Annotated in this window: 56 protein-coding genes and 1 pseudogene (1 of these 57 running past the window's edge); 23 read left to right on the top strand and 34 right to left on the bottom strand. The window is 65.0% G+C overall.

Annotation, left to right across the window (positions count from 1 at the left end):
• The first annotated feature begins 384 nt into the window (after positions 1-384).
• Positions 385-987 carry a hypothetical protein gene (locus tag ACIQ3B_RS04920; RefSeq protein ID WP_397400211.1) on the top strand — a complete coding sequence of 201 codons (603 nt, stop codon included), beginning with the start codon at positions 385-387 and terminating at the stop codon, positions 985-987.
• 59 nt (positions 988-1046) lie between these two features.
• On the opposite strand, the gene ACIQ3B_RS04925 is transcribed toward ACIQ3B_RS04920, so the two are convergent.
• Positions 1047-1535, bottom strand: coding sequence for a CinA family protein (locus ACIQ3B_RS04925; protein ID WP_397400212.1), 489 nt, complete (start codon positions 1533-1535; stop codon positions 1047-1049).
• A gap of 84 nt (positions 1536-1619) precedes the next feature.
• On the opposite strand from ACIQ3B_RS04925, the gene ACIQ3B_RS04930 reads away from it, so the two are divergent.
• From ACIQ3B_RS04930 to ACIQ3B_RS04950, 5 genes are all read left to right on the top strand, one after another.
• Positions 1620-2852, top strand: coding sequence for a serine hydrolase domain-containing protein (locus ACIQ3B_RS04930; protein WP_397400213.1), 1233 nt, complete (start codon positions 1620-1622; stop codon positions 2850-2852).
• 218 nt (positions 2853-3070) lie between these two features.
• Positions 3071-3304, top strand: coding sequence for a BolA family protein (locus ACIQ3B_RS04935; protein ID WP_397400214.1), 234 nt, complete (start codon positions 3071-3073; stop codon positions 3302-3304).
• Positions 3305-3370: 66 nt separating this feature from the next.
• On the top strand, positions 3371-3715 hold the full coding sequence (gene grxD / locus ACIQ3B_RS04940) for a Grx4 family monothiol glutaredoxin (RefSeq protein ID WP_397400215.1): 345 nt from the start codon (positions 3371-3373) through the stop codon (positions 3713-3715).
• Positions 3712-4131, top strand: a complete 420-nt coding sequence (locus ACIQ3B_RS04945) for an acyl-CoA thioesterase (RefSeq protein WP_397400216.1) — start codon at positions 3712-3714, stop codon at positions 4129-4131. Before grxD ends, ACIQ3B_RS04945 begins: the two co-directional genes overlap by 4 nt.
• Before the next feature lies 1 nt (position 4132).
• Positions 4133-5218 (top strand): mechanosensitive ion channel family protein, encoded by a 1086-nt coding sequence (locus tag ACIQ3B_RS04950; protein WP_397400217.1) that lies wholly within the window; start codon positions 4133-4135, stop codon positions 5216-5218.
• Positions 5219-5453: 235 nt separating this feature from the next.
• Here the strand turns inward: ACIQ3B_RS04950 and rpsD are convergent, their stop codons facing one another.
• From rpsD to ACIQ3B_RS04975, 5 genes are all read right to left on the bottom strand, one after another.
• The gene (rpsD, locus tag ACIQ3B_RS04955; protein WP_397400218.1) at positions 5454-6071 is read right to left on the bottom strand and encodes a 30S ribosomal protein S4; all 618 of its coding nucleotides are present in this window, start codon (positions 6069-6071) and stop codon (positions 5454-5456) included.
• A gap of 378 nt (positions 6072-6449) precedes the next feature.
• A complete protein-coding gene (locus tag ACIQ3B_RS04960) occupies positions 6450-7136 on the bottom strand; it encodes a DUF1214 domain-containing protein (RefSeq protein WP_397400219.1) in 687 nt (228 codons plus the stop codon).
• A 109-nt stretch (positions 7137-7245) separates the two neighbouring features.
• Positions 7246-8484: a DUF1254 domain-containing protein gene (locus ACIQ3B_RS04965; protein WP_397400220.1), complete on the bottom strand. Its 1239-nt coding sequence runs from the start codon at positions 8482-8484 to the stop codon at positions 7246-7248.
• A complete protein-coding gene (locus ACIQ3B_RS04970; protein ID WP_397400221.1) occupies positions 8481-9566 on the bottom strand; it encodes an NAD(P)H-dependent flavin oxidoreductase in 1086 nt (361 codons plus the stop codon). The genes ACIQ3B_RS04965 and ACIQ3B_RS04970 overlap by 4 nt, the downstream gene beginning before the upstream one ends.
• Complete coding sequence (locus ACIQ3B_RS04975) at positions 9563-10351, bottom strand: RNA methyltransferase (protein ID WP_397400222.1); 789 nt, start codon at positions 10349-10351, stop codon at positions 9563-9565. Before ACIQ3B_RS04975 ends, ACIQ3B_RS04970 begins: the two co-directional genes overlap by 4 nt.
• A gap of 28 nt (positions 10352-10379) precedes the next feature.
• Between ACIQ3B_RS04975 and bla the strand changes: the two genes are divergently transcribed.
• The 3 genes from bla (at position 10380) to ACIQ3B_RS04990 (ending at position 13156) form a co-directional block, all read left to right on the top strand.
• Positions 10380-11408: a class A beta-lactamase gene (bla, locus tag ACIQ3B_RS04980; RefSeq protein WP_397400223.1), complete on the top strand. Its 1029-nt coding sequence runs from the start codon at positions 10380-10382 to the stop codon at positions 11406-11408.
• A gap of 80 nt (positions 11409-11488) precedes the next feature.
• Positions 11489-12706 carry an NADP-dependent isocitrate dehydrogenase gene (locus tag ACIQ3B_RS04985; RefSeq protein WP_397400224.1) on the top strand — a complete coding sequence of 406 codons (1218 nt, stop codon included), beginning with the start codon at positions 11489-11491 and terminating at the stop codon, positions 12704-12706.
• Between the two features lie 66 nt (positions 12707-12772).
• Positions 12773-13156 (top strand): VOC family protein, encoded by a 384-nt coding sequence (locus ACIQ3B_RS04990; RefSeq protein WP_397400225.1) that lies wholly within the window; start codon positions 12773-12775, stop codon positions 13154-13156.
• 11 nt (positions 13157-13167) lie between these two features.
• Here ACIQ3B_RS04990 and alaS read toward each other — a convergent pair whose 3' ends face one another.
• The 5 genes from alaS to ACIQ3B_RS05015 all read right to left on the bottom strand — a co-directional run bounded on the left by alaS (position 13168) and on the right by ACIQ3B_RS05015 (position 20013).
• Positions 13168-15807: an alanine--tRNA ligase gene (alaS, locus tag ACIQ3B_RS04995; protein WP_397400227.1), complete on the bottom strand. Its 2640-nt coding sequence runs from the start codon at positions 15805-15807 to the stop codon at positions 13168-13170.
• Between the two features lie 206 nt (positions 15808-16013).
• Entirely contained in the window at positions 16014-17096 is a 1083-nt protein-coding gene (gene recA / locus ACIQ3B_RS05000; protein ID WP_397400229.1) for a recombinase RecA, read from the bottom strand.
• A 218-nt stretch (positions 17097-17314) separates the two neighbouring features.
• The gene (locus tag ACIQ3B_RS05005) at positions 17315-18550 is read right to left on the bottom strand and encodes an acyl-CoA dehydrogenase family protein (RefSeq protein WP_397400231.1); all 1236 of its coding nucleotides are present in this window, start codon (positions 18548-18550) and stop codon (positions 17315-17317) included.
• Positions 18551-18631: 81 nt separating this feature from the next.
• Positions 18632-19627 (bottom strand): aromatic ring-hydroxylating dioxygenase subunit alpha, encoded by a 996-nt coding sequence (locus ACIQ3B_RS05010; protein ID WP_397400233.1) that lies wholly within the window; start codon positions 19625-19627, stop codon positions 18632-18634.
• Between the two features lie 113 nt (positions 19628-19740).
• A complete protein-coding gene (locus ACIQ3B_RS05015; RefSeq protein ID WP_397400235.1) occupies positions 19741-20013 on the bottom strand; it encodes a hypothetical protein in 273 nt (90 codons plus the stop codon).
• A 132-nt stretch (positions 20014-20145) separates the two neighbouring features.
• Here ACIQ3B_RS05015 and ACIQ3B_RS05020 point away from each other — a divergent pair, with 132 nt between their 5' ends.
• The 3 genes from ACIQ3B_RS05020 to ACIQ3B_RS05030 all read left to right on the top strand — a co-directional run bounded on the left by ACIQ3B_RS05020 (position 20146) and on the right by ACIQ3B_RS05030 (position 22610).
• Entirely contained in the window at positions 20146-20520 is a 375-nt protein-coding gene (locus ACIQ3B_RS05020) for a BlaI/MecI/CopY family transcriptional regulator (protein ID WP_397400237.1), read from the top strand.
• Entirely contained in the window at positions 20510-21472 is a 963-nt protein-coding gene (locus tag ACIQ3B_RS05025) for a M56 family metallopeptidase (RefSeq protein ID WP_397400239.1), read from the top strand. The genes ACIQ3B_RS05020 and ACIQ3B_RS05025 overlap by 11 nt, the downstream gene beginning before the upstream one ends.
• Positions 21473-21575: 103 nt before the next feature.
• Positions 21576-22610 (top strand): amidohydrolase family protein, encoded by a 1035-nt coding sequence (locus ACIQ3B_RS05030; RefSeq protein WP_397400241.1) that lies wholly within the window; start codon positions 21576-21578, stop codon positions 22608-22610.
• Between the two features lie 109 nt (positions 22611-22719).
• Here the strand turns inward: ACIQ3B_RS05030 and ACIQ3B_RS05035 are convergent, their stop codons facing one another.
• On the bottom strand, positions 22720-23304 hold the full coding sequence (locus ACIQ3B_RS05035; protein ID WP_397400243.1) for a TIGR00730 family Rossman fold protein: 585 nt from the start codon (positions 23302-23304) through the stop codon (positions 22720-22722).
• A gap of 183 nt (positions 23305-23487) precedes the next feature.
• Here ACIQ3B_RS05035 and ACIQ3B_RS05040 point away from each other — a divergent pair.
• Both ACIQ3B_RS05040 and ACIQ3B_RS05045 read left to right on the top strand, forming a co-directional pair.
• Positions 23488-23685, top strand: a pseudogene (locus ACIQ3B_RS05040) (cold-shock protein); the annotation flags it as partial.
• Between the two features lie 201 nt (positions 23686-23886).
• The gene (locus ACIQ3B_RS05045) at positions 23887-24108 is read left to right on the top strand and encodes a cold-shock protein (RefSeq protein ID WP_397400327.1); all 222 of its coding nucleotides are present in this window, start codon (positions 23887-23889) and stop codon (positions 24106-24108) included.
• A 29-nt stretch (positions 24109-24137) separates the two neighbouring features.
• Here the strand turns inward: ACIQ3B_RS05045 and ACIQ3B_RS05050 are convergent, their stop codons facing one another.
• On the bottom strand, positions 24138-25229 hold the full coding sequence (locus ACIQ3B_RS05050; protein ID WP_397400245.1) for a phosphatidylinositol-specific phospholipase C1-like protein: 1092 nt from the start codon (positions 25227-25229) through the stop codon (positions 24138-24140).
• Positions 25230-25376: 147 nt separating this feature from the next.
• On the opposite strand from ACIQ3B_RS05050, the gene ACIQ3B_RS05055 reads away from it, so the two are divergent.
• Together ACIQ3B_RS05055 and ACIQ3B_RS05060 are read left to right on the top strand one after the other, a co-directional pair.
• The gene (locus ACIQ3B_RS05055) at positions 25377-26981 is read left to right on the top strand and encodes an EAL domain-containing protein (RefSeq protein WP_397400247.1); all 1605 of its coding nucleotides are present in this window, start codon (positions 25377-25379) and stop codon (positions 26979-26981) included.
• Positions 26982-27028: 47 nt separating this feature from the next.
• Complete coding sequence (locus ACIQ3B_RS05060) at positions 27029-27418, top strand: VOC family protein (protein WP_397400249.1); 390 nt, start codon at positions 27029-27031, stop codon at positions 27416-27418.
• 62 nt (positions 27419-27480) lie between these two features.
• On the opposite strand, the gene ACIQ3B_RS05065 is transcribed toward ACIQ3B_RS05060, so the two are convergent.
• Entirely contained in the window at positions 27481-28092 is a 612-nt protein-coding gene (locus ACIQ3B_RS05065; RefSeq protein ID WP_397400251.1) for a DUF2306 domain-containing protein, read from the bottom strand.
• Positions 28093-28246: 154 nt separating this feature from the next.
• On the opposite strand from ACIQ3B_RS05065, the gene ACIQ3B_RS05070 reads away from it, so the two are divergent.
• Positions 28247-28993 (top strand): LytTR family DNA-binding domain-containing protein, encoded by a 747-nt coding sequence (locus tag ACIQ3B_RS05070; protein ID WP_397400253.1) that lies wholly within the window; start codon positions 28247-28249, stop codon positions 28991-28993.
• Here ACIQ3B_RS05070 and ACIQ3B_RS05075 read toward each other — a convergent pair.
• The 3 genes from ACIQ3B_RS05075 to ACIQ3B_RS05085 are packed head-to-tail and all read right to left on the bottom strand — an operon-like array spanning position 28990 to position 33359.
• Positions 28990-30690, bottom strand: coding sequence for a hypothetical protein (locus ACIQ3B_RS05075; RefSeq protein ID WP_397400255.1), 1701 nt, complete (start codon positions 30688-30690; stop codon positions 28990-28992). The genes ACIQ3B_RS05070 and ACIQ3B_RS05075 overlap by 4 nt on opposite strands.
• A gap of 38 nt (positions 30691-30728) precedes the next feature.
• Positions 30729-31505: an alpha/beta fold hydrolase gene (locus ACIQ3B_RS05080; RefSeq protein ID WP_397400257.1), complete on the bottom strand. Its 777-nt coding sequence runs from the start codon at positions 31503-31505 to the stop codon at positions 30729-30731.
• A 57-nt stretch (positions 31506-31562) separates the two neighbouring features.
• Positions 31563-33359, bottom strand: a complete 1797-nt coding sequence (locus tag ACIQ3B_RS05085; RefSeq protein ID WP_397400259.1) for a DUF885 domain-containing protein — start codon at positions 33357-33359, stop codon at positions 31563-31565.
• A 177-nt stretch (positions 33360-33536) separates the two neighbouring features.
• On the opposite strand from ACIQ3B_RS05085, the gene ACIQ3B_RS05090 reads away from it, so the two are divergent.
• A complete protein-coding gene (locus ACIQ3B_RS05090; RefSeq protein WP_397400261.1) occupies positions 33537-34838 on the top strand; it encodes a M20/M25/M40 family metallo-hydrolase in 1302 nt (433 codons plus the stop codon).
• Positions 34839-34844: 6 nt separating this feature from the next.
• On the opposite strand, the gene ACIQ3B_RS05095 is transcribed toward ACIQ3B_RS05090, so the two are convergent.
• Entirely contained in the window at positions 34845-35714 is an 870-nt protein-coding gene (locus ACIQ3B_RS05095) for a TauD/TfdA dioxygenase family protein (protein ID WP_397400263.1), read from the bottom strand.
• Positions 35715-35764: 50 nt separating this feature from the next.
• Here ACIQ3B_RS05095 and ACIQ3B_RS05100 point away from each other — a divergent pair, with 50 nt between their 5' ends.
• Positions 35765-36598 (top strand): phytanoyl-CoA dioxygenase family protein, encoded by an 834-nt coding sequence (locus ACIQ3B_RS05100; protein WP_397400265.1) that lies wholly within the window; start codon positions 35765-35767, stop codon positions 36596-36598.
• Here ACIQ3B_RS05100 and ACIQ3B_RS05105 read toward each other — a convergent pair.
• The 8 genes from ACIQ3B_RS05105 to ACIQ3B_RS05140 all read right to left on the bottom strand — a co-directional run bounded on the left by ACIQ3B_RS05105 (position 36591) and on the right by ACIQ3B_RS05140 (position 44842).
• Positions 36591-37331: a dienelactone hydrolase family protein gene (locus tag ACIQ3B_RS05105; RefSeq protein WP_397400267.1), complete on the bottom strand. Its 741-nt coding sequence runs from the start codon at positions 37329-37331 to the stop codon at positions 36591-36593. The genes ACIQ3B_RS05100 and ACIQ3B_RS05105 overlap by 8 nt on opposite strands.
• A gap of 1 nt (position 37332) precedes the next feature.
• The gene (locus tag ACIQ3B_RS05110; protein ID WP_397400269.1) at positions 37333-38145 is read right to left on the bottom strand and encodes an SDR family NAD(P)-dependent oxidoreductase; all 813 of its coding nucleotides are present in this window, start codon (positions 38143-38145) and stop codon (positions 37333-37335) included.
• Positions 38146-38214: 69 nt separating this feature from the next.
• Complete coding sequence (cckA, locus tag ACIQ3B_RS05115; RefSeq protein WP_397400271.1) at positions 38215-40326, bottom strand: cell cycle histidine kinase CckA; 2112 nt, start codon at positions 40324-40326, stop codon at positions 38215-38217.
• A 4-nt stretch (positions 40327-40330) separates the two neighbouring features.
• On the bottom strand, positions 40331-41416 hold the full coding sequence (flhB, locus tag ACIQ3B_RS05120; protein WP_397400273.1) for a flagellar biosynthesis protein FlhB: 1086 nt from the start codon (positions 41414-41416) through the stop codon (positions 40331-40333).
• Positions 41413-42174 (bottom strand): flagellar biosynthetic protein FliR, encoded by a 762-nt coding sequence (fliR, locus tag ACIQ3B_RS05125; protein WP_397400275.1) that lies wholly within the window; start codon positions 42172-42174, stop codon positions 41413-41415. The genes flhB and fliR overlap by 4 nt, the downstream gene beginning before the upstream one ends.
• 15 nt (positions 42175-42189) lie before the next feature.
• Positions 42190-42453 carry a flagellar biosynthesis protein FliQ gene (fliQ, locus tag ACIQ3B_RS05130; RefSeq protein WP_397400277.1) on the bottom strand — a complete coding sequence of 88 codons (264 nt, stop codon included), beginning with the start codon at positions 42451-42453 and terminating at the stop codon, positions 42190-42192.
• A gap of 77 nt (positions 42454-42530) precedes the next feature.
• Positions 42531-44078, bottom strand: coding sequence for an ABC transporter permease/substrate-binding protein (locus ACIQ3B_RS05135; protein ID WP_397400279.1), 1548 nt, complete (start codon positions 44076-44078; stop codon positions 42531-42533).
• Positions 44075-44842, bottom strand: coding sequence for an ATP-binding cassette domain-containing protein (locus tag ACIQ3B_RS05140; protein ID WP_397400281.1), 768 nt, complete (start codon positions 44840-44842; stop codon positions 44075-44077). The genes ACIQ3B_RS05135 and ACIQ3B_RS05140 overlap by 4 nt, the downstream gene beginning before the upstream one ends.
• 89 nt (positions 44843-44931) lie before the next feature.
• Between ACIQ3B_RS05140 and ACIQ3B_RS05145 the strand changes: the two genes are divergently transcribed.
• Positions 44932-45423 carry a superoxide dismutase family protein gene (locus ACIQ3B_RS05145; protein WP_397400329.1) on the top strand — a complete coding sequence of 164 codons (492 nt, stop codon included), beginning with the start codon at positions 44932-44934 and terminating at the stop codon, positions 45421-45423.
• Positions 45424-45436: 13 nt separating this feature from the next.
• Here ACIQ3B_RS05145 and fliE read toward each other — a convergent pair whose 3' ends face one another.
• The 3 genes from fliE to flgB are packed head-to-tail and all read right to left on the bottom strand — an operon-like array spanning position 45437 to position 46624.
• Complete coding sequence (fliE, locus tag ACIQ3B_RS05150) at positions 45437-45754, bottom strand: flagellar hook-basal body complex protein FliE (protein ID WP_397400283.1); 318 nt, start codon at positions 45752-45754, stop codon at positions 45437-45439.
• Positions 45755-45762: 8 nt separating this feature from the next.
• Positions 45763-46182: a flagellar basal body rod protein FlgC gene (gene flgC, locus ACIQ3B_RS05155; RefSeq protein WP_397400285.1), complete on the bottom strand. Its 420-nt coding sequence runs from the start codon at positions 46180-46182 to the stop codon at positions 45763-45765.
• 16 nt (positions 46183-46198) lie between these two features.
• Positions 46199-46624: a flagellar basal body rod protein FlgB gene (gene flgB, locus ACIQ3B_RS05160; protein ID WP_397400287.1), complete on the bottom strand. Its 426-nt coding sequence runs from the start codon at positions 46622-46624 to the stop codon at positions 46199-46201.
• Between the two features lie 94 nt (positions 46625-46718).
• On the opposite strand from flgB, the gene ACIQ3B_RS05165 reads away from it, so the two are divergent.
• Together ACIQ3B_RS05165 and fliP are read left to right on the top strand one after the other, a co-directional pair.
• Positions 46719-46994 (top strand): flagellar biosynthetic protein FliO, encoded by a 276-nt coding sequence (locus ACIQ3B_RS05165; RefSeq protein WP_397400289.1) that lies wholly within the window; start codon positions 46719-46721, stop codon positions 46992-46994.
• A complete protein-coding gene (gene fliP / locus ACIQ3B_RS05170; protein WP_397400291.1) occupies positions 46994-47788 on the top strand; it encodes a flagellar type III secretion system pore protein FliP in 795 nt (264 codons plus the stop codon). Before ACIQ3B_RS05165 ends, fliP begins: the two co-directional genes overlap by 1 nt.
• Before the next feature lie 2 nt (positions 47789-47790).
• Here the strand turns inward: fliP and ACIQ3B_RS05175 are convergent, their stop codons facing one another.
• Genes ACIQ3B_RS05175 through ACIQ3B_RS05195 form a run of 5 tightly spaced genes read right to left on the bottom strand, consistent with a single transcriptional unit; the run spans position 47791 to position 53899 of the window.
• On the bottom strand, positions 47791-50715 hold the full coding sequence (locus ACIQ3B_RS05175) for an endoglucanase (RefSeq protein ID WP_397400293.1): 2925 nt from the start codon (positions 50713-50715) through the stop codon (positions 47791-47793).
• Between the two features lie 3 nt (positions 50716-50718).
• Positions 50719-51561, bottom strand: coding sequence for a MotE family protein (locus ACIQ3B_RS05180; protein WP_397400295.1), 843 nt, complete (start codon positions 51559-51561; stop codon positions 50719-50721).
• Positions 51558-52124 carry a DUF6468 domain-containing protein gene (locus ACIQ3B_RS05185; protein WP_397400297.1) on the bottom strand — a complete coding sequence of 189 codons (567 nt, stop codon included), beginning with the start codon at positions 52122-52124 and terminating at the stop codon, positions 51558-51560. The genes ACIQ3B_RS05180 and ACIQ3B_RS05185 overlap by 4 nt, the downstream gene beginning before the upstream one ends.
• Positions 52121-53221: a flagellar motor switch protein FliM gene (fliM, locus tag ACIQ3B_RS05190; protein ID WP_397400299.1), complete on the bottom strand. Its 1101-nt coding sequence runs from the start codon at positions 53219-53221 to the stop codon at positions 52121-52123. The genes ACIQ3B_RS05185 and fliM overlap by 4 nt, the downstream gene beginning before the upstream one ends.
• 30 nt (positions 53222-53251) lie before the next feature.
• Positions 53252-53899, bottom strand: coding sequence for a flagellar basal body-associated FliL family protein (locus ACIQ3B_RS05195; protein WP_397400301.1), 648 nt, complete (start codon positions 53897-53899; stop codon positions 53252-53254).
• Positions 53900-54110: 211 nt separating this feature from the next.
• Between ACIQ3B_RS05195 and flgF the strand changes: the two genes are divergently transcribed.
• On the top strand, positions 54111-54473 hold the beginning of the coding sequence (gene flgF / locus ACIQ3B_RS05200; protein WP_397400330.1) for a flagellar basal-body rod protein FlgF. The gene runs 375 nt beyond the window's last position; only the first 363 of its 738 coding nucleotides appear in the window; it begins with the start codon at positions 54111-54113; the stop codon falls past the right edge of the window.

The following is a 54473-nucleotide window of genomic DNA, read 5'->3' on the forward strand; positions in this document are numbered from 1 at the left end:
TGCGCCACGATCCGCTCGCGCAGGTCCATCGAATAGCTCTTGCCCATGATCCACCTCCATCCACGGTGAATCACGCTTCGTCAGATTTGGGAATCCTTCGATTCCCGATTCAGGCACGACGCTCTAGGGATACGAAGTCATTTCGAACTCAGGTAGTGCCGATAGAAAGAATGTCTTGCGCATGAATGCGCATGCTGAGCCGGAATAGAGGGGACGCCAAACCCGTCCCCATCGCCTGCATCCCCATCGCCTGCATCCCCGTCGTCTGCACCCCCGTCGCGCACCGCCGACATGGCTCCCCTGGATCGCGCCGCGGACGAAAATTCACCCACCGCCTAAATGCTACGTCCGATCCTGACGTACCTCTGTGGTCCACTCCCCAGCATGACCGCGACCACCCCTGATCGAGGCGCCGAGATGCTGGCCGAGCTGGCTGAGATGGATCTCAGCGCGGCGAAGCACGTCCATGCGCAGCTCCTCGCCGCCACCGAGGCGAGCGAGGTGGCCGATCTCAGCCGGTCCTACCAGCGCGCGTCGCGCTGCCTGCGCCAGACCCTGGCGCTGAAGGCTAAGCTGGCCCAGGATCCGACCGTCCAGCGCCACCGCACCCCGCTCACGCCCGACGTCGACTTTCTCGCCATGGGGCGGGCGCTTGCCCAGGAAGACGCCCAGTTTGATCGCCTCGGCGAGCTTCAGGACGCCGTCGGCCGCCTGATCCATGCCGAGATATCCGACGCCACGCTCCGGGCGGACTACGTCGAACGCCTCGACGTCGAACTCGACGACTGGTTTGTCGAGCCCGACTTCACCACCGAAAACCTGGATGTCCAGGTGCGGCGCGCCTGCCGCACCCTGGGCCTCTCCGGGGACCTCGTCAGCCGGTGGCGCGATCTGCCTGAGGCGCCGGACAATCCGCCGGATCAGGAAGATGATGACCCTGGCCACGAGGCATCCGGCGCCGCGCCACCGGTCGCCGACACCGGCTGACGCGGCAGTCGTCCGCGCCTTCCGTGGGTTCCCCGGCGCCTTTTTCCGGCTTCCGTCCCCTACCCCGCCGACACGATCGCCCGACGCAGCAGTTCCAGCGCGCCGGCCGCAAACGCACGCATATTGGCGCCGCGGTCGCTTTCGCCCGTCTCGATCGTCAGCACCGCCTCGACCGGCCCGGCCACTGCCACACAGGTGTGACCGGCTGCATCGCCGTAGCCATTGCCCGTGGGCCCCGCCGCCCCGGTCTCCGAAAGCCCCCAGGTCGCGCCGTAGCGCTCCACCTGATTGCGCGCCAGGAGCATGGCATAGGGCTCGCTGGCCGAGCGCATTCCCTCCAGGGCCTCACGCGGGATGTCGGTCAGCAACACCCGGGCCTTCGGCGTATAGACCACCGCACCGCCCAGATAGTAGGCGCTGGCGCCGGGCACGCTCAGCAGGGCCGCCGAGATCAGCCCGCCCGACGAGCTCTCGGCGATGGCGATCTTCTCGCCGCGGTCTTTCAGCAGCGCGCCGATCTCGGCGGCCAGGGCTTCCAGGTCTCTCATCTTCGCGCTTCCCTCTTGGCGATCCCGCCGTTCAGCGTCCATGATGCCGTCTAACAACCAAAAACCCTACCCCGGAGAGAGACGATGGACGCGCAATCACAGTGGACGGGGCTGGACGCAGGCCGGCTGGAACGCATCACCGACCATATCGAGCGCAACTATATCGGTCCGGCCAAGATCGCCGGCTGCCAGGTCGCCGTCGCCCGCCATGGTCACATCGCCTATCTGAAGTCCTTCGGCATGATGGACATCGAGCGCAACAAGCCCACCCGCGACGACACCATCTACCGCATCTATTCCATGACCAAGCCGATCACCTCGGTGGCGCTCATGACCCTCTATGAGCAGGGCTATTTCCAGCTCAACGACCCGGTCAGCCGCTATGTGCCGTCCTGGAAGAACCACCGCGTGTGGGTCTCGGGCGAAGGCGCCGACATGGTCACCGAGGCGCCGGGCCGGCCGATCACCTTCCGCGATGTGCTGTCGCACATGGCCGGTCTCACCTATGGCGGCGGTCTGCCGGGCGTGGGCGTCCAGCATCCGATCGACAACATCTACCGCACCCTGCGCATCCGCTCGTCGGGCACCACCGACACCATGATGGAGTTCATGGACAAGCTGGCCCAAGTGCCCCTGCGCTACCAGCCGGGCCAGGCCTGGATGTACTCGCTGGCGACCGATGTCTGCGGCGCGCTGGTGGAGATCATCTCCGGCAAGCCGCTGGCCCAGTACCTTCAGGACGTGATCTTCGGCCCGCTGGGCATGGTCGACACCGCCTTCTACGTGGCCGCCGACAAACAGGACCGCTTCGCCGCCAACTATGAGCGCGGTCCCGACAAGAAGCTGAAATTGCTTGATGATCCGGCCACCAGCAGCTTCATCAAGGAACCGGCCTTCAAGTCGGGCGGCGGCGGCCTCACCGGCACCACCGCCGACTACATGCGCTTCTGCGAGATGCTGCGTCGCGGCGGCGAACTGGACGGACATCGTATCCTGGGGCCACGCACCCTGGAGATCATGCACATGAACCACCTGCCCGGCGGCAAGGACCTCACCCAGGTGGCCATCGGCGGCTTCTCCGAAACCGCCAACGAGGGCGTGGGCTTCGGCCTGGGCTTTGCCTCGACCATGGACCAGGTGGCCACCGGCGGCCTCGGAACCGGCGACTACTACTGGGGCGGCGCGGCCTCGACGATCTTCTGGGTCGACCCCAAGGAGGACCTGACCCTGGTATTCATGACCCAGCTGATGCCGTCTGGCACCTTCAACTTCCGCGGCCAGCTCAAGAGCCTAGTGTACTCCGCGATCATTGATTGAGGTTCAAATTCCCAAGGGTGTCATCCCGGTTTCGCCATGGGCGAAGACCGGGACCCATAGACTCCGCGCCTGCGACCAGGGCGCGGCGGCGCGGTTGCATGATGTGTCCGCCGTCCCGTGCGTATGGGTCCCGTTCTTTGGCTGAGCCAAAACCGGGATGACACGTGAGAAAATCGAGGAACCTTGAGCCCCCGCCCCCAACCGCCTAAACGTGCCCCATGCCCATGACCCATACCGCCCTCGAAGCCGTCCTCAAGGAGGGTTTCCCCGACGCCGAGATCGAAATCCAGGATCTGGCCGGCGACGGCGATCACTACAAGGCGCGCATTGTCTCGACCGCGTTCAAAGGCCTGCCCCGCGTGCGCCAGCACCAGCTGGTCTATGCTGCACTCAAGGGAAAAATGGGCGGGGAACTGCATGCCCTGGCGCTGGAAACCTCCACGCCGCTCTGACCGGCTTGACCGGGAGGCGTCGCGTCCCTAGCTCTAGCCTTAAGAATTCTGCCGAAAGGGCGACCGATGAGCGAAACCGCGACCGCCAACCCCGTCCACGCCTGGATCGCCAAATCCGTGGCCGAGAATCCGGTGATCCTGTTCATGAAGGGCGAGCCGGAACAGCCCCGCTGCGGCTTCTCCGCCGTGAGCGTTCAGATCCTCGATCACCTGGGCGTGGAGTTCGTGGGCGTCGACGTGCTGCAGAGCGATCCACTGCGCGAAGGCATCAAGACCTTCTCGGACTGGCCGACCATCCCGCAGCTCTATGTGAAGGGCGAGTTCGTGGGCGGCTGCGACATCATCAAGGAGATGTTCGAAAGCGGCGAACTGAAGGCCATGATGGCTGAGCAAGGCCTTCTGACCGAGTGACCCGCCTGCTCGAACCGCCTCCGGGCCGCAAGGTCTTTGAGCTGACGTTCGAGCCCACGCCCGCCGACATCGACGCCAATGGCCACGTGAACAATGTGGTCTATCTGCGCTGGGCCCAGGACATGGGCACGAGCCACTGGCTATCGCTGGCGCCGCCTGAAGCAGAAGCTGACTGGGCCTGGATCGCGCTTCGCCACGAGGTCGACTACCGCCGGGAGCTCAAGCTGGGCGAAACCTGCCACGGTCGCACCTGGGTCGCCGAGGCCGCCCAGGGCCCCAGGTTCGACCGCTTCATCCGCCTTGACCATGAAACCGGCCAGATGTGCGCACAGATCAAGACCACCTGGGTCCTGATTGAAAAAGCCACCGGCCGGCCACGGCGGGTTCCGGACTGGGTGACGGAGATGTTCAGCTAACATGCCGCCGGATCTTGTCTCCGCCTTCCTGCCCGCATGGGTCCCGAACTGGGCGGTCAGCCTCAGCCTGATTGCGGCCGCGTTGGTGGCCGCCGTGGTGCTGCATGCCCTGATCGTACGCGCGCTCTCCCGAAGCCTGAAGAAGCGCGGCGAATTCACCCGCTCCCTCATGGTGAGGACGCGGGCGCCCAGCCGTTTCGCCCTGGTGGTCGCGGCGCTAAGCCTTTCGCTCAAGGTGACACCGGTGGACCCCGCGCTCGCGGCGACCCTGCAGCATGTGTTGCTGGTGGCCTTCATCGTGCTCGTGGGCTGGGTCCTGATGACTGCCACGGACATCGCCGCGGCCATCTACCTGCGGGGCCATCGGTCCGACGTCGCCGACACCGCCCACGCGCGCAAGATGCTGACCCAGACCCGGATCCTGCGTCGGTCGTTGAACGTGCTGATCATCGTGGTGACGACGGCGCTGGCGCTGATCACCATTCCCGGTGTCAAGCAGATCGGGGTCAGCCTGCTGGCCGCGGGCGGCGCGGCAGGCATCATACTGGGTCTGGCGCTGCAGCCGGTGCTCTCCAACATCATGGCCGGGATCCAGATCGCCTTCACCCAGCCGATCCGCATCAACGACGCCGTGGTCGTCCAGAATGAGTTCGGCCACATCGAGGAGATCAAGGCGACCTATGTGGTGATCCGCCTGCACGATCTGCGGCGCCTCGTCGTGCCGCTTCGCTACTTCCTGGAGCAGCCCTTCCAGAACTGGACCCGCGAGACCTCCAACCTGATCGCCGAGGTCATGCTGGTGCTCGATCAGCGCGTTCCCCTGGCGCAACTGCGCGCCACCGTCGAGGTCATCGCCAGAGCCTCGCCCCATTGGGACGGTCAGATCGTCAAGATCCAGGTCAATGACGTGCGCGAGAAAGCCATGGAGATCCGCTGCCTTGTGGGCGCGCGCAACGCCGACGAAGCCACCGAACTGCGCGCCGAAATCCGCGAGAAGGTGCTGGACTGGTTGCGGGCGGAGATGCCGGAGATGCTGCCGCGGACGGGTGTCGAGCTACCCGGTACGACTGACCAACGGATTGAGTAGGAAAACCTTCGTGCGGCGCGCGATCCCGATTTCGACCCACGTAAAGCTCAGGGTCACAAGCCCCCTCGCAATGCCGCTGCAGGCGTCCACCTGTTTACGCCTGACGGGCCAGGGCCGGTGCCGAGAAAACGCAGTCCCTTCGGTTCATTCGCCCACTTCGCCATACGTCGGCGCAAAGCAAAAGGCCCCGGATCGCTCCGGGGCCTTCGCAGAATGTGCTTCGATCCGGCGTCGGTTACGACGCGTAGAATTCGACCACGAGGTTGGGTTCCATCTTCACCGGATAAGGCACCTCGGCCAGGTCCGGCGTGCGGACGAAGGTGGCCGACATGCTCTTGGCGTCAACGGTGATGTATTCCGGCGTGTCGCGCTCCGACGACTGCAGGGCTTCCAGCACCAGGGCCATGTTGCGCGAACGCTCACGAACCGTGACCACGTCGCCCGGCTTCACGCGATAGGAGGCGATGTTCACGCGGCTGCCGTTGACCATCACGTGGCCGTGGTTGACGAACTGACGCGCCGCGAACGGGGTCGGCACGAACTTGGCGCGGTAGACGATGGCGTCCAGGCGGCTTTCCAGCAGCGCGATCAGGTTCTCCGAGGTGTTGCCCTTGCGGCTGGCGGCGTCCTTGTAGATGCGGACGAACTGCTTCTCGGTGATGTTGCCGTAATAGCCTTTCAGCTTCTGCTTGGCGCGGAGTTGCAGGCCAAAGTCAGAGACCTTGGACTTGCGGCGCTGGCCGTGTTGGCCGGGGCCGTAGGCGCGCGTGTTGATCGGGGACTTCGGGCGACCCCAGATGTTTTCGCCCATCCGGCGGTCGAGTTTGTACTTGGCGCTGTGGCGCTTTGACATCGTTAGCTCTCTGTTCGACGCGGGCCGGCGTCCTCTTGAAGAGAACGCGATTTCAACGGCGGCCTTGCATCACCCGTCATAGGTTCCCGGCCACTCGGGCTGCCCCGGCGGTTGGAAGGGCGGGTCTATGCCGTCTGGGGGGCGCGGAGTCAAGGTCGAGGAGCGCCGCCTGGCGCCTCGGTTGAGCTTCCGCGCATCTTCTTGAAACCTGATCCCACAAGACGCCCAGCGATCGTCCGGCGACGCTAGATCCTTGAGCGAGCGAACTTGTTGAGGCGAGAATCTATAGGAGAAATGACCGCAACCTTCCAATACACGCCACGATCCATGTCATGTCTGGTCTGCACAGGGGTGCGTCGACCAGGCCAGGTTGAGGCACTACCCCAAGAGGATGGCCGGAAGCCGGTACCGGCCATCCAGGAAGTCCTGCCGTGGCAGGTAGGCTCGGAAGCTGAGCGTGAAGGGGCCGGATACCGGCGCAGGCAACCAGTTGGCCGAACGGTCGCCGCCCGGATCTGAACGCGCGATCCAGAGATCAAGCGAACCGTCGGCGTTGGTCTTCAGCCCCGGCGTGCGGTCGCCAATCGAGTAGCGCCGGATCGGGTTCTCCACGAGGAAGAACTGGCCGTCGGGCGTGGCCTCGTACATCGTCAGCGACCAGAAGGTATCGACGGCTGGAAGCTGACCCGCGGGGAAGCTCGGCCGATAGGGCCCCTCGCCAGTGAACATCCGCCCCCGGTCGCCCATCGGGTTCATGTACATGGCCTCGGCCGGTGGAAGGGCAGCCAGTCGTGCGAGGGCAAGAGCCGTGCGGAAAGCGTAGTCCTGATTGAAGTCGCCAAGGGTGCTGCGCGGATAGCTCCAGCCCTGCACCCCGCCGCCGACACGGAGCGCCTGCATGGCCCGGCGAGCGTCGGCGACGCCAGCGCCAATCTGGGCGACCGCCGCGGCATCAAAGCGCGTCGGATCGAAACCGCCCTGCGCTGTGAGGCCCAGCGGCAAGATGCGCGCGAACAGGGCCCCATCCGTTGCCGGTGGCGGGTTGGATTTCAGGAGCGCAGCCACCGAAGCGAAGTACTCCAGCGCCGGCGCGCTCCGCGCCGCGAAGGCCGGCGGAGCTACGCCCTTAGGTCCGGTCAGACCGAGCGCGTCGGTTCATCGGCGGGGGGCTCTTCTAGGCTTCGGTGATAGGCGGCAGGCGGTAGTGGCCGTCCAGCAGTTCGGGTTTCGGCAGGTAGGCCCGCAGGAACGCGGCGAATGGCCCGGCCGGGGCCGGCAGCCAGTTACTCGCCCGCTCCGGGCCGGGGTCGGCATGACCGATCCAGATATCCAGCGAGCCGTCGGCATTGGTCTTCAGGCCCGGCGTGCGGTCGCCGATCGCATAGCGCTCCAGAGGATTGTCGGTGAAGAAGTACTGCCCGTCGTCCGTCGCCTCGTAGAGGCTGAGCGACCAGAACGAATTCACCGGCAGCGGCTGGTCTGCCGGAAAGTGCAGGCGCCAAGCCTTCGTTCCGTCCAGCAGGTCGCGGGCGCCGTGGCCCTCCGCGCGCATGTACATGGCCTCGGCTGGCGGTAGCGCCGCCAGGCCCGACAATGCGACCGCAGCGCGATAGGCGTAGTCCTGATCGAAGTCGCCCAGCCGCGAACTGGGATAGGACCAGCCTGCCACATAGCTCGCCCCACCCAGGCCGCCCTTGCGGACTGCCGAGCGCGCCTCGGCAACGCCTGCCTCGATCTCGGCGATATCGGCTTCGGAGAACCGGCGGGGGTCGAAGCCTTCGGCAAGGCCCATCGGGGCTATGGCCCGCAGGATCGCAAGGTCGGTGACCGGCGGCGGATTGGCGGTCATCAGGGCCGCCGCGCTGTCGAAATACTCACGCCAGTCCGCCGACCGCAGCGCATAGGGACCCGGGGTCTCTGTTGCTGGCCCCTGCATCGACAGCCCGGCCTGGACCTCGCGGGCAGCCTCCAGATCGTGAGGGCCGTCCACAAGGATGCGGGACAGGGCCCAGACATGGTTCGTCGGCGCGCGGATGACGTTCCAGCCTTCGACCGCTTCGCCGGGGCCCACCAGCCGGAAAGTCCCCCCGTCCGGGCCCGTCGTCCGCGTGCCCAGGATGGCGAAGTTGTTGGTATAGGCGTCCATCAGGGCCAGCGACAGGTACCGCTCGCCCGCTGGCGGCAGGGTGATGGAGACTGGCCCCGCCGACAGGTCGATCTGGGCCGTGGAATAGAGCGTGTCGTTGTTGGGCGTTGTCACCGCACGGTGGCGATGATTGGCCAGGCGGCGCACATGGGAGAACACACCCATCACATGACCCAGCGCCTGACCTCGCTGCCTTGTGGAGGCCACCTCCATCAACGGCAGCGTGAAAACATAGGCCAGACGCGCCGCTGTCCTCAGATCCGTCACGATTGGCTCCCCCGCTCATAACGCGCCACGACCCCTCTGGCCGCGTCGCCTGCTTCCGCCCACCACCGCCGCAACAGATCGGCGGCCGCCCCGTTTGAAGCCAACGCCACCCCCTGCCCCGCCCACAGCGAGATCATATCCGGATCATCTGCCACCGCGGCCGCCACCCGCATTGGCTGGGTCAGCCGGTTCTGCACCGGATAGTCCGGAACATCGTTCTGGATCGACTGCATCTCGCGCATGAACCGGTTCTGGATCCCGCGAGCATGGCGGCCCGTGAAGGCCCGCGTCAACCGCGTCGGATCATCACCAGCGCCGGTGATCGCCCGACGCCAGGGCAGCGAAGTGACCGCCTCGTCGGTCAGCAGGAACGCCGTCCCCATCTGAACAGCCTCGGCGCCCAGCGCCAGGGCCGCGGCCACGCCGTGGCCGTCCATGATCCCGCCCGCCGCGATCACCGGCAGATCCACAGCGGCGCGCACAGTGCGGATCAACGCCATGGTCCCGATCAGGCTGGCATCGACGTCTTCCAGAAAGTGGCCGCGATGACCTCCGGCCTCCATGCCCTGGGCACAGACGCCATCTGCGCCCACATCCGCCCAGGCCCGGGCCTCGGCGACCGTCGTGGCGGTCCCGACCACATAACTGCCAGCCCGATGCAGCGCCTCGACCTGCTGGCCGTTCAGCACTCCGAATGCGAAAGAGGCCACCGGAGGCGCCGCTGCGGTCAAGGCTTCCAACTGGGTTTCAAAGTCCGGGGCGAAGATGTTGGGCGGCGCAGGCATGGGCAGGCCAAGTTCCCCGTACCAGACCGCCAGACGGTCCAGCGCGCGCGCCACATCCAGCGGGTCAGGCGCGACAGCGGGCGCCATCAGCAGGTTCACACCGAATGGCGCGTCGGTCGCCGAACGCATAGCCGTTACACTTGGCCCGATCTCGGCGGCCGCCATCGCGCCAGCCGCCAGGAAACCCATCCCGCCAGCCTTGCTGACAGAGATCGCCAGGGCGTCCGAAGAGGCTCCCACCATCGGCGCCTGAATGATGGGGATCGGCAGGGACTGCAGCAGAGCAGCAAAGCTCATTCATTCCCCTCGCGTTCAGCCTTCTGCCGGGCCAGTTTGTCCAACACCCGGCCGCGGCCCCGCGAAAGGGCCGTTACGACGCCGCGCAGGGTGCGCACCTCCTGCTCCGACAAGCGCCCCTTGCCGAGCGCCGAGCGCAGGTTCTGCACCATTGAAGGTCGCTTGTCCGCCGGGTGGAAGAACCCTGCGACGTCCAGTTCCCTTTCCAGGTGTTCGAACAGGCCCAGCATTGCGGCGCCGTCAGCGGCTGGTGAATGCTCCCGGAAGATCGTCGGCGGCGCATCGCTCACGGTCGCACGCCATTCATAGGCATTGATCGCCACCGCCTGCGCCAGGTTCAGCGATCGGAACTTCGGATCGATGGGGATTGTAACGACCGCCTGACAAAGCGCGATATCCGCCGTCTCAAGTCCTGCGCGCTCACCGCCGAACATCAGTCCGACCCGTTCTCCGCGGGTCGAAGCCGCCAAAAGCTCGGCCGCGGCCGCGCGCGGCGTAAGGATCGGCAGCTGAAGTTCCCGGGGTCGCGCCGTCGTGGCGAACACCAAATTGAGATCGGCGATGGCCTCATGCACCGTATCGCTGACCCGCGCGTCATTCAGCGGCCATTCCGCGCCCGACGCCAGGGCCCATGCACGTTCCTGTGGCCACCCGTCGCGCGGATTGATCAGCCGGAGGTCAGCCAGGCCGAAATTCGCCATTACGCGGGCTACAGCGCCGATGTTTTCCGCCATCTGGGGCGCGTTCAGGATAATGACAGGCGCTGTCGGCGATGCTTCAACCATGTCGCGTTTAGAGAAGGCTCCTCGCCTGATGGCAACCCTCGACCGAAGAAGCCTGCTGGCAGCCGCCACTTCGCTGATGATCCCGGCCTGCCAGGCGCGCATGCCGATCACGACGTCCAGGACCCCAGCGATTGATCTCGCCGGCCTGGAGCGCGCGGTGAAAGCGATCGCCGCCGACGCCCGCCCGGGCGTCCTGGGGGTCGGGCTGATGAACCTGGAAAACGGCGAGAGCTACCTGTTCAACCCGGAACGCCCGTTCCCTATGCAAAGTGTCGTCAAACTGCCGCTGGGCGCCGCCGTGCTCAGTGAGGTGGATGGCGGACGACTGGCCCTCGACGAACGGGTTGTCCTAGAAGAGACTCAGCTCTCAACCCAGCACTCGCCCATTGCGACGGCCTGGCCGGGGCGAGACAACTACACGCTGGGCGAATTGCTGGAGGCCATGGTGGTCACCAGCGACAATACGGCTACCGACGTTCTGTTGAAACGCATCGGAGGGCCCGGCGCGCTTACGGCCTGGCTGGCCTCGCGCAATCTCACCGGCATCCGCGTGGATCGCTATGAGCGTGAGTTACAGCCCGAAGTGAATGGTATGCCCTCGTTCCGGCCGGCATGGCGCGACGGTGCGGTCTATGACGCCGCGCGAGCCAGGATTCCCGAGGCCACGAGGTTGGCCGCCATGCGGGCGCACATGACCGACGGACGTGATTCGGCCACCCCGCGCGGCATGCTGGAGTTTCTTCAACGCCTCAGTCGCAATGACCTGATCTCCGAAATCTCGACAGAAAAGCTCCGCGCCATGATGGTTCGCAACGTCAGCGCGCCAGGTCGACTGCGGGCGGGCCTGCCATCTGACGCCGTGCTGGCGCACCGCACAGGCTTCAGCGGGTACCACCTCGGCCTTCGGCCCGCCTGCAACGACGTCGGCATATTCACCCTGGCCGACAAGCGCGCCTACGCCATCGTCGCCTTTCTGTCAGGCTCGACCGTCGACGACGCTGCAGCAGACGCCCTGATCGCCCGCGTCGCAGGCGCCGCGGTGCGCGCGATCGGCTAGATCGCTTTCACAGCCTTTGCGTTGGCGCGCGTGGCGGCTATACGGCGACAAACACATTTCGTCCGGAGCGCCTGTCCCTCATGGCCAAGATCAAAGTCGCCAATCCCGTCGTCGATCTCGACGGAGACGAGATGACCCGGATCATCTGGAAATGGATCAAGGACAAGCTGATCTTTCCCTTCCTCGATCTGGAGATCGAGTACTACGACCTCAGCATGGAAAACCGAGACGCCACCGACGACAAGGTGACCGTCGAGGCCGCCGAGGCGATCAAGAAACACGGCGTCGGCATCAAATGCGCAACCATCACGCCCGACGAAGCGCGGGTGGAGGAATTCAAGCTCAAGCAGATGTGGAAGTCGCCCAACGGCACAATCCGCAACATCCTGGGCGGCGTCGTCTTCCGCGAACCGATCATCTGCAAGAACGTGCCGCGTCTGGTGCCGGGCTGGACACAGCCCATCATCATCGGTCGCCACGCTTATGGCGACCAGTACCGCGCCACCGACTTCAAGGTCCCCGGCCCCGGGACCATGACGCTGACCTGGAAGGGCGACAACGGCGAGACCATCGAGCGCGAGGTGTTCAAGTACCCTGGCGCCGGCGTGGCCCTGGCCATGTACAACCTCGATGACTCGATCCGCGACTTCGCCCGGGCGAGCTTCGCCTACGCCCTGGCGCGCAAGTATCCGCTCTATCTCTCCACCAAGAACACCATCCTCAAGGCCTATGACGGACGCTTCAAGGATATCTTCCAGGAGGTCTACGAGACGGAGTACCTCGAAAAATTCAAGGCCGAGGGTCTGACCTATGAACATCGCCTGATCGACGACATGGTGGCCGCAGCGATGAAGTGGTCCGGCGGTTACGTCTGGGCGTGCAAGAACTACGACGGCGACGTTCAGTCCGACACCGTGGCTCAGGGCTTTGGCTCACTGGGTCTTATGACCTCCGTCCTGATCACCCCCGACGGCAAGACCATGGAAGCCGAGGCCGCCCACGGGACCGTGACCCGACACTATCGTCAGCATCAGAAGGGCGAGAGCACCTCCACCAACTCCATCGCCTCGATCTTCGCCTGGACCCAGGGCCTCAAGCATCGCGCCAAGCTGGACGGCAACACAGAGCTGGACCGGTTCGCCGACATCCTCGAGAAGGTTTGCGTCTCTACGGTCGAGAGCGGCTCGATGACCAAGGACCTGGCGCTGCTGGTCGGCGACACCCAGGGTTGGCTCACCACGGAAGGCTTCCTCGACAAGGTCGCAGCGAACCTGGCCAAGGAACTGGCCGCAGCCTGAGGTTGAGCTTTCGTTCTTGTTTTGTTTTCATCTCTGCGATAGCCTTCGCGGGAGAGGAGAACACCCATGACCATCGGATACGTGACCATCGGGGCCGCCGACGTAGAGGCCGCCACACCCTTCTTCGACGCCACCTTGGGTGCGCTTGGCTATGAGCGCAGCGCACCGTTTCCGGGCTGGGTCTTCTACGGCCCCAAAGGCGGTGAAATGACCATCGGCATCTGCAAGCCTTACGATGGCGAGGCCCCGCGCGCGGGCAACGGGATCATGGTGGCCCTGACCGCGACAAGCCAGGACCAGGTCAAGGCCGCGCACGCTGCTGCCCTGGCTCATGGCGGATCCGACGAAGGCGCACCCGGGTTTCGCCCGCCGGAGGCGACCAGCGGGTTCTACGGCGCCTATTTCCGCGACCCTGTGGGCAACAAATACTGTGTGTTCCTGACCAGCTGAGCCGCAGGGATTCAGTCGGTCAGAGCCGCCTTTACGGCCGCAAGGCCTTGCTCGGCGCGGGACCCGTCCGGCGCGCCGCCCTGGGCGAAGTCGGGCCGCCCGCCGGCGCCCTGCCCGCCCATGGCGATGACCCCGGCCCTGGCCAGATCTGCGGCATTGAAGCGCGACTGGGCCGCACCCGACACGGCGACCGAGATCGCCGCCTTGCCGTCGGCCACACCGACCACGGCCACGACGCCGTCCGGAACCTGCTTGCGATATTCCTCGGCGATGGGACGCAGATCCTTGCCGCCGACACCGTCCAGAACCCGGGCGATCACCGCCACGCCGCCGATATCCTCCGGCCCTGCGGTCGCGCCACCGCCGCCGCCCATGGCGAGCTGGCGCCGGGCGTCGCCCAGTTCCTTCTCAAGCCTGCGCCGCTGCGCCTCCAGCGCCTCGACCCGCGCCCCCACCTCGGACACAGGGATCTTGAACTGGTCGGCCAGCCCGCGCGCCACCGCAGCCTGGTCCAGCAGCCAGCGCCGGGCCGCCTCGCCGGTCAACGCCTCGATCCGCCGGACCCCGGCGGCGATGCCCTGCTCCTGGACGATCTTGATCAGGGCGATGTCGCCCGTGCGCGCCACATGCGTTCCGCCACACAGCTCCACCGAATAGGCGCCCTCGCCGGTCAGGGCGTCGCCCAGGGTCAGCACCCGCACGGTCTCGCCATACTTCTCGCCGAACAGCGCCATGGCGCCGGCGGCCATCGCGTCCTGCGGCGCCATCAACCGGGTCTCGGTCGCCCGGTTCTGGCGGACCACCGCGTTCACCTCCGCTTCGATCCGGTCAATCTCGGCCGGCGTCACCGGTTGGCCATGGCTGAAGTCAAAGCGCATCCGCTCGCCGTCGACCATCTGGCCCTTCTGGGTGACGTGGGGGCCCAGCACATTGCGCAGCGCCGCATGCAGCAGATGCGCCGCCGAATGGTTGGCCCGGGTGGCCGTGCGCCGCTCAGGGTCGACCATCAGGCGAACGCGCTGTCCAGGCTTCAGCACGCCTTCAACGACCTCCAGATCATGCACGTGCAGGTCGCCGGCCAGCTTCTGGACGTCGCTGACACGCGCCCGCCCGCCGTCCCACTCGACCTCACCCTGATCGCCTGCCTGACCGCCGCTCTCCGCATAGAAAGGCGTGCGATCAAACAGCGCCTGCACCCTGGAGCCCTGCAGCGCGCCGTCGATCTCGCGGCCGTCCTCCATCACCACCAGCACCTCAGCGGTGATCTCCACTGCCTCGTAGCCCGTGAAGTCTGTGGGGCCCAGCCGCTCGCGGATGGCGAACCACTCACCGGCAGCGGCCGCCTGACCGGATCCGGTCCAGGCCTCCCGCGCCATTTCCCGCTGACGCGCCATCGCCGCATCGAACTCGGTCAGGTTCACGGTCAGGCCCTTGGCGCGTACGGCGTCCTGGGTCAGGTCCAGGGGGAAGCCATAGGTGTCATAGAGTTTGAACGCCGTCTCGCCCGACAGCACATCACCCTCATTGAGGTTGGCGGTCGCCTCGTCCAGCAGGGCCGTGCCGCGGCCCAGCGTGCGCCGGAACCGCTCCTCCTCCTGGCGCAGGGTGTCCACAATGGCCGCCTCGGCGCGTCTGAGCTCCGGATAGGCCTCACCCATCTCGCCGACCAGCGTCGGGACAAGTCGAAACATCAGCGGCTCAGTGGCGCCCAGGATGTGGGCGTGACGCATGGCACGTCGCATGATCCGCCGCAGCACATAGCCGCGACCCTCATTGGACGGCATGACACCGTCGGCAATCAGGAAGCTGGTGGACCTCAAATGGTCGACGATCACCTGATGCGAGAACTTGGCCTCACCGCGCGCCGCGACGCTGGTCTCCGCCTCGCTGGCCGCGATGAGCGTGCGGAACATGTCCGTGTCGTAGTTCGAGTGAATGCCCTGCAGGACGGTGGTGACCCGCTCCAGGCCCATGCCCGTATCGATTTGTGGCTTGGGGAGATCCTTTCGCGTGCCGTCGGCGAACTGCTCCCATTGCATGAAGACCAGATTCCAGATCTCGACGAAACGATCACCGTCCTCGTCGGGACTACCGGGAGGCCCGCCCGCGACGTGGTCGCCATGATCGTAGAAGATCTCGGTATTGGTGCCACAAGGGCCAGTGTCACCCATCGACCAGAAATTCTCGGCCAAGCGGACGATCCGATCCTCGGGGATGCCGGCGATCTTCTTCCAGAGCTCAGCCGCCACGTTGTCGTCGGGGGCGATGGACACGGTCAGCCGGTCCTTGGCCAGTCCCAGGTCACGGCTGACGAAGGTCCAGGCGTGCTCGATCGCGCCTTCCTTGAAATAGTCGCCGAAGGAGAAGTTTCCCAGCATTTCAAAGAAAGTCTGGTGGCGGCCGGTGTAGCCGACGTTGTCGAGGTCGTTGTGCTTCCCCCCGGCCCGGACGCACTTCTGGACGGAAACGGCCCGGGGTGCTGGCGGGGTCTCGGCGCCGGTGAAGTAGTTCTTGAACGGCACCATGCCGGCATTGACGAAGAGCAGGCTCGGGTCGTTCTGCGGTACAAGCGGAGCCGACGGGATCACCAGGTGATCCTCGCTTCGGAAGTAGTTCACAAACTGGCTACGGATCTCGTTCAGGCTCGCCATCGTCTCACTCTTGGAACCGTGCGCCGCACCCCAGCGCAGGGGCAGCGATCATCTACGCGAAAGCGCTGCATAAGGAAAAGGACGCCGGGAGCAAGGCTCCAGGCGTCCCGGGTCTCCTCAAAACGTCAAACCGCCGTGCGAGGTGGCGCTCGCATCCGAACCGGTTGGCGGCGCGATCCGGATGGATCGCACGACAGCGTCAACGCCTAGAGAGAGCCGTCCTCTGCGTCGGCGTCCTCGCCGGGGCCTACCAGCAACTCTTCCTCAATCACATCCTTGGCGCCGCGTACCGAGCGCTCGATCTCCTTGGCCATGTCCGGGTTAGCCTTCAGGAAGTCGCGGACATTGTCGCGGCCCTGACCGATCCGCTGGGAATTGAACGAGAACCACGAGCCCGATTTCTCGATCACCCCGGCCTTGACCCCCAGATCGATGATCTCGCCCAGCTTGGAGATCCCCTCACCGTACATGATGTCGAATTCGACCTCGCGGAACGGCGGAGCCACCTTGTTCTTCACCACCTTGACGCGGACATTGTTGCCGACGATCTCGTCCGAGCGCTTCACCGAGCCCGTGCGGCGAATATCCAGTCGGACCGAGGCGTAGAATTTCAGCGCATTGCCGCCCGTGGTCGTCTCGGGGCTGCCGTACATCACGCCGATCTTCATACGGATCTGGTTGATGAAAATGACCAGGGTATGGGTCTTGGAGATCGAGGCGGTCAGCTTGCGCAGCGCCTGGCTCATCAAACGTGCCTGCAGGCCCGGCAGGCTGTCGCCCATCTCGCCTTCGATTTCTGCGCGCGGGGTCAACGCCGCCACCGAGTCGATCACGATGATGTCCACCGCGCCTGAACGCACCAGAGTGTCAGTGATCTCGAGGGCCTGTTCGCCGGTGTCCGGCTGGGAAACCAGAAGGTTATCCAGGTTCACGCCCAGCTTGTGCGCATAGGAAGGATCCAGCGCGTGCTCGGCGTCGACAAAGGCGGCGGTGCCGCCGGCCTTCTGGACCTCGGCCACCACATGCAGCGCCAGCGTCGTCTTGCCCGAGCTCTCCGGCCCGTAAATCTCGACGATCCGGCCCTTCGGCAGCCCGCCGATGCCCAAAGCCAGGTCAAGACCCAGCGAGCCCGTAGAGACTGACTCGATCTCGACGATCTTGCCCTTCTCGCCAAGCTTCATGACCGAGCCCTTGCCGAAGGCCCGGTCGATCTGCGCCAGCGCCGCCTCAAGGGCCCGCTGCTTGTCTCCGTCTTCTTTTCCCACGAGCTTCAATGCTGATTGCGCCATAGCCAGCTTTCCCTATCCCACGATTCCGCCAACGAACGACCACCCGCTCGCCGACTCTCTTCGTACTATCTTTGTTCTGTGTTCGCAAGACGTTCTCAGAACACAATCGCAGAGAGCTAAAGGCGCCACCTGTGGCAGGAACAACCGTCAGGCGACGCCCAAAGGATCGGGGCCCCAGGCGGGGCCCTCAGGGTTCGGGGCAATGCGATCAGCGGCGTCTACAGCAAGTCTCCGCCTGCAGCGCCCGCCGTCGTACCCGTCGCCTTGAACGCCTTCATCACGTTCCGGCCCACGGTCCAGCGATGCACCTCGTCCGGCCCGTCGACCAGTCGCTGGGAGCGGATGTGAGTGTACCAGGCGGCGAGCGGGGTATCGCGGCTGTAGCCCAGGGCGCCGTGCAGTTGGATGGCGGTGTCGACCACGTGGTGGACCATGTGGGCGAGGTAGACCTTGGCGATGGAGTTTTCCTGCCGCATGTCGAGGCCCTTCTCGGCCTTGTAGGCGATGTGCAGCAACATGAGGCGGGCGATGTAGAGCTGGCTGGCGCACTCGGCCATCATGAACTGCACGGCCTGACGCTCATCCAGCTTCTTGCCGAAGGTCTCGCGCTGGCTGATGTGGGCGGCGGCCATATCCAGCGCGCGCTGGGCCATGGCCACATTGTGCATGCCATGACGCAGGCGACCGTAGGCCAGACGATGCTGGCCCATATCGAAGCCCCGGCCCTCCCCGCCCAGCAGGTTTTCGGCCGGCACAACCAGGTCCTTGATCTCGATCTCGGCGTGGCCACCGCCCATGATGTGGCTGAGCGGGCCTTCAGCGGCCATGGTCGGGATATCGCGCTTGATCCGGTAGCCGGGGGTCGGCAGCTCGACGATGAAGGTCGAGAACTGCTGATGGCGCGGGGCGTCCGGGTCGGTTCGGGCCATCACCAGCGCCAGGTCCGCGGCGCTGGCGGCCGATGAGAACCACTTCTCGCCGTTCAGGATATAGTTCTCGTTGCCGTCCTTGACCGCCGTGGTGCGCATGCCGGTGGCGTCGGCACCCGAGGCCTTTTCGGTCATGGAGTAGCAGACCCGCAGGTCGCCATTCAGCAGCGGCTTGAGGTACTTCTCCTTCTGGAACTCGGTGCCGTGCGCCAGCAACGTCAGGATCGTGGCGTCGTCCGGCCCCTGGCTGTTCATGCTGAGGGCGCCAAGGTGGCTCATCCCCAGCTCCATCTGCACCAGGGCATTGGCCAGCGGGCCCAGACCCATGCCGCCATGTTCCTTGGGCACGAAGGGCAGCCACAGGCCCTGGGCCCGGGCCTTGGCGCGCAGTTCGGCCAGGACGACCTTGTAGCTTTCCTTGTCCACCAGCCGCTTCTCGGCGGGGATGCACTCGTCCTTCACCCACTGACGCACGCGCTCGCGAACGGCCTTGGCTTCCGGGGGGATTTCAAAGTCGATGGACATGGCGGAGCACTCCCTGAAACGTCTGTTTGAATTCTTGCGACAACGTGCGGCGGCTGGCGCGGCGAGGCAAGAGGGAAAGCCTCAGCGGACCTGCAACGCCTCCACGATCCGCCCCTGGAACCAGGCTACGCCGTGCTCGTGCTTTGGCGACAGCACACCGCCGCGATAGATCCCGGCCTCCAGATTGCGCTGCACCTCTTCGCAGACCTGCAGATCCTGGGCTGTGACAAGGTCGGAGACCTTCAGCATCGCCTCGAGCTCGGCGGTCCTGGCCGGGTCGAAGAAGTAGAAATAGTCCAGCCGCGTATCGGTGGGTCCCACCGCCGTCATCCGCTCGATCATATAGCCGTGGCGATAGACATTGACCCCCAGGTTCGGCCACAGCCAGCCCCAGAGCCCGCCATAGATGCTGGCGTCCCGTGGCGGCGCGCTGGCGAAGATCACCTGATCCACCACTTCAGTCCGGTATTCAGACACAACCACATCGGCGTCGAACTCCGGGTGCACCATCGGCAGGTGGTATCCCTCCAGATAGTTCTCCACATAGGCCTTCCAGTTGCAGGCGATGCGGTGGCTGCGTCGCTCGGTCAACGGAAACCCTGCCTGCCCGTCCGGCCAGCGCGCCGCCAGCGGGGCGATCAGCGCCGCGAGCGGTTCGGCCCCGAGGTCCAGATTGACGAACACCAGCCCGCGCCACACCTCGACGCAAATCGGAAACAGGCCATGGTCCCGGGGATCAAACCCCTCAAGGGCTCCGAAATCCACGGCGTTGCGAAGCCGCCCGTCGAGCGCATAGCGCCATCCGTGGTAGCGGCAGGTGAAGGCCTCTCCGCAGTTGCCCGCCCCATCCGCCACCAGCGCTCCGGCCCTATGCCGGCAAACGTTGTGAAAGGCGGCGAGGGCGCCATCGGCCTTGCGCACGACAACCACTGGGGCGCCGCCGATCACATCGGCAAGATAGTCGCCGGCCGCCGGGATCTGGCTGTCATGGCCCATGAACTGCCAGGTACGGCGCAGCACGTGTTCCCGGTCGCGCCGCAAAGCGTCTTCGCCGCGATAGAGGTCAACCGACAGCATGGGCTGCTCCGCAGAAAAAGCCGCTTGAACCTAGCGGCGGCGGAGCCAAAGATACAGCAAGGCAGCTGTGCCCAGGGGAACCCGGCCGCGCCGCACTCAGGCCCTAGAAACGCCTAGAATGCCTTCAGCGCCGACGAACCGATAGCCGCTGCCGGGGTAAGTCCCTGCGGGTTACAGGACGCTAGGAAGATGTCCGGTTGGAACACGAACCACCAGGCCGTCGCCGTCAGGATCACCGGGACGAGGCCAATCCCCAAGTTGGCGCCCGCCAGCCGAGTCACCCAGCGAGGCCCCAGCCAGCTGACCGCAATGTCACCCCACATGCTGGCCCGGGTGATCGCAAGCCGGGGACCGATACCGGTAAGCCCTGGGAACAGATATCCCACTATCCCGGCGACCGCGAGGGCGACCTTAGCCAGTCCAACTGCCTGAGTCCTGGCACGCCGTCCAACGCCGCTGCGCCCCACGCTTGACAGTCCAAACTACGGGCGTAACCTCCGGGCAGGTACAGGTGTAAGATGACGAAGATCTCCGGTGCGGAAAGTCAGATCATGGAGGCTGTGTGGTCGCAGGGCCCGCTGACGGCCGAGGAGATCGTACAGTCCGTAGGCCGGGCACAGCAGTGGGGTCAGGCCACGGTCAAGACCCTGATCAACCGCCTGCTCAAGAAGGAGGCCCTTGCCTCGGAGCGCACTGGCGGCCGCGCCCTCTATCGCGCACTGGTCACCCGCGAGGCCTATGTGACCGGCGAGAGCCAGGGACTGCTCGACCGCCTGTTCGGTGGCCAGATCGCGCCGCTCGTGGCGCACTATGCCCAGCATCGCGCGCTGTCGCCCGAGGAAGTCGCGCGGCTCAAGGCCCTGATCGCGGAGTTCGAATCCGATGATGAGTGAAATCCTCTCCGCCTTCCTGCGGGCCAATCTGATCCTCGGCGTCGTTGTTCTGGCCGTCCTTTTGCTGCGGGTCTCGTTTCGTCGACTGTTTGGCGCGGAGCTGGCCTACACCCTTTGGGCCGCCCCGCCGCTCGCGACGCTGGCGACCTTGCTGCCGCCGCGGACGATCCTGGGCGCCTCCAGCCATCCGCTCGCCGAGGCGGTCGCCGATGTCTCTGCCGAAGGGATGTCAATCTGGGCTCTGGGCGTCGCTGTGGCGTCTGCAACCCTGATCCGCGCACAGCTCCGATTTATGGCCGAGGCCCGCGCCGGACGCACCAGCGCCTCGGTGGTGGGTGTGATCTCGCCACGCATTATCCTGCCGCGCGAGGATGGTACGTTCACGGACGCCGAGCGCGCCCTGATCCGGGCCCACGAACGCGAGCATGTGGCCCGCCAGGACCCCCGCGCCACGGCGCTGGCTGCAGCTTTGCAGGCCCTGTGCTGGTTCAACCCGTTGGCCTGGATCGGTGGGCGGGTCATGCGGCTTGACCAGGAACTGGCCTGCGACGCCGCTGTCCTGCGCAAACGCCCTGCGGATCGTGGCCTATACGCCCGGACCCTGCTGAAGTCCCAACTCGCGACCCAGTCCCTGCCTCTCGGCTGCTACTGGCCAGCGCGCGGCGCCCATCCGCTGGAAGTGCGTATCGAACTGCTGAGGGACACCCGCCGCCACGACGGGCTGACCGGTCCACTGCTGATCGCCGCCACTCTCTTTGCCGCTGCGGTCAGCGCCTGGAGCGTGCAGCCCCCGCTCCCGCGCCAACCCCTGCCCATCTACCAGCTCTGGGCCGCCCAGCAGGGCAAGCATATGTCGGTGATGCTCATAACCTGGCCGGCGCGGCCGGGCTCGTCCGGGCTGAGTGACTCCCAGAGTTTCCGCGATAGCGCGGACAGTACCCCTTCCGGGTAGTGCCTGGCTGCGTGACTTGCTGCGCCATAAGCCGCGACGTCACGGTTGACCCCGGCTCACCCGGCCTTAGCGTGGGCTCCAACAATGAGTAGGGCGCGACGTCATGCAGGAAACCATCCTCGATCCGGATCTGCTCATCGTCGATCCGCATCACCACCTCTGGGACAATCGCACCTACGCGACGCCCGAAGTCGACGCCCATCCGTTTATGACCGCGATCAAGCCGGCGCGGCGCTATCTGCTGGACGAACTGCGGGCCGACACCGAAAGCGGTCACAACATCGTCGCGACTGTGTTCGTCGAGTGCGGCGCCTACTACAGGGGCGGCGGCTCGCCTGATCTGAAGCCGGTGGGCGAAACCGAATTCGTCAACGGCGTGGCGGCCATGAGCGCCAGCGGCATGTATGGACCCTTCCGGGCCTGCGCCGGCATCGTCAGCAAGGCCGACCTGTTGCTGGGCGATGCGGTGAAACCTGTGCTGGAGGCCCATATCCGCGCCGGTGGCGGCCGCTTCAAGGGCATCCGCAACTCAGCCTCCTTCGATGCTGACAAGGACGTGCTGGGGCCGCTCAACCGGGTGGAGGCCGGCCTCTACCGCGACGCCACTTTCCGCAAGGGATTCCGGCATCTGGGCGAGATGGGCCTCTCCTTCGACGCCTGGCTGCTTGAGCCCCAGCTACCCGATGTCATAGACCTCGCCCGCGCCTTCCCGGACACGACCCTGGTGCTCGACCATGTGGGCACGCCGCTGGGCCGGGGCGTCTACACCGGAAAGCTGCCGGAACGGTTCGACCTCTGGCGCGACAATATTCGTGAACTGGCCAAGTCACCAAAGGTGGTGGTCAAGCTGGGCGGGCTGGCGATGGCCTTCTGCAACTTCCCCTCGTTCCTGGCCGAGCCGCGCGCGCCGTCCGAACAGCTGGCCAGCGAATGGGGCCCCTACATCGAGACCTGCATCGAGGCCTTCGGGCCGGATCGCTGCATGTTCGAGAGCAACTTTCCGGTCGACATGGGCAGTTGCAGCTACGCCACCCTCTGGAACGCCTTCAAGCACATCGCCAACGGCGCCTCGGCGACGGAGAAGACCGCGCTGTTCTCAGGCACGGCGACAAAGGTCTACAGCCTGGACCTAACCTAGAGCCTGTCCGGTTCAGATGGAATCATCTGAACCGGATAAACAGGCTCGTTATCAAATGTTTAGAGCACGACGGGCGCTTGAACCGGCATCCACTTCAAGCTGTCGTGCTCTAGAATTTCGGCGGCGTCGTCATCGTCCATTTCGGAGCCGGCGCCACATAACTACGGAACTGCTGGATCACCTGGGTGGCGCTGTCGGCATAGATCAGCATGTCGACATAGGTCTGGGCAATGAAGCCCTTGTCGGCCATCTGCTGGATCGTAGCCCGCATGAGGTCGTAGTAGCCGCCGACATTCACGAAACCGCACGGCTTGGCGTGGACGCCCAGAAGCGCCCATGTCCACTGCTCGAAAATCTCCTCGAAGGTGCCGGGTCCGCCAGGCAGGCACAGGAAACCGTCGCTGAACTCTTCCATCGCCTGTTTGCGTTCGTGCATCGAGGCCACGACGCGAAGCTCGGTCAGTCCGCGATGGGCGATCTCCTGGCTGACAAGATGCTCGGGCATCACGCCTACCACGCGGCCGCCCGCCGCCAGCGCCGCGTCGGCTACAGCGCCCATCAACCCGACCTTGCCGCCGCCATAGACCAGGGTCATACCAGCCCGGGCGATCAAGGTTCCGCACGCCACGGCCTCGGCCAGATACGCCGGATCGGTTCCTGGCGAAGAACCGCAGTACACGCAGATGCTGTTCACGTGCGTCCCTGTAGAGCCACTGTGTCGAAAGGGTCGCTCTCATAGGCTGATTGCGTGGTCATGTCACGGGCGCTGGCCATGTGGATAATCCGAGGCTACAAAGCGATCACGGCCTATCACGACGACTGGCCGGGCGCCGGCTTGTGCCCGGCGGAGACTTCTATCTCGGTGGGTTGCGACGATATGGCGAGCGGTACGGTCAAGTGGTTCAATTCGGCCAAGGGGTTTGGTTTCGTCCAGCCCGACGATGGCGGATCCGATGTTTTCATTCACATTTCAGCGCTGAATCAGGCGGGCCTCGACAGCCTGAATGAAGGCGACAAGGTCGACTACGAACTCGAGCAGGATCGACGTTCGGGCAAGCTGGCGGCGACCCAGATTGTCGTGACTGCCCATGGCGCGCCTGCGCCCCGGCGCGCGGGCGGCGGTGGCGGCTTCGGCGGCGGGGATCGCGGCGGCTACGGCGGCGGCGGTGACCGTGGCGGCTACGGCGGCAGCGGCGGCGGCGGCGGCGGTCGTGATCGCGGCGGCTTCGGTGGCGGCGGCGGCGGTTTCGGCGGTGGCGAGCGTTCGCGCGGCGCCATCGCGGGCTCCGGCGCCGGCGTCGTGAAGTGGTTCAACCCCACCAAGGGCTTCGGCTTCATCAAGCCCGAGGACGGCGGCCAGGACATCTTCGTCCACATTTCGGCAGTCGAGCAGGCCGGTCTGTCCGGCCTCAACGAAGGCCAGACCGTCAACTTCGACCTCGAACAGGATCGTCGCAGCGGCAAGACTTCCGCGACCAACCTGAAGGTTAGCGGCTAAAGATACTGGAGGCTCGCTCAGGCGGGCCTCTACTTCCGGGCTGGCGAGAGCCTGGCCTTGCCACCGCCGGGCAGCGCCGTGACATAGGCGCTGAAACGTTTGTCGGGGGCCATGTAGTCCGTAGAGACATACTGCGCACCGGAGGCAAAGGCCGCCGTTTGGCGCGTCGTGTCATTGGTGCGCGCCTCGCGGGTGTCCGCGTCGGCTCGCGTCCGAACGATCACACCCACCTTTATGGCCGCCGCGATCTTGCCAGCCAGTTCCCTCGGTTCATTCAGCGTGATGTAGCCCGCAGCCGGCGAGGCAATGTCTGTGTTCACAAAGGCTGCTCGCCCCTCCAACACCTTTCGGTCACCCCGATAACGCGCCGCCTGCTCCGGCGGACAATCCAGCGCGAACATCACCCGCCCGCGCGCTGACTTCAGGCTCGGCCAGCCTCCGGCTGCCACCGCCTCGCGCAGGGTGGGAAAACGCCCCTGTACCTGGTCGGGGGTGATCAAGGCCGCCTCGGGAAACATGCTGCGAATCTCGGCGTCGATCATGTCCATGGCCGCCGCGTCGAACATCGACGCTTTGACCGCGCCCGGCAGGGCCAGCCCGCCTTCCTTGAGGTTCATGATCACGAGGATGGGTACGTGATCGGGATTGGCCTTTGACCAGGCCCGGATATCCTTCAGACAGTCCACAAACAGCGGGCACACGGACCGGTAGTCGACCGACTGCTCGTGCAATACCTTGAGGCCCGCCTGCTTCAACGGGGCGAAATCGTAGGGTTGCGCCTTGGCCCCGGCGTTTCGGAATCCCAGAGGCGAGGCGAACGCGCCGGGCACGGGATCATAAACCATGTCGATCTCAAGCTGCCGCGCCCCGGCCTCCAACTGCTCGGCCAACGGCGGATGGCTGTAGTCGATGGCGTCGGCCTCCCTGGGGTTCACCGCACGGATCATCGCCATCTCGTTGGGCGCAATCGCCATCTTGTAGCTGTTGTGAGTGCCGATCGTCTGAAGCGCATTCATCGGCAGGGCGTCCACCACCGCCCGAGTACAGCCCGGCTTGCCCGACGGCGCCTCCAGGTCGCAGGCGGCGGAAACGGCAGCGGCGGCGATGAGTGCAGCGATCATGCTGGCTTCCTTGCAGGTCGACCCAACAATAGTGCGAAGCCGCACCCAAGGGAAATTCACGAAGAGCAGCCATGAAAACGTCGCCTTAACAAGGACGACCTATACGCGTGATTAGACGTCCTATACGGGTGACCAAGAGAGGCGCTATTGACCACGTCGCACAGAATTCTAGGGTTTGCCTTCGCCGCTGCGGATCTGCTGGTCGAGGTGGCGCCTGACGGTCGGATCGCCTTCGCCATGGGGGCCGGCGAGGCTCTGATCGGCCTGACTGACGCGGCCATGGTCAATCGGCGCTGGTTCGACCTGGTCGACCCCTCTGACCATTCCATGCTCCGATCGCTGTTAGGTGGCCTGCTGGACGGAGCGCGAGCCGGACCGGTGGTCATCAAGATCGCGACCCCGGAGGCTGCGCCGGAGCGCTTTGCGACCGTAATGGCCATGCGGATGCCGGGGAACAAGCGCGCCATCTCGTGCGTGATGTCGCGCGCCAACGCCCGGGGCCCCGCCGGACTACAGAGCCGCGAGTCGTTCGAAGCCCGGGCCTCGCTGCTGCTGTCGCAGGCCTCGCACGACCTGGACCTGACGTTCATCGAACTGGCCGGCCTTTCCCTCTCTGAGGAGGCCGCAGCCGATCCGGAGAAGCTGCAAGCGGTGCTGGCCGGAATTCTGCGTGCGCAAGCCTATCAGGGTGAAGCCCCTGCCGAAATCGGCCCCGATCGCTACGCCTTGTTGAAGGACAGCCGCGAACCCACGGAAGCGCTGGTCGAGCGGGTTGGCCGCATCCTGTCCGACGAAGGCTATGGAGACGTCGCTCCAGCGTCAGCGACCGTGCCGATGACCGGCGTGACGCGACCAAAGCAGATGATCAAGGCGCTGCGCTATGTAGTCGAACTGGTCATGCAGGATGGCCTGACCCTGCCTCTTCCCACCGATCTAGCGGGCGCCCTGGACCAGGCCACACGCTCGACAATTCGCAAGGCCGGCGCGCTGGGCTCTGCGATCCGTCACCGCCGCTTCACCCTGGCCTATCAGCCGGTCGTGGGCCTGACTGATGGATTTCTGCACCACCATGAGGTGCTTGTCCGCTTCGGCGAGGACGCGAGCCCCTTCCCGACCATCCGGATGGCCGAGGAAATGGACCTCATCGAGTCGCTCGACGTAGCGATCCTCGAGGAGACACTTGCCGTCATGAAACGGGATCCCACGATCGTCCTGGCGGTGAACGTCTCGGGGCGCAGCATCATGAGCGACGGATTCGTCACCCGCGCGCTTGGCCTGCTCAAAGGCAGCCCGGACGTCCGTGGACGCCTGATGTTCGAACTCACCGAGAGCGCCGCGGTCGAGGACCTGGCCTTGGCGGACCGCCACATACAGGCTTTTCGACGTGCTGGATGCGAGTTCTGCCTCGATGACTTTGGCGCCGGCGCAGCCTCGCTGGCCTATCTCCAGCAATTGACCCTCGACGTACTGAAGATCGACGGGCGCTATATCCGCGACCTGCAGGTCGGCGGCCGAGAGGCGACGTTCGTGAAGCATCTGGTCAACATGTGCGCCGAGCTCAACGTCCGCACGCTCGCCGAGATGGTGGAGACGCCGGAAGCGCAGGACGCCGTGCGCGCTGCGGGCGTCGACTATGCCCAAGGCTGGCTCTACGGTCGCGCCAGCGATACGCCCATCGACGCTGAGGTCATAGCCGCGCGATCGAGGGTGCGATACGGCGCGCTGCAAGTACGTTCGGTACTGGATCGATAGCCCTCAACTGCGGATCGGTCGGAGCTGAATCAGGATAGAGGCGACACATGCAACGCCTCGCCCTCACCGCCCTCCTCGTCGCTGACTACGACGAAGCCATCGACTTCTATGTCGGCAAGGTCGGTTTCGACCTGGCGGAGGATACGGACATCGGCGGTGGCAAGCGTTGGGTCGTGGTCCGCCCGCCCGGGTCCGAGGGCGCGTTGCTGCTGGCCAAGGCGGTCGATGGCCAGACCTCCAGAATCGGTGATCAGGCTGGGGATCGGGTCTTCCTGTTCCTGCACACCAACGACTTCGCAGGCGACCATGCCAGGATGTCAGCCGCCGGGGTCCGCTTCCTGGAGGAGCCCCGCCACGAACCCTATGGCGTCGTGGCGGTGTTCGAGGACCTCTATGGCACCCGCTGGGACCTCATCCAGCCGGCAGCGCGGGCATAAGCGCTCATCGATCTGGACCGCGCAGATTGCGGCCGGGCGGGTATGCAGGCGAGCGACAGTCGCTATTCCGCCAGCTGCGATTTCAGGTTTTGCCGTAGCAGGAACATCTCGACGAGGATCAGGTTCGGAACCCAGGCCAGCCAGGCGATGACCTGATAGGCGGTGGCGTCGTCGATGCCCATCATTTGCGACAGCGGCATATAGATCCTCAGCGTGACCGCGCCGAAGGTGAGCGCGAACGAGCGGATCATCCAGCGCCGATGTGCGTCGAACCGCCGCGCCTGGGCCATCCGCCAGGCCTGCGAGGTCGCGTAGACCCAGATCACGGCCAGGATGCCAAAGCCGAACCCGGCGATGGGGCCGGAGGTGTTACCAAACGCAAGGATGAAACCGGCCGAACCGCTGATCAGGCAGCTGACAACATAAATCTTTCCGATCGTCCGGTGGATCACGCGCCGATCACGAACGACTCTCAGGAACTGAAACGGCCCGAGGATCAGCGCCGCACCGGCCAAAGCGGCGTGCACCGCCAGCCAGGGCCGAGCAAACAGATTGGCCAGCACCCCCGGCGCGGGTGACCCGCCCGATGGCACGAAGACCCAAGCGTATGCGCCAACGCCCGCGCTCATGAATGCGGCAAGCCCCCAGAGGCTCATGGAAACCCTGCTGTTCATCCGGAACTCTCCCTGTCCGATGTCCCAGGGATAGGTGCAGCTCCGCACGCGCCTCCAGTGACAAGTCGTTAATGGCGCCGTTTCTTCGCGAACGGTTACAGTTCCCGCGCTGGCCGTAGCCGGACTGCGCGAACGACTCGGGTAGGGATTCCGGATGCTGAGCTTCGACTTCTCGCCATGGAGCCGCCGGGCCGCCGGCGAACTGGGCCTCTGGATCGCGATCGGCCTGGTGATGGCGGTGCTTGGTCTCTTTGGTGCCGCGGCTCGCTCCCCATTTGAGCGAACTGCCTATTGGGTGGGCTGCATCGTGGGCGGCGGCGTCATCGGGATCGGCATTGACGAGGCGATCCGGCGCCTCACCGACAGCTTCTGGATCCGGGTCATGGCAGTCAGCGTCCTGATGACGCCACCGGTGACCGTTCTCGTGTGGTTGATGTACCACGGCCGCGTCGGCGCCAGGCTGACCTGGGAAAACCTGCTGACGCCCTGGTTCGAGGTCTTCGTGGTCTGCTTTGCGGCAATGCTCTTCCACCAGCTGGTCTGGACGCGCAGGGACATCCCCTCGCCTGCGACGGACGTAGACCCCCTTAACGCCTTCCGCCAACGTCTGTCGGCGCGGCGGCGGCAAGCCAGACTGATCGCCGTCGAAGCCGAAGATCACTATCTACGCGTCCACACAGATAACGGCGATGAACTGATCACCGCCCGCTTCGGCGACGCGCTGAACGAGCTCGCCAACGCCGCTGGTTTCCGCACCCATCGTTCCTGGTGGGTGGCCGCAGACGCCATCGACAGCGTGCGTTGGCTCCGTGGCCGTGGCGAGGCGCGCCTGAAGGGCGGTCTGGTGGCGCCGATCAGCCGCAGCCAGGCGCGCCAGATCAAAGCCGCAGGCTGGTTCTAGAATCGCGACCCGGCGATCTGGGTGTCCGCGCGCCGCCAGGCTTCGTCGAAGGCTGCCGAGACGGCAGAGGCTTCTGCCGACTTGCCCTGCGCCGTCAGGGCCACCGACAGGCCCTTCAGCGACCAGCCGTCGCGTCGATAGTGCATCAGGCTGTCACGGTAGACGCTCTCGGCTTCGCCCGGCTGCCCGGCCTCAAGCAAGGCTGCGCCCAGCAGATGCGACACCGGGCGATGCCAGTAGGCCGGCTCGGTGTAGGGCAGCGCCCGCTCAAGCGTCATCGCCCGCCGGAAGGCCTGCACCGCGCCCGGCAGATCGCCGGACTTGCGGGCGATCTCGCCATCCACCGAGGCCAGGGCCACCTCGACCATCTGACGCGCGGGTAGCCCCGCCGCTTCGTAACGCGAGAAGTTTGCGGTTTGAAGTCCGCTGAGCGCCCTGCGCTCGCGCTTGGCGGCGGCGATGTCGCCGGTATTGGCCTGGGCTACGGCGCGCGCATAGAGCCAGATGGCCCGATCAAGGATCAGGGTCCTGCCCGGCAGCGGTTCTGTAAGCACCTCGGCGTACTTCCCGAACCGAAGCTGGGTCATGATCGGCGTGAAGTTGTAGAGCTCCGCCAGCGGGATCTGTGTCGCCAGTTTCGGCGCATCCACCGCCTTCACCAGCCGTCGCGCCGAGTCGAGCGCCACCTGGTAGCGGCCCTCCATCTCGGCCGACGTCCACAGGAAGTGGATGTTGTGGCCATAGTAGCCGGCCGGATAGAAGCCCTGCGCCTTGCAGGTGGCGATGTAGTCCTCATCCACCTTCGCGGCCAACTCGTTGGCCGCCGCGGCGTCCGCATAGCGGCCCACCCGATAGTAGATGTGGCTCGGCATATGCACGACGTGGCCCGCGTTGGGCATCGCCCGCAGTAGGCGGTCAGCGGCGGCCTCCGCGCGTTCCGGCGTCGTGGAGGCCTCCACGGCATGGATGTAGAGGTGCAGGGCGCCGGGATGATCAGGCGCGGCCTGAAGCACCTTTTCGAGCGTGGCGACAATCTGCGCGCCATGTCCCTTCGGGGTTTTGCCGTCCGCCTGCCAGTAGTCCCAGGGCTGGGTGTCCATCATGGCCTCGGCCCAGAAGGTCTGGGCGTCCATGTCATCGGGATACTGGCGCGCAAGATCGCCCATCGCCTGGGCGAAGGCCTCGTTCAGTTGTGCCCGATTTCCCGCGCGGGTCTCGGCATACCGTTTCGACAATGCCGCGATCCAGGCCTGCTCGCGCGGGCTGACCTTGCCGGCCAGGGCCCGGGCGTTCTGCAGCGCCAGCCAGGCCGGGATCACGGCGTCATCCGGCATGGGCATGTTGATGTTGGAGCCCAGCGCAAACGCGACACCCCACCAGCACATGGCGCAGTTCACATCGATCCGCGCCGCCTGCCGGAACGACCGGATGGCCTCGGCGTGGTTGAACCCGAAGGTCAGCTTCACACCCTGATCGAAGAACTTCTGGGCCTCAGGCGTGGCCGTGATGGGCATGTGGTGGTCGCCGAGCCCGGCGAACACCGGGGCTCCGGGCTTGTCAGCCTGCCCGCCGTAGATCGCAGGCATGGGCGGCAGGCCCATGCTCATGGGACCCATTTTCGACATATCGTGCGTCTGGGCAAGCGCCGCGCTGGCGCCGAACAGGGTGATCGCGACCACCAGTGCCTTTGGGATCATGCCTCCGCCTCTCGTCATGTTGCGCAATTGGATTGCCTCTAGGACCCGACCGGCGCCAAGCCGGACAAGAAAGCCATCATCGCGGCGTTGAACGCCTCGGGTCTGTCTATGTTGGCCGCGTGGCCGGCGCCTTCGATGACAGCCTTCTGTGCTCCTGGAATCTTCGCCGCCATGTAGTCGCTGGCCGCCAGGAAGGGCGTATCCTCGGAGCCCACGATCACGATCGACGGCGCCTTGATGTCAGGCAGCGAGGTGATCACGCCGGCGTCGCGCTGGGTCAGCATCCCGCGCGCCGCCAGGGCCAGACCCTGCGCACTGGAATGCTTTGCCGTGCGGCGTTCGGCGCTGCCCCCCGAAAGCAGGCCCAGCCCCTCGGTCTCGTATCGCTCGGCGGTGCGCAACGACGTCTTGTTCCAGCCGGCCCGCGCCTCGTCGTTCCTGTAGCCCGGGCCGGTGTCGATGATCAGCAAGGCTGCGACCCGATCCGGGTGTAGGCGATTGAACGCCAGCGACATGTAGCCGCCCAATGACAGCCCCCCGACGATGGCCTGCTCGGCCGCGACCTCGTCCAGCAGGGCCGCCATGTCGGCGACCGTGTGCGCCTCGGAATAAAGCGTTGGATCTTCCGGGCTGTCGCTCTGTCCGTGCCCGCGCATATCCCAGGTGATCAGGCGACGATCCTTCGACACCGCTTCGATCTGGCCCGCCCACATCTGCGAGGTCGCCGAGTAGCCGTGCGTCAGCAGCACCACCGGCCCGTGGTCGCCGTGGACCTCGTAGTAGAGGCTCACACCATCGCGATTGAGTTTCGGCATCGGCGTCCGTCCCTTGTGTTTCCATGAGGGAACGAGGTTTGACGCCCGATGTCGAGCCTAGACCTGGGTTGCGACCCACTCGCGCACATGCCGTTCCAGTACGGTCAGCGGCATAGAGCCCGAGAGCAGTACGGCGTCGTGAAATTTGCGGACGTCGAACTTCTGCCCCAGCGTCGCTTTCGCCTCGGCGCGGAGGTTCAGGAGAGTGACCTTTCCGACCATGTAGCTGCAGGCCTGCCCCGGCCAGACCGAGTAGCGCTCGATCTCCTGGGCGGCCAGGGGTTCAGGGTCGCCTTCAATGGCGCGCATTTCGGCGATGGCCTTTTCGCGCGACCACTTCAGATGATGCAGCCCGCTGTCGGTGACAAGGCGCGCGGAGCGCAGCAGCGCGTCGTGGATGTAGCCCAGCTCATTGAGGGGCTCGCCCTTGTAGAGCGCCATCTCCTGAACGACCTGCTCCGCGTAGAGCGCCCAGCCCTCGGCATAGGCGCCGAAACCCATGACCCGGCGGATCATCGGCAGGTCAGCTTCCTGCTGCATCGAGATCTGCATGTGATGACCGGGAATGCCTTCGTGATAGGTCGTAGTGGGCAGGAACCAGTACGGACTTTCCGCTGTATCCCGAAGGTTCAGCCAGTAGATCCCGGGTCGCGAGCCATCGAGACTGGGACCGGAGTAGTGCGTGGATGAGCCACCTTCGGTGGCCGCCGGAATGCGTCGGATCTCCAGGGCGGCCTTGGGCAACGTTCCAAACTGTTCCGGAAGCCGCTTTTGCATGCCCTGAACGACCTTGTTCAGATCAGCGATGATCTGGGCCTTTCCCGTATCAGTGTTCGGGTAGACACCCCTTTTGCTCTCATAGAGGGCGATGAAGCGTTCGCCGACCGTGCCCTTTGTGAAGCCCAGTTCCTTGAAAAGCACATCGGCCCTGGCCGATAGCTCCGCCGTGACATCCCAACCCAGTTTGTGGACCTCTTCGGGTGAAATCCGGGTGGTCGTCTGCGAATAGAGCGACGCGGCATAGTAGGCTTCGCCGTCTGGAAGCTTCCAGCAACCGGCGTCGGGGGTCGCCCGGGCCTTCAGGCTTTCCAGCAAAGCCATCTGGCGATCCAGCGCTGGGACTACCTTGGCATTGTAGGCCGCGGCGCCGGCGGCCATCCAGTCTCCCGCGATCCCTTTCGCCCGGGCCTTGTTGGCGAGCGCCAGCACCAGACTGGAGGTCTCGGCCGGCGCCCGAAGCAACTTCATGCCGGCCAACGCGCCCTTGATCGCAAAGTCCGGCGGAATCACGCCCAGGCCCACGTCACGGCGAACGCGCTCGATTTCCTCGTCCATCACGCGGGCGAAGGCTTCCAGGCGGGCAACATATGCCTCGCAGTCGGCTCGGGTCTCGATGCTGTGCTGGCTCTCCAGAAAGCTGGGGACGTCCTGCCAGGCGCCCGAGATCTGGGCCAGGACATATGGGTTCCCGGCCCCGTTGCCGTAGACGAACGCCCGGTTAGCATCGTCCGCGGACTGCAGATCAAACAGCAGGGTGTCGTAGTTGACGGCCGCCATGCCGTTCAGCGGGCGGCGATCAATGGCCTTCAGTCGACGGAGTTGGTCGGTGTTGCGGGCCTTGCGCCGCTCCATACCCGCGAGCGAGGCATCCTGCAGCTTCGACTTGGCTTCGGATTGCGCGCCCTTGTCGAGCCCCAGTGAGGTCACAAGTTCTGGACTGTCTTCCAGAGCCTCGGCGAATACGGCCTCTAGGAATTGGCTGAGTTGTCGCGCCGATCCTTCACTCTGAGCGATCGCTGGACCCGCGAGAGATGTTGCAGCTGCGGCGAGTAGAAACTGACGGCGGCTCTGCAAGAGACGTCTCCGGAATTGCTTGCGGAAGGCTTAGTGGTAAGGACGCGCGCCGGGAAGCCCGCTGGCGACCAATTGCAGTGTTAATTCCCTGTAATGTGACAGGTCGTGCCGTCAGAACGGTCGCAGCCTCGTTGGATCAATTGAGGTAGGATCGGACGAACGAAAGGATTCTGTACGATGTCCCTTGCCTTCCGGCATGTTGTGGCCGTGGCCACAGCCCTTTCGCTGAGCGGCGCGGCCATGGCGCAAGTGAAGCCGTCGCAAGCCGACAAGACCATCCAAACCATCCGCAACAGCGCCGGCTTCAAGGTGGCGACCGCAAACCTGGATCGTGAATATGACCGCATCGTCGCCGAGACGATCCTGCTCACCGAGATCCCAGCCCCGCCTTTCAAGGAAACCGCAAAGGCCCAGGCCTATATGGCCATGCTCAAGACTGCGGGCCTCTCGGACGTCGAGATGGACGCCGAGGGCAATGTCATGGGCTTGCGGCGCGGGAGCGGTCCGGCCGGCGCGCCGCTGGTGGTGATGGCCGCCCACCTGGACACCGTGTTCCCCGAAGACACGGACGTTAAGGTCCGCCGCGAGGGCACGAAACTGTTCGCGCCCGGCATTGGCGATGACACACACTCGCTGGCCGTCGTGCTGGGTTATGCGCGCGCCCTGGACGCGGCGAAGATCAAGACCACGCGCGACATCCTGTTCGTCGGCAACGTTGGCGAAGAGGGTCCAGGCGACCTTCGCGGTACGCGTTATCTGTTCGGCAAGGGCAAGTACAAGGACCGCATCGGCGCGTTCTTTTCCATGGACGGGACGTCTCCATTCCTCGTGACCTCCGGCGCCGTGGGATCGCGGCGATATCGGGTGACCTTCAAGGGGCCCGGTGGTCACAGCTATGGCGCCTTTGGCCTGGTTAACCCGATGGCGGCGATGGGCGCGACGGTGGTGGAGATGAACAGGATCGTAACGCCGACAGCACCCAAGACCACCTACATGACCAGTGTGGTCGGCGGCGGCACCTCCGTGAACTCGATTCCGGACAGCATCTGGCTGGAGGTGGACATGCGCTCCCCCGGCAAGGTGGAACTGGCAGAGCTGGACGCCCGGTTTCTGCAGATCGTCTCCGCGGCCGTCGACCAGGAAAACGCCGCGCGGTCCACCCGCCAAGGCCAGATCAGCGCCGACATCAAGCTGATCGGTGATCGCCCCACCGGCACGACACGCGACGATGCGGAGATCGTGCAGATCACGACAGCATCCGTTCGCGCGGCAGGATTTCAGCCGCTGCTGAACGCCGGTTCAACAGACTCCAACGTCCCTATCAGCCTGGGCATACCCGCCGTCACGATCGGCTCGGGCGCGGCGGGCGGCGGTCGGGCCCATGCGCTTGACGAGTGGATTGATCTTTCCAAGCCGGAAACCCTCAGGGGCATGACGGTTGGATTGGCGGCTCTGCTGGCGATGGCTGGCGCGCCTTAGGGAAGCCTACTCCGCCGCCACGCGCGCCCGGCCGGCCATGACCGGCCAGGGATCGACCGTAACGCGGCGCATGTGCCGCCGCTGGCCGGGATAGTCGTTGAGCGCAAAATGCCAGACCGACCGGTTGTCCCAGAAGGCCACCGAACCCCTCGCCCATGCGAACCGGCAGGTGAAGCCCTCATAGCGACAGTGCTGATAAAGGTACTCCAGTAAAGCCTTTGATTCTGTGGACTTCCAGCCCTCGATCCGGATCGTGAAGGCCGGATTGACGTAGAGCGCCTTGCGACCGGTCTCCGGGTGGGTGAGCACCATTGGGTGGACGTATTCGCCCACATACCCATCAGCTTCGGCCACCTGCATACCACCGCGCTTCTGGGCCGAGTGACCGCTGGACGAGTATTCCCGCGCCGCAGAGTGCACGGCGTTCAGGCCTTCCAGCGTGCGTTTCAGGCCCTCGGACAGCGCGTCATAGGCAGCCGCCTGGCTGGCGAACAGGGTGTCGCCGCCATACTCCGGCAACTCCAGCGCATAAAGGATCGATCCGATCGCCGGCGTCTCGAGAAAGCTCATGTCGGAGTGCCAGCCGCCGCCGAAATTGATCTTGTCGGTGGGCTCCTTAATGATCTCCATGACCTCAGGCTGACCGGCCATTCCGGTGACGTAGGGATGGATGTTCAACGGCCCGAACCGGGCGCCAAAGGCCACCTGCTGGGCCGGGGTCAGGTCCTGATCGCGGAAGAAGATCACCTGATGCTCCACCAGCGCCTGGCGGATGGCGGCGATGGTCTCATCGGGCAGGTGTTGCGAAAGGTCGACGCCCGAAAGCTCGGCGCCCAAGGCGCCGGCCACGCGGCGGATTGTCAGGGTCTGGCTCATCAGTGATCCTCCGGAGGGTTATGCTACAGTTTCCCGGAGAGGGGCGCGAGATGGATATGCCGATCGCAGGCTTTGACGCCGACGCCCACGCGGCCCGGATCCGGGCGCAGGGTTTTACCGTGATCGAGGACTTCATGAGCCCGGAGGTGATCGCCGCCGTAAGGAGGGGTCTGGCGCCCTTCCAGAACACACACCACGGTCGCAATGACTTCGAGGGCTTCAGGACGGAGCGGGTCTACACCCTGGTGGCGCGCGCCAGGGTGTTCGAGGATCTGGTGGAGGAGCCGCGGGTCCTGGCCATTCTCGACCGGTTCCTGCAACCGGGCTATCTGCTGACCGCCACCCAGTCGATCCAGATCAATCCCGGCGAGACGGCACAGGGCCTGCACACGGACGATGGTTTCTACCGCATACCCCGCCCCCGCCCGGCCATCAGCTACACCCTGATCGCCGCCGTCGATGCCTTCACCCAGGCCAACGGTTGCACCGAAGTGGTTCCCGGTAGCCACCTGTGGGGCAACCAGGGCGACGCGGGACGCCCGAACGATCTGGCTGAGATCGAGCGGATGCTGGTCCCGATGGAGGTTCCGGCTGGCGCCTGTTTCATCATGGCCGGAACGCTGATCCATCGCGGCGGCGCCAACCGTTCGGGCAGGCCCCGACTGGGCTTCACAAACCAGTATTGCGAACCCTGGGCGCGCCCGCAGGAGAACTTCTTCCTGGGTATCCCGCGTGACCAGGCCGCCGGTATGTCGCCGCGTGTACAGAAGTTGCTGGGCTACGAGATCTGGCCGTCGTTCATGGGCATGGTGACGGGGTCCCATCCGGGCAAGGCGCTGGAACCCGGATGGATACCGCCAGTGATGGCCCAGCGGCCTAGCTGAGGTTCCGCGCAAACAAGGCGAACAGCCGCTCCCAGTGCCGTTCCGCCGCCGGCTTGTCGTAGACGGCGCCCCGTTGGGGGAAGGCGAAGCCGTGGTGGACGCCCATGTAGAGCTCGACCTCGGCGTTGACGCCTTCGGCCTTGAGCGAGGCGTCAAGGGCTTCCACCATCTCCAGCGGGGCCCAGTTGTCGTGTTCGGCACAGGCGAAGTAGAGCTCGGCCTTGGTCCGCTGCGCCGCCAGATGCGGGCTGTCCTGGGCGTCGGTGACCAGTTGAACCCCGTAGAGCGAAGCGGCGCAGGCGATCCGTTCCGGATACCGGGCGGCAGCGTTGATCGCATACTGGCCGCTCATGCAGTATCCGATGGCGCCAGCCTGTCCGGGGCTCGCAGCCTTGTCTTTGGCCGCGAAGGCCAGGAGGGCATCGGTGTCGTCCATGACCAGCGGGATGGTGACCGAGCCCATGAAATCGAACATCCGTGCCCGCGCCTCGGCCTCCGGCAGGGGCGGCAGATCCTTCATCTCCATGACACCGCGCCGGTAGTAGAGATTGGGCAGCATCACATAGTAGCCGACGGAGGCGATCCTTCGGGCCATGTCGCGCAGTTCCTCGCGGATCGCCGGCGCGTCCATGAAGAACAGGATGATCGGATACGGGCCGCCCCGTTCCGGGTGCACGATGAAGGTGGTGATCGCACCGTCCTTGGTGGCGAGTTCGACGGTCTGTTCGATCATGTCACACCAACTCCGACGGTTTCAGACCCAGTTCCTTGAGCAACGGTTCCGCATAGTCGATGCGCCCCGTCATGGTCTTCGGATCGCCAACGCAGAGCTGATAGACGCCCTCGGCGATGAACTCGATGGGCTGGACCCGGTCCTTGGTCTGCTCGTTGATGAGGCCATGCACCGCCACTCCGGGCGTGTCGACCAGACCCGGCGAGATCACGTTTACCGCCACGCCATCGTCATAGACCTCGGACGCAAGGCCGGTGGTCAGGCGCTCCAGAGCCGCCTTGCACATGCCGTAGACCGTACCGCCGCTGCGACGGACATAGGGCTGTTTCGGATGGATGCCGGCGCCGGAGGAGATATTGACGATCCAGCCAGCCTTCTTCTCGCGCATGGACGGCAGCACCAGCTGCGACAGGTGCATCGGCGCCCAGACCTGAACCTCCATCATCAGATCAAAACGCTTCTTCGGGAAGGTCTCGACCGGGATAAAGAAGGTGACCGCCGCATCGTTCACCAGAATGTCGATGTCGCCGTAGGCCGCGACCGATTCAGCCACGAGGCGCGCCCGGTCCGCTTCGCTGGAGAGGTCGGCCTTGATGGCCATGGCCTCACCGCCGGCGTTGCGGATACGTGCGACCGTGGCCGCCAGTGTGCCGGGGAGTTTGCTCTCGCCATCCTCCGCCGTCCGGGCAGACACCACGACCCTGGCGCCTTCCATGGCCAGGCGGACGGCGATCGCCTCGCCGATGCCCCGGCTCGCGCCGGTTACAAGGGCGGTCTTGCCCCGCAGCGTCCCGTTCGGATTGATGGCCACCATGTTCCGTTCCCATACCGTGTTTTCTGGTTGGGCCTTAAGCTGAAGGCTCAGGGCGTTCAGCGCAAGGGCTCAGGCGGCGTTCTGCAACTCCAGCTTCACGCGTTCGGCCAGAGTCTTTATGTCAATGGGTTTAGGCAGGAAGGACACATTGGTCTCGCCTTCCAGCAGGTCCGAGAACTCGCTCTCGGCATAGCCCGAGATGAACATCACCGGCGCGCCGCCCAGATAGATGCGGGCCTGCTTCAAAAGTTCCGGACCCTGCATACCCGGCATCACTACGTCGGAGATCATCAGGTCGATCTTGCCAGCGTTCTGTTCGGCGATTTCCAGGGCCTCTTCGCCACTGGCCGCCTCGATCACCTCATAGCCGCGCGCCCGCAGCAGCTTGGCGGCCACGCCACGGACGGCGTCCTCGTCCTCGACAAACAGGATGCGTCCGGCGCCTGACAGGTCGCGGGCGGCAGGCCGCTTGGGCGCGGCCTTTGGCTGCACGGGCTCCGCCGATGCTGTCGGGATATGGACGGGCAGGAAGATGCGAAATGCCGCCCCCTCCCCGGGCTTCGAGCTGACCGCGATCCAGCCGTCCGACTGCTTGACGATGCCATAGACGGTCGCAAGGCCCAGACCTGTCCCCTCACCCACCGCCTTGGTCGTGAAGAAGGGTTCGAAGATCTTGGCCATCACATCCGGCGAGATGCCGGGGCCATCATCGGCCACCTCGATCAGGGCCTGGTCGCCCTGTGCTGTGGGATAACCCAGAGTGCGGGCGTCTTCCTGGGTGACGCGCGCGGTGCGAATCCGCACCGTGCCGCCGCCCTTGCCGCGCACGGCGTCCCGGGCGTTGACCACCAGGTTCATCACCGCCGTATCCAGCTGTCCCCTGTCGGCGCGGACATGAGGCAGGTTGCGGCCATAGTCGGTGACCAGCTTGACGTCTTCATAGAGCAGGCGGCGCAGCAACACCTCTGACTCCGAGACCATCTCGCCCACATCAAGGATCTCGCGCTGCACGGTCTGTTTGCGCGAGAACGCCAGCAGCTTGCGAACCAGATCGGCCGCGCGCATCGACGTCTGCTTGATCTCGTTCAGCCCCTCGTAGGACGGATCGCCGACCGGATGACGAGGGGCGAGCACGTCCAGCTGCATCAGAATCGCGGTCAGCAGATTGTTGAAATCGTGGGCCACGCCACCGGCCAGCTGGCCGATAGCCTGCATCTTCTGGCTCTGCGAGAGTTGCAGCTCGATCTGCTTCTGCTCCGATACGTCGACCAGATAGGCGACCCAGCGACCCGGGCTCTGCGAAAGATAGAGATGCGCGATCCGGCTGGGATCATGCGCCAATCGCACCTCAAGCGGCGCGTGACCATGTCGCGCCTCGGCCACTCGAACGGCTGCTTCCATCCGGCTCAGGGGTTCGATCAGGTCGCCGAAGATCTGGCCGGGATTGCCGCCGTGCGCCACCGCAGCCAGGGCCGGGTTCGCCTCGATGATACGGGCCTCGAATGGGTCCTCGCCATCCAGCAACGCCGCGCCGAAGGGTGAGGCCGCGGCAAAGGCGTCCAGCACCTTGGGCGGCGGCGCCTTGGCGCCGATCGCGGCGTTCAGCACGTCCATTGCCGACGCAGGCAGCGCCAGCGCGCCGGACCCGCGCCCGGTCAGGCGGACCAGAAACCGGCGAGGCGCCAGGGGAGAGATCATCGCTTCGCGTTCCTGCCCTCCGGCTTTCAGCGTGGCGCGCCCCATATCCCCGCGGCGGGCGATGGCCAGCGCGCCGAACAGGCTTGACGCCGCCGCGCCGCTCTTGGGCAGGCGCGGCGCAGGGCCCATCGCCTCACGCCAGGCTGGATTTACAGTCAGCAGCCGCCCATCGGGCGCCACAACCGCCGCAGGCTCATCCAGCGCCGCCAGGAACACCTCTGCACCGGCCTCGGACTCCGCTGGCGCCTCCGCTGGCCCGCGCAGAACGAATAGGCCAATGCAGCAGACCCCCGCCATACCGGTCAGCAGCATCATGCTGGCCAGGCTCTCCAGTCCATGGCTGAAGGCCGGAGCCATCGCAAACCCGACCGCCAGCAGAAAGAACAGCACCGCGAACGCGATGACAGGATCTACCTTGCGGGCACGGGCTGACGGCTCGGACATGTCGCGCGACGAGGCCTTCGGCGAATCACTGGTTGTCATACTGTCACAGAGCGCCGGCTGAGGCACGGCGGCGACTGCCGGCGTTGAGGATGAACCCGATGATCTTGGCCACCGCTTCATAGTGTGCTGGCGGGATCATCTCATCGAGGTCTACGGCGGCGTAGAGCGCTCGCGCCAGTGGCGGGTCCTCGATGACCGGAACCCCGGCCTCTTCCGCCACCGAGCGGATCTTCAAGGCCATACTGTCCAGCCCCTTGGCGACGCAGGTCGGTGCGGCGTCAGCGCCCTGCTCATACTTGAGCGCCACCGCGTAGTGGGTAGGGTTCATGACCACGACGGTCGCGCCGGGCACAGCCTGCATCATCCGGCGCCGCGCGCGCTCGTAGCGGATCTGTTTCTGGCGGGCCAGGATATAGGGGTCGCCTTCGGTGGACTTGTAGTCTTCCTTGACCTCTTCCTTGGTCATGCGCATGCGCACCATGAAGCGCTGGCGCTGCCACAGCCAGTCGAGCGCCGCCACGGCCAGGGCGAGGGCGATCACCGCCATCACCAGGCGTTTGGTAACGTCCATCACAAAGGGCAGTATCGCCGCAGGCCCCATTGCGGACAGCGCCGCCAGCTGCGGCAGTATAGGATTGAGGATCAACCAACCCAGCCAGGCGATCACGATCACCTTCACGATTGACTTGGCGAATTGCATCAACCCGTCCGGGCCAAAGAGGCGCTCCAGCCCTTTCATGAGCGAAACCTTCGACCAGTCCGGCTTCAGCTTGTCTGGCATCAACCGCAACCCGCCCTGCGCCAGCCCGGAGGCCGCCCCGGCGATGGCGGCGGCGAACATCACAAGCACCAGCGGCGGCGCACCGGCCATGATGGCGTACTTCAGGATTTCCGGCGCGCCGTGCTGCACCGACAGGGCGCCTGCACGACTGAGGAAAGGCGTCAACTGGTTGACCATGTTGGTCGACAGCCATCCGCCGGCCATAAGGACAACGCCGGAAACCGCCGCCAGCGTCGCCGCCGAGCCCAGATCCATGGTCCGTGGCCCGTCCCCCTTCTCGTAAGCCTGCTGCAGCTTGTGGGAGGTAGCCTCTTCTGTTTTCGAGTCTTTTTCCGGCGCTTCACTCATGTTCGGGTGAACAACCCGATGAGCTCACGATAGCGATCGATCCAGACAATGCCGATCACCCCCAGGCTGAGCGCAAAGATCGATAGCCCCAACAACACGATCAGCGGCGTGGCGACGAAGAATACCTGAAACTGCGGCATTACCCGGCCGACCAGGCCGGTGGCGATGTTGAAGATCAGTGAGAACACCACCACCGGCGCCGCCAACTGCAGTCCGAGAGCAAAGGACCTCCCCAAGGTCTGGATCGCCAATTGCCCGGCGTCGGCCACCGGCACATCGCGCGTGAAGGGGAAAATGTCGAACGAGCCAATGATCGCGCCAATGAACAGGTGGTGCAGGTCCGTCGCAAAAATCAGCACGATCCCGATCAGACCCAGAAAGGTGCCAAGCGTGGTAGAGGGCTGCGCCTGCATCGGGTTGGCGGTCTGGGCGAAGGAAAGGGTCGTTTGCAGCGACACGATTTCCCCGGCCGTGGCCAACGAGTTCATGAACAGGCGCAGGATCCCGCCGATCATCAGTCCGATCAGCACCTCCTTGATAACGGCGCCGCCAAGACCGGCTCCATCGGCGGGAATTGGCGGCACGTCCCCGCCGATCAGCGGAAACAGCATCAGGCTGAAGGCCAGCGCGAATGACAGCCGGATGCGTGGCGGAATGATGGTCTCGCCCAGACCCGGTAGGAGCATGATGATCGTGCCGAGCCTGGCGAATACCAGACCGGCTGCGTAGACCTGTTGGGCGGTGGCGTAGGATTCCATGGGCCAGCCAGGCCCTCACATACCTGCGATGCGGGCAGCGATCGTCTTCATGAAGCTGCTCATCAATGCGCCCATCATCGGCATGAAAATCAGCAGCGAGACGAAGATCGCCACAATCTTTGGCGCATAGATCAGGGTCTGTTCCTGGATCTGGGTCAGCGCCTGCAAGAGGCCGATACCAACGCCCACAACAAGGCCGACGATCAGCACTGGGGCACACATCTGGATGGTCAACCAGATGGCGTCACGCCCGACGTCCAGAACCTCGGCGCCGCTCATGGAGAACCTCTTGGATAGCCGTCGCGACCGTTCGTCGCCGACCTTTCGAGGTTTGGCCTGTTATAGTTAGCGAAAGCCTAATTCGCGGGTGAAATGAGGGTGCGCGCAGCGGCCACAGGGGTCACCTTGCCAGCGTCCCTATCCACGCTGTAGTTGGCGGCCTGCATGGCGCCCACCGGGATCGCCCCTATCAATGGGCGCAACGCCCCGATCAGCCGCCGGTCATCCGCCCGCTTCGGCGACACCAGGATCACGGCGTCGTAGGGCGGGATCGCACCCCTCGGATCGCTCAGCACCACCAATTGGTCGGCAGCGATTCTGCCGTCCGATGAAAACGCGCTGATCACATCGGCTTCCCCACCCGACAAGGCGCGGTACATGAACGTCGGCTGGAACGTCCGTTTGGCCTTGAAGTTCAGCCGATAGGCAGCATCGACAGCTTTCCATTCGGGTCGTGAGAGGAACTCGATGTCCGTTCCCAGGGTCAGACCCGGCGCTACCCTGGCCAGATCGTCCAGCGACACCACCCCGAGCGCCCGGGCGCGATCAGTCCGCATGGCGAAGGCGTAGGCGTTCTCGAAACCCAGCGACCCCATCACCAACACGCCGTCGCGTCGCTTCAACTCGACGGTGAGCTGGTCCAGCAGTGCCTTGCGCCCGGGATTATCGACGCGGCCCAGCACGCTCGTCCAAAGTGTTCCGGTGTAATCCACGTAGACGTCGATCTCCCCGGCCGCCAACGCGCGGTAGGCCACCGATGAGCCCAGATCCTCCTTGCGGGCGACTGCCGCCCCGGTCTGTTCCAGCCGCTCGGCCATCAACTCCGCCAATATGTACTGTTCGGAGAAATTCTTGGCGCCCACCACATAGCTGTCCGGTTTCCCGAAGTGAGCGATGGTCGCCATGGCGGCCCCCGCGCCCAGTAGAAGTCCTGCCAGACCCAGCACCATCAGACCGCGCCGGCGCTTGCGCGCGCCCGTCTCAATCAGACCCAGCAGCTGGTCCGCCGTCATCGCCAGCCCTGCAGAGGCCGTGCAACCAAACAATACCAAGACCCAGTTCTCCATCTGCAGTCCGGCAAAGATGTAGTTTCCGAGGCTGGTCTGGCCGACCGGCGTCGACAGGGTTGCGGCCCCGATAGTCCACACCGCCGCCGTCCGTACGCCGGCCATGATCACCGGCGCGGCCAATGGCATTTCAACCTGCCAGAGCTTCTGCCAGCCGGTCATGCCCACGCCATCCGCTGCTTCGGAGATCGCAGGATCAACGCCAGTGATGCCGGTCACGCCACTCCGCAGGATCGGCAGGATCGAATAAAGTGTCAGCGCCAGCAGCGATGGCAGGAAGCCCAGGGCCGAGAACCCCTGGCCAAACAGCGTCTCGCTCAAGGCCGAAAGCCCCAGCAACAGCGGATAAAACAAGGCCAAAAGCGCCAGACTTGGGATCGTCTGGATCAGGCTGGCGAAGGCCAGCACAGGCCAACGCATGCATGCATTTCGGCTGGCGGCCACAGCGAGCGGTAGGCTGATGGCCAGTCCCAGCATGAGCGCGCTGACACTCAAAAGCACATGCCAGCCCAGATACTCGGGCAGGAGCTTGAGGGCGGCGTCTATGCGGGCGTTCATGCGCCCAGTCTTTCGCGCAGACGCTCGGCCTGCCGTTTCGGCGCCTCGAGCAGCGCGCGCACGACAAGGTTCCTGCTGGACATCAGCAGGTCGCGCGGCGCGCCGTCCGCCTGGACCACCCCCCGATCCAGCACCACAATGCGGTCGGCCAGCAGCACTGCCTCGGCGATGTCATGGGTGACCATGATCGTGGTCAGACCCAGCCGCTGGTGGAGCGCGCGATATTCGACGCCCAGCGCGTCACGCGTCACCGGATCAAGCGCACCGAATGGTTCGTCCATGAGCATGAGCGCCGGCTCCGCGGCCAGGGCGCGGGCCACGCCCACCCGTTGCCGTTGGCCGCCGGACAGGGCCAAAGGCGCACGCCCCGATACGTCTTGCGGCAAAGCGACCAGCTTCAACAGGGTTGTTACCCGGTCGGCGATTCGGGCAGGATCCCAGTGAAGCAGCTTCGGCGTGATGGCGATGTTTTCGGCTACTGTCAGATGCGGGAACAGCCCCACCTCCTGGAATACATACCCGATCCGACGGCGCAGCAGGTGAGCCTGAGTAGCCGCGACGTCCTCCCCGGCTACCCTGACCTCGCCCGCGTCTGGTCGGATGAGCCCGTTGATCGTCTTGAGCAGTGTGGTCTTGCCCGAGCCCGAGCCGCCAACCAGGGCCACGAACTCCCTCGCCGCTACCGACAGGTCGACGTGGTCCAGCGCAACCACCGCCCCATAGCGTTTTGTGACGGCCGAAAGCCGGATCGCCAGACTATCCATAGTCAATGCCTATCACGATCCTGTCGGTTGGGCGCGCCGCGCTTGCAGTCTATGGTCGCACACTGTTCAAGATGCTGGAGTTCTTTCGCATGCGCACCCTGCCGATTTTCCTAGCCGCCGTGCTTGTCGCCTCGTCCGCCCAGGCCCAGATCGCAACTGCCGACCTCAAGAACGGCGGAGGCGAGACGATCGGCAAGGTAAGCCTGATAGCCGCCCCAAAGGGCGTCCTGATGCGAATTGAATCCAGAGGTCTGACGCCGGGCTGGCACGGCCTCCACTTCCACGAAAAGGCCGACTGCTCCAAGGCGGACTTCACCTCCGCCGGCGGCCACACTCACGGCGCTGGCGATCGTGTCCACGGCCTCCTGAACCCCGCCGCCAACGAGACCGGCGACCTGCCCAACCTCTATGTCGACAGTCACGGCGTGGGCATGACCGAGGTGTTCTCCGGTCTGATCACCCTGGCCGCCCTCAAGGACGCCGACGGATCAGCCGTAGTCATCCACGCCAACCCCGACGACCACGCCACCCAGCCGATCGGCGGCGCGGGGCCCCGTATCGCCTGCGCCGAGGTGCGGTGACCCAATCGTCCGGTCAGATGGGCATCCGCATGATTTCCTGATAGGCGCTGATCACCTGGTCGCGCACGGCCATCACGGTCTCGAGGCTGGCCTCGGCCGCGCTGATAGCGGTGACCACGTCGACCAGTTCGGCCTTTCCCGCCACCTGGGCGGCCATGGTCTTTTCGGCGGTTTTGGAAGCGCTTACCGCATCCGTTATGGCCGACTTCAGGATGTCTCCGAAGCCACCTGGTTGTGGCGGTTTGGATCCGACCATGCCGGGGCCGTCTTCAATGCCGAGGCCCTTCTGGGCGGCGGCGTAGGCTTGGCTGGCGGCGAGCGCGGTGATCATGACTCAGCTTACTTCTTGATCAGATCGAGTGTGCGCATCTGCATGCTGCGCGACGTCTCGATCACATTGAGATTGGCCTCATAGGCCCGTTGGGCCTGACGCATGTCCAACGCCTCGATCAGGGAATTCACATTGGGCAATTTGACATAGCCCTTGGCGTCTGCGGACGGGTGGCCGGGCTCGTACTCCTGCCGGAATTCGGTCTGGTCGGGCATCACCTTGCTCATCTTGACGCCCTGGGCGCCGGCCACCTTGGCCGGAGTGAACACCGGCGCCTGCCGACGATAGGGGTCGCCGCCGGCAGTTTTGGAGGTGGAATCGGCGTTGGCCAGGTTTTCGGCAATTATTCTCATGCGCCCCTGCTGGGCGCGAAGCGCGGAGACCGCCACCTGCTGGGTGACACTGGCCATGGACTTGATCTCGGGCATTCAACGCTCTCCGGTCTCAGCCGCGGCCAGGCGGACGCGCCGCCATCCGCAACATGTTCATCGACTTCTGGTAGAAGCTGATAGCGGTATCGTAATCCATCCGCGCGTCGCTCATCTTGATCATCTCGTCCTCCAGCACCACGGAGTTACCGTTGAGTGTGGTCTCAGAGTCGGGCGATTTCAAAGGCTTGACCTGCCCGGGACGCTTTTCGTTCTTCGGCGACATATGCCCTGGCTGAGTAACCGCCATCACCCCGGCGCTCTGGCTCTGGGCCTGATGCATCTGCACCTTGGCGTCGAAACTGAAGGGCTTCAGGTCCTGTCCAACGTAGCGCACCGTGTCGGAATTGGCGATATTCTGGGCGATGACCTTCTGTCGCTCGGTCAAGTAACCAAGCCGGCTCCGCAGCATCGAGAAGATCGGGATTTCGGCCAGGTTCATAGGAGCCAATCCTGAACAAACAGGGTTAATCCAGCCTTAAGAGACTCAAGTGCGAATGGTCCCTCATTCTGGATCACGCTGCAGAAACGCGCCCATGGACCTTACCGACCTCGTCAGAGCGATGTTTGCACTGGCTCTAACCCTCGGCCTGATCGGGCTGGCAGCGGTGGCGCTGCGCAAGTATGGGCCCGACGCCATCTCGCGCATCTCCGCGCAGAAGAAAAAGGAACGCCGGCTGAGGATCGTGGAGACCCTGACATTGGATCCTGCGCGCCGCATCCTGATCATCGAGTGTGACGGGCGCGAGCGGATGATCCTGCTCGGTGAAGGTCGACTTGTGGCCGACCTCCCTGCCCGGGCCGACGCCTGATGCGCGCCCTCTTGAAGGCATTCCGGACACTGCCGGCCGAGGATTGGCGACGCGCTGCCCTGCTGGCCGCAATCACCACCTGCGCTGCGATGGTTTTCCCGGCCGCCGCCATGGCCCAGGCGCTGAACATCAATCTCGGCACCGGGGCGGGCCTGACCGAACGGGTGGTCCAGCTGATGGGCCTGCTCACTGTCCTGTCGCTGGCTCCCTCGATCGTGATCATGACTACGTCCTTCGTGCGGATCGTTGTGGTGCTGTCGCTCCTGCGCACGGCGCTGGGCCTTCAGCAAAGCCCGCCGAATGCGGTGATCATTTCGCTAAGCCTGTTCCTCAGCGCCATTGTCATGGGCCCCACATTCGAGCGGGCCTACAATGAGGGCATCAAACCCCTGATGGACCAGCAGATGGAGCTGCCTGCCGCCTTCGACGCCGCCGGTGATCCAATAAAGCAGTTCATGCTGAGCCAGGTGGACGAGGAGGATCTCGCCCTCTTCATCCGCCTGTCCAAGATTCCCAAGCCCGCCACGGCGATGGATACCCCCATCCGTGTGGTTACCCCGGCTTTCATGATCTCCGAGCTGAAGCATGCCTTCGAGATCGGCTTCCTGCTGTTCGTACCGTTCCTGGTGATCGACCTGGTGGTGGCCAGCGTGCTGATGAGCATGGGCATGATGATGTTGCCACCGGTGGTTATCAGCCTGCCGTTCAAGCTGATCTTCTTCGTGCTGGTCGACGGCTGGCGGTTGGTGGCTGGGAGCCTGGTGGAGAGCTTCCAGAAGGGCGCTGGAGGGTAGGCCTACCCCTGCGCGCCAGCCCCGCCCGCCGCCTGCGCCTGTCTCGCCGGGGCGACAGGAGCCTTCGGCGCACCTACCGGCGCAGGGCGGGTCTTGAAACGGCCCTTCATCTTGGCGACCCAGCCGGCAAAGGCTTCGTTGTCGGCTGAGACGCGACCAAAGTCGGCCACATTCAGGCGACCCACCGGCATACCGGACAACGCGATGCGCAGCGCCTCGGGGTTGCTGGCTTTCTCGTAGAAGCCTTCGTAGCGCTCTTGCAGTCGCGCCAATGAAGCTTCGTCGCCGGCCAGGCTGTAGGCGACTCCGGCGCGGAGCAGGCGGCCCTCGTCCTCGCTGGTCAGGGGCGCGGCAGACTTCCAGCGCTCACCCAGCGCCTTCTCGAACATGGGGCCGGCGGCGGCCCAGTTCTTCTGCTTCCATGTGACCTCCCCACGCAATTCGTTGGCGTCGCGCGAAGGGTCCTTCTCGATGATCTCGAGTGCGCTTTCGAAGCGGCCAACCCCCGACCAGGCCCGCGCCTCGATCAGCCGGCGCTCATTGGCCAAGGCCGTGGGCAGTACTGTGGTGCGCGAGCTGTTGATCGCTTCCAGCGCCTGTTCAGGCCGGCGATCCATCAGGTAGATCACCGCCAGATCGGTGGAGACCTGGGCGCGGGCCACACCCTCCAGGCGCTCTTCAGCCTGATACTTCAGAAGTTCGGCGGCTTGCGGCAGCAGGTCTACATCCACCAGGCGGCGAACGATCTTGCGCACCATCAGGTCGCCGTCAGCGCCGATCGGCGCAAGCTCCTTGAAATCGTAGAACAGCGCCAGAGCCTGTACGGGCTCCAGCCCATCGGCCAGGCCCTCCAGGAACAGGCCCTTGAAAGCGGCGTTCAGATCGGAAGTGAGTTGCTGGGCCTGCGGCAGGTTGGGCAGCCGGCTACCAGCCGATCGCAGCGCCTCAAGCGCCTCGCGATACCGACCCTGCCCAAGATAGAGCTGACCCAGAGCCCGGATTGTCTCAAGTTCGGTGGCGTCGCCTCGCCAACGGTACCGCAGACCGTCAAAGGCCGTCGCAGCCTGAAGCGGGTTCAGCTGGCCCAGCTCCATCCGAATCTGGGTAGCGCGCAACTGAGCCGGTGCGGAGATGGAATCCTTCGGCGCGGTCGCAACAGCGAGGTAGATCTTCAGCGCCCGGTCCTTGAAACCCTGCAGTTCGATAACGCGAGCCTGGGTCAGGCGAGTGAGCAGCCGCTCCTCCGACGAGGTATTTTCCTGCAGCGCCTGACGAATACTCGCGTCGGCGCCGACGAGATCACCCAGTGTCAGGGCAGCCTGCGCGTCGGCGCGGGCGAAGCGCGCCCGCCACTGGGCTGGCATCAGGCCGAAAGCGGCCGCGCCCTTGGCAAACTGGGCCCGGGCCTCAATTGCCTGTCCAAGCTGGACATTTACGTAGGAGCGCCAGAGAGAGGTCGAAGTTTCCTCCAGCAGCGCGGGTGATGAGAAGTCCGCGTCAGCCTCGGCATAGCGCCGGGACATGGTGCGCGCGATGCCGCGCAGGCCCCGGACCTCCGGATCATCCAGAGCCTCGGGGTCCGATCGCCCAAGATCAGTCAGCACGCCAATGGCTTCGAACGAAAGCTCCGAGCCAACGAGGAAACGGGCGAGCGCCTTGCGCGCCTCGGTGCTGCGGCCTTCCTTCGCCCCCGCGCGCTCCTGCGACGCCGCCGTCAGCAGAGCGTTGTAGCGGGGCAGGAAGCCGTCCTCGCCCACCTTGCCCCAGGTCTCGTCGATCAGCGCCGGCATGGCGGCGGCCGGCGGCGCATCGGCCTGCGCGGACTTGCGATCCCGGCCTGCCCAGGCGGGCGAAAGCGCCAGCCCCTCGGTACGCGACAGCCGCACCAGTTCGCCGTCACGCTGAACGCTCAGATCGTCCACCAGGGTCTCGATCGCCAGCCCCTGGATCGAGGCCAGAAAGGCCAGTTCCACATAGTCACGCCGACTGGGCAGTCCCTTGGGGGGGCCCAGCGCTGTCACCACCGAAAGCGTGTCACCCATCACCGGATCGGGAAGATTGATCACGCGCGTCGCGCCCGCCATCGGGGCTTTCAGATTAGCCGGACCACCGCCGGGATCACGCGATACGCGCACGATGGTCGGCTGTGGCTGGCCGCCCGGACCGATGGAGATTGTCCAGGTCGCCCCTTGCGATTCCGCGAACAAAGGCGCGTCATTTGCCACCTCGATCCGCAGGGCAGCGTGGTCTGCGCCCCGGAATGCCTGGCTGCTGCGGATCGCCGAGACGCCCTTCGGTATCTTTGAAACATCGAGGTTGGCCGGGGCGTCAAACACGATCCAGACGGCATCACCTCGTCTGAACACGGCGGCGCCGGCCGGGTTCGCAAACGGGAACGATATCTGTACCTGCTCGCCTGCGACCTTGCTCTCCGCGCGGATCAATCCGCCGGGCGGCAGGGGGTTCGCGCGAACCGGCTCGGCTTCAGCGACCTCCACGTCCGGCGTCGACGCCCCAGCCTTGGATGGCTCCGCTTTCTCGAAGGCGTTCACATAGGTCGAACCGTCGGCTGTTCCGATCTTGGCTTCGGCGTCATCGGCAAGGGTCAGGATCAGTTGCAGACGACCGTTCACCCGCCGCTTCTCAGCGGTCTTGAACCATTTCGGTGGCGCGGTCCGCAGGCGCGAAATGTCGGGATCACCGTCCCGATCAAGCGTCAGGATAATGGTCTGGCCATCTTGACGGCCTGTGGCCCGCCCGCCCCGGACCTCGACCCGGGAAAAGGTCGCCGTACTCGCGACGCGCACCTCGATGCCTTCGCGCCTCACCTGCGACTGAGCCGGTTGCGCGGCGATCCCGGCAGGCGCCGCGACGCTGGCGATGCAAGCCGCAGCGACCCCCGTCCGAAGAACCTGCCTGAGCCTCATGGCTTAACCGGCCTTAGCTGGCGCAGCGCCGGGCGCAGGCGCCTTGGGCGTTGCGGCTGTCTTGCCAGCCGCGGGAGCCGGCTCGACTGCATTTGCTACCTGCTCAGCCTTCCTGGCCGCATTCATGGCATCGGAATACCGTCGAGCCAGAGACTCCGTGAGCCGCTTGGCTTCAGCAGCCGGCATCTGCGCGATGATCGACGAGAGCGCGCGCTCTTTCATCTTGGCCGCGATCGGAATGCGAACGTTGTCATCCAGCAACACCATCCGCGGCGCAGCGTCCTTGGCCTTCATGCCCTCGAACACCTTGACCAGACGGTCAATCTCGGCCGCCTCCTTGGTACTGCTCTGGGTCAAAAGCCCCTGAACATCCCCTTTCAGGCTGTTGAGAGTCTTGATCTTTGCATCCAGCTTGGCCTCAGCGGCGGCCATCAGGGCCAGCTGGGTCGACAGGTCATCCTCGCGCTTGTCCAGCTGGCCGCGCCGGGCGCCCAGGCTCTGCAACACCTGAAGTTCAGCCGGCGACAGTCCGGCTTGCTTGGCGAGTTCCGCAGCGGTAGGCGCACAGATCGCCTTCGGAGGAACCGTTGTGCCCGCGACGGCGGCCACGGCATCCTTGGCCTCACCGGTCGCGGCTGCGGCGCCCGCCTTTTCCCCCGGCTTTGCCGGATCCTTCGCCGCCTTGTCATCCTTGGCCGGCGTCACGGTCTTGACAGCTTCTTCAGCGAAAGCCTGCGCGCCCGACAACAGGTTGGGCAGATCCCGCGCGCCCGCCAGGGCGTTCACGGCCAGTACGCCGCCTATGGCTACGCCGACCAGCGGCAGAATGCGGGGAACGGACTTCAACGACGGGCTCCGGCAAAGCGGTGGGAGACGACGGGCGCGGCCTCGAACAGATCATCATCCAGGTTGACCAACGGACGCGCCGACTGGGCATCGCGCCTCGCCGGGAGATCATTGGTCATTCGGGTTTCCGATTCGTTTGCGCCCTGCGCCTCGATCCGGGCCCTCGCTACGGCCAGCAAGGTCGCAAGACGATTCTCAGCCGCCGTTTCCCGCACCGGCATCGCCGAAGGCATGGGTCTTGCCGGCGTGACGCGGTCAGGCAACACCGACTTCGGCAGCTCCGGGGCGGCGCTGATCAACCGCTCCAGTTGGATGGCCAGAGCGCGGCCCTTCTCGATCCGGTCGGACAGGGTGTCCGTCGCCTCATCGGTGGCGGCGCGGAGGTCGGCAAGGCCCTGCTCTGCCCTCTGGGCGGCGAGATTCAGATCTCGCACGGCAAGCTCGAAGCCATCGTGACTGTCCCGCAACGCGCCAAGTCGGCGATTCAGCCGCACGCCGACGACGAGGGCCGCCAGCAAGAGACCCGCCAGGATCAGATTCATGACGATACCAATCAGGGTCATGTAAGCCTCTGCACGGCTTGCCGGGCATGGGGCGTCAAAGGCGCCTCCACACGAACGGCGATGTGGGCGTTGCGCCGACCCATCCGACCGCGGGTGAGCGGTATTGTTCCGGCGCGCAATTCGATCAGGCTGTCCGGGGTGGCGTTCAGCATCAGGGTGTCGCCGACTTTCAGATTCAGCACGCGTTTCAGGCTGATCTGTTGCTCATCAAGGACGGCGCGAACCTCGGTCTGGGTAGTCCACAGTTCTGTAGCCAGGTGACTTTCCCAGATATTGTCCCGGCCGAACTTCTCACCCATGAACTGCTGCAACAGCATCTTCCGGATGGGTTCGAGGGTGGCGTAAGGCAGCAACAGCTCGATACGCCCGCCACGGTCTTCCATGTCGATCCGCAGCTTCACCAGAATGGCGGCGTTCGCCGGGCGAGCGATCGCTGCAAAGCGCGGGTTGGTTTCGAGACGATCCAAGGTGAAGCTCACGGGCGTCAGCGGCTCAAACGCCTCCTTTGCGTCGGCCAGCACCACCTCGACCATTCTCTGCACCAGCACGCGCTCGATTGTCGTGTAGGGCCGTCCTTCGATCCGCATCGCCGCCGTGCCGCGCCGACCGCCCAGGAGCACATCCACGATCGAATAGATCAGATTCGAGTCCACGGTCAGCAGACCGTAGTTGTTCAGTTCCTCGGCGCGAAACACCGAGAGGATGGCTGGAAGCGGGATCGAATTCAGGTAGTCGCCAAACCTGATCGACGAGATGTTGTCGAGGCTGACCTCGACGTTGTCCGACGTGAAGTTGCGAAGGCTGGTCGTCATCAATCGCACGAGACGGTCGAAGACGATCTCGAGCATCGGCAGACGCTCGTATGACACGAGCGCCGAATTGATGATGGCCCGAATGCCGGTGCGCTCGGCGCTATCCTCATCCGACATGTCGAAGCCCAGCAGGCTGTCGATCTCATCCTGATTGAGGATGCGCTCAGCACCCTCAGGCTCGGCCGCAATGTCCTGGACGCCGAGCGCGCCGATATCTTGCGACGCCTGCCCGTCTTCGGTCGCCGACGCGGGATTTTCTGCGATGGGTTGGATTTCGTCTGCCATGAATCCTGGGATGCAACGCGCGCCGCAGCGCTAGTTGATCAGCATCTCCTCGATGAGCACGGCGTTGGCCTTGGAGGGCCCGATCACCAGGTTGACCCGCCGCAGGATCTCCATACGGAGCTGATAGGACCCCTGGCTGCCCGACAGATCCTCAGGGCGCAGCTCGCGCAGGAAGGTCTGGAACATGTCCTGGAGCCTCGGCATGTTGGGATCCAGCTCCTCGACCGCGCTGTCGTCGGGCAGTTCGAGTGTAAGCTTAAGCTTCAGGAAGGTGGGACGACCGTCGGCGGTCTGCATGTTCACCACCACATCGGGCATGGTGTAGAAGACGACTCCATCGGGGCCTTCGCGGACGACGGCGGCCCCGGCATCGCCTTCCTTGCCTTCCTTGCCTTCCTTCCCTTCCTTGCCTTCCTTTTTCTCGTCCTTCTTCTTCTCTTTCTTTTCCTTGCCAGCCCCGCCCTTCTCTGCAGCGGCTTCCGGCTTTGGCTTGAGGAAAATGAACGCGGCTGCACCGCCGCCGCCAAGCACGACCAGGGCTGCAACGCCGCCGATAATCAGCAGCTTCATCGGCAGCTTTTTCTTGGCGGGGGCTTCGCCCTCCGCACCCTCGGCGCCATCTGCAGGGGCTTCGGTGGCTTCCGCCCCCTTGGCGCCCTTCTTTTCCTTCTTGGCCACGCGCGCGTTCCTTAGATATTCGGCGCGTCTACGAATGCCGGGCTTTGATGAAGAAGGCTTTAACGGTTCTTAACGGGCGCGAATTCTGCCCGGCATTTTCCGCCGCCCGGCTTGTGTTAACCTTCTTATTTTCTGATTTTATTGATGTTTTCAGTTGGCCCGAAGCTTGCATCTCGGAGAGGCGAATTCGTTGATCGCCAAGGCTGCCCGCATGGACAACGCCATCTTCGTAGGTCTTTCGCGCCAGATGCTGCTGCGTCGCGAAATGGACATCGTCGCCAACAACATCGCCAACCTCGACACGACGGGCTTTAAGGTCGAGTCGCTGATCCACAAGACCGAGCCAGCAGCACCGGCTGCCACTTTGGGCGGTCCGCGTCCGGTAAAGTTCGTCGGCGATGACGGCGTGGCGCGCGATTTTGGCCAGGGCTCGCTCAATCCTACCGGCGCGCCGCTGGACATGGCCATCGAGGGCAAGGCGTTCTTCCAGTTACAAGGCCCCGATGGCCCGCGCTTCACCCGCGATGGTCGTTTCACCGTTGACCCCGCAGGCCGCCTGGTCAGCCAGGGTGGT

Origin of the sequence: Phenylobacterium sp. (assembly GCF_044358365.1) — a bacterium.
GTDB lineage: Bacteria > Pseudomonadota > Alphaproteobacteria > Caulobacterales > Caulobacteraceae > Phenylobacterium.

What these genes read in the sequence shown, in the direction of transcription:
- flgB (WP_397400287.1), bottom strand. Translation starts at nt 46,624, where the DNA reads ATGAACCTGGCCGAAATCCCGATCTTCTCGATGCTGCGGAGCCGGCTT.
- ACIQ3B_RS04970 (WP_397400221.1), bottom strand. Translation starts at nt 9,566, where the DNA reads ATGAGCTTTGCTGCTCTGCTGCAGTCCCTGCCGATCCCCATCATTCAG.
- ACIQ3B_RS04925 (WP_397400212.1), bottom strand. Translation starts at nt 1,535, where the DNA reads ATGAGAGACCTGGAAGCCCTGGCCGCCGAGATCGGCGCGCTGCTGAAA.
- grxD (WP_397400215.1), top strand. Translation starts at nt 3,371, where the DNA reads ATGAGCGAAACCGCGACCGCCAACCCCGTCCACGCCTGGATCGCCAAA.
- ACIQ3B_RS05110 (WP_397400269.1), bottom strand. Translation starts at nt 38,145, where the DNA reads ATGGTGGCCATCAATCCGAACGGGACGCTGCGGGGCAAGACCGCCCTT.
- ACIQ3B_RS05135 (WP_397400279.1), bottom strand. Translation starts at nt 44,078, where the DNA reads ATGAACGCCCGCATAGACGCCGCCCTCAAGCTCCTGCCCGAGTATCTG.
- ACIQ3B_RS05185 (WP_397400297.1), bottom strand. Translation starts at nt 52,124, where the DNA reads ATGACCCTGATTGGTATCGTCATGAATCTGATCCTGGCGGGTCTCTTG.
- rpsD (WP_397400218.1), bottom strand. Translation starts at nt 6,071, where the DNA reads ATGTCAAAGCGCCACAGCGCCAAGTACAAACTCGACCGCCGGATGGGC.
- ACIQ3B_RS05065 (WP_397400251.1), bottom strand. Translation starts at nt 28,092, where the DNA reads ATGAACAGCAGGGTTTCCATGAGCCTCTGGGGGCTTGCCGCATTCATG.
- ACIQ3B_RS05060 (WP_397400249.1), top strand. Translation starts at nt 27,029, where the DNA reads ATGCAACGCCTCGCCCTCACCGCCCTCCTCGTCGCTGACTACGACGAA.
- fliE (WP_397400283.1), bottom strand. Translation starts at nt 45,754, where the DNA reads ATGATCACCGCGCTCGCCGCCAGCCAAGCCTACGCCGCCGCCCAGAAG.
- ACIQ3B_RS05020 (WP_397400237.1), top strand. Translation starts at nt 20,146, where the DNA reads ATGACGAAGATCTCCGGTGCGGAAAGTCAGATCATGGAGGCTGTGTGG.
- ACIQ3B_RS04975 (WP_397400222.1), bottom strand. Translation starts at nt 10,351, where the DNA reads ATGGTTGAAGCATCGCCGACAGCGCCTGTCATTATCCTGAACGCGCCC.
- fliM (WP_397400299.1), bottom strand. Translation starts at nt 53,221, where the DNA reads ATGGCAGACGAAATCCAACCCATCGCAGAAAATCCCGCGTCGGCGACC.
- fliR (WP_397400275.1), bottom strand. Translation starts at nt 42,174, where the DNA reads ATGGAATCCTACGCCACCGCCCAACAGGTCTACGCAGCCGGTCTGGTA.
- ACIQ3B_RS05080 (WP_397400257.1), bottom strand. Translation starts at nt 31,505, where the DNA reads ATGCCGAAACTCAATCGCGATGGTGTGAGCCTCTACTACGAGGTCCAC.
- bla (WP_397400223.1), top strand. Translation starts at nt 10,380, where the DNA reads ATGGCAACCCTCGACCGAAGAAGCCTGCTGGCAGCCGCCACTTCGCTG.
- ACIQ3B_RS05030 (WP_397400241.1), top strand. Translation starts at nt 21,576, where the DNA reads ATGCAGGAAACCATCCTCGATCCGGATCTGCTCATCGTCGATCCGCAT.
- ACIQ3B_RS04990 (WP_397400225.1), top strand. Translation starts at nt 12,773, where the DNA reads ATGACCATCGGATACGTGACCATCGGGGCCGCCGACGTAGAGGCCGCC.
- flgC (WP_397400285.1), bottom strand. Translation starts at nt 46,182, where the DNA reads ATGCCCGAGATCAAGTCCATGGCCAGTGTCACCCAGCAGGTGGCGGTC.
- ACIQ3B_RS05100 (WP_397400265.1), top strand. Translation starts at nt 35,765, where the DNA reads ATGGATATGCCGATCGCAGGCTTTGACGCCGACGCCCACGCGGCCCGG.
- ACIQ3B_RS05105 (WP_397400267.1), bottom strand. Translation starts at nt 37,331, where the DNA reads ATGATCGAACAGACCGTCGAACTCGCCACCAAGGACGGTGCGATCACC.
- ACIQ3B_RS05070 (WP_397400253.1), top strand. Translation starts at nt 28,247, where the DNA reads ATGCTGAGCTTCGACTTCTCGCCATGGAGCCGCCGGGCCGCCGGCGAA.
- ACIQ3B_RS05025 (WP_397400239.1), top strand. Translation starts at nt 20,510, where the DNA reads ATGATGAGTGAAATCCTCTCCGCCTTCCTGCGGGCCAATCTGATCCTC.
- fliP (WP_397400291.1), top strand. Translation starts at nt 46,994, where the DNA reads ATGCGCGCCCTCTTGAAGGCATTCCGGACACTGCCGGCCGAGGATTGG.
- alaS (WP_397400227.1), bottom strand. Translation starts at nt 15,807, where the DNA reads ATGGCGAGCCTGAACGAGATCCGTAGCCAGTTTGTGAACTACTTCCGA.
- ACIQ3B_RS04930 (WP_397400213.1), top strand. Translation starts at nt 1,620, where the DNA reads ATGGACGCGCAATCACAGTGGACGGGGCTGGACGCAGGCCGGCTGGAA.
- ACIQ3B_RS05005 (WP_397400231.1), bottom strand. Translation starts at nt 18,550, where the DNA reads ATGTCCATCGACTTTGAAATCCCCCCGGAAGCCAAGGCCGTTCGCGAG.
- ACIQ3B_RS05140 (WP_397400281.1), bottom strand. Translation starts at nt 44,842, where the DNA reads ATGGATAGTCTGGCGATCCGGCTTTCGGCCGTCACAAAACGCTATGGG.
- ACIQ3B_RS05095 (WP_397400263.1), bottom strand. Translation starts at nt 35,714, where the DNA reads ATGAGCCAGACCCTGACAATCCGCCGCGTGGCCGGCGCCTTGGGCGCC.
- ACIQ3B_RS05165 (WP_397400289.1), top strand. Translation starts at nt 46,719, where the DNA reads ATGGACCTTACCGACCTCGTCAGAGCGATGTTTGCACTGGCTCTAACC.
- ACIQ3B_RS05010 (WP_397400233.1), bottom strand. Translation starts at nt 19,627, where the DNA reads ATGCTGTCGGTTGACCTCTATCGCGGCGAAGACGCTTTGCGGCGCGAC.
- ACIQ3B_RS05090 (WP_397400261.1), top strand. Translation starts at nt 33,537, where the DNA reads ATGTCCCTTGCCTTCCGGCATGTTGTGGCCGTGGCCACAGCCCTTTCG.
- ACIQ3B_RS04920 (WP_397400211.1), top strand. Translation starts at nt 385, where the DNA reads ATGACCGCGACCACCCCTGATCGAGGCGCCGAGATGCTGGCCGAGCTG.
- ACIQ3B_RS05175 (WP_397400293.1), bottom strand. Translation starts at nt 50,715, where the DNA reads ATGAGGCTCAGGCAGGTTCTTCGGACGGGGGTCGCTGCGGCTTGCATC.
- recA (WP_397400229.1), bottom strand. Translation starts at nt 17,096, where the DNA reads ATGGCGCAATCAGCATTGAAGCTCGTGGGAAAAGAAGACGGAGACAAG.
- ACIQ3B_RS05075 (WP_397400255.1), bottom strand. Translation starts at nt 30,690, where the DNA reads ATGATCCCAAAGGCACTGGTGGTCGCGATCACCCTGTTCGGCGCCAGC.
- cckA (WP_397400271.1), bottom strand. Translation starts at nt 40,326, where the DNA reads ATGACAACCAGTGATTCGCCGAAGGCCTCGTCGCGCGACATGTCCGAG.
- ACIQ3B_RS04985 (WP_397400224.1), top strand. Translation starts at nt 11,489, where the DNA reads ATGGCCAAGATCAAAGTCGCCAATCCCGTCGTCGATCTCGACGGAGAC.
- ACIQ3B_RS05145 (WP_397400329.1), top strand. Translation starts at nt 44,932, where the DNA reads ATGCGCACCCTGCCGATTTTCCTAGCCGCCGTGCTTGTCGCCTCGTCC.
- ACIQ3B_RS04950 (WP_397400217.1), top strand. Translation starts at nt 4,133, where the DNA reads ATGCCGCCGGATCTTGTCTCCGCCTTCCTGCCCGCATGGGTCCCGAAC.
- ACIQ3B_RS05050 (WP_397400245.1), bottom strand. Translation starts at nt 25,229, where the DNA reads ATGATCGCTGCACTCATCGCCGCCGCTGCCGTTTCCGCCGCCTGCGAC.
- ACIQ3B_RS04935 (WP_397400214.1), top strand. Translation starts at nt 3,071, where the DNA reads ATGCCCATGACCCATACCGCCCTCGAAGCCGTCCTCAAGGAGGGTTTC.
- flhB (WP_397400273.1), bottom strand. Translation starts at nt 41,416, where the DNA reads ATGAGTGAAGCGCCGGAAAAAGACTCGAAAACAGAAGAGGCTACCTCC.
- fliQ (WP_397400277.1), bottom strand. Translation starts at nt 42,453, where the DNA reads ATGAGCGGCGCCGAGGTTCTGGACGTCGGGCGTGACGCCATCTGGTTG.